The following is a 54,939-nucleotide window of genomic DNA, read 5'->3' as shown; positions in this document are numbered from 1 at the left end:
GCCGAACCGAACGTGCCGGATTTCATCGTCAAGGATTCGTTGGAGGATGCGCGCGCCGCGCTCGTCGCCATTGGCTTTCACCCGATCGAGGGTGGCCGGGGTAACATCCAGGCCGCGTGCTTCGAGCACCATCGGCACGACGGCGAGCCGGGCTGCCACGTCATGCGCGGTCTTTCCGGCCGCTTCCCAAAGGCCGTCATGCGCGGGCAGGGCGCCGTAATGGCTGCCGAGGCCGCGCAGATGACGGTCTATCAGCGCATAATGCATGGCCTCGTCGGCGGCGACCGAGAGGAAATCGCCCACGAAGCGTTCGTCCATCTCGCCGCCGAATCGACCCGCCATGTCCAGTGCAAGGTCGATGGCCACGAATTCGATATGGGCGAGGGCGTGCCAGAGTGCGATTCGCCCGCGTTCCGAGCCGCCCTTGCCGCGCTTGGGCATGCGGCTCGGGGGCAGAAGTTCCGGCGCTTCCGGCCGTCCCGGGACCGTGGGCATGGCCACGTCGAACACGAAGGAAAGCCGGCCGAGCCGCCAATCGCGCGCGACCTTGCGCGTCATCATGGCCTTCGCGCGTGGATCGCATTCGAGCAGCGCCTCGCGGATCGCGGAAGCGACGGATCGGGTCATTACCGGCGAACGGGACATCAGAGGGCCTTCGCGGCCTCCAGCACCTGCTGGGCGTGGTCCTTGACCTTCACCTTGTTCCACACACGGGCGATCTTGCCGTCCGGTCCGATCAGGTAGGTGGTGCGCACCATGCCCATATAGGTACGCCCGTAGTTCTGCTTTTCGGTCCAGATGCCGAGTGCGTCGGAGAGGCCGTTTTCCTCTGTGTCCGTGGCGAGCGGGGCCTTGAGATCGTGCTTGGCGATGAAATTCTGGTGCCTTTTCGCCGAGTCCTTGCTGACGCCGAGGAGTGCGGTGCCTGCCGCTTCGAACTGATCCTTCAGGGCCGAGAACTCGATGTTTTCGGTGGTGCAGCCCGGGGTGCTGTCCTTGGGATAGAAGAACACCACCAGCTTGCGCCCCGCGAAGTCCGAGGCCTTGATGCTGCCGCCTTCGGGCGTTTCGAGCGCGACGTCGGGGAAAGTGTCGCCGGTTTCGGGAAGGCGGGTGGTCATCGGGAAATCTCCAGTGCTTCGTCGAAGGCCTCCGCCCATGCTGCCGCCACTTGCGCGCGGGCCTGGGCCAGGCTGGTTTCGAGGTCCTGCCAGTCGCCATAGCCGCATGCGCGAACAAGCGCCATGCAGGCGGCGCTGACCGGCTTGAGCGAATCGGGCGCCAGCAGGCGGGCGGCCACGAGCAGGCGGGTCAGCACGTCGTGTGCCTGCTGCAGGCTGTCCGGGAGCAGGGACTGCGCAGTGAGCAGGCGCAGCGCCTCACCCAGATCCGCATCCAGGCCGGCGCCGCTGCGAAGCTGGGTGAAGTGAACCAGGAATTCGAGATCGACCAGCCCGCCGCGCATCAGCTTGACGTCGAGCAGACCCTTGGGCGGTTTGTGTTCGGCCATGCGCGCGCGCATTTCCAGGACGTCGGTTCGCAGTTTCACCGGATCGCGCGGCGCGGTGAGGACGTCGCGGACGATTGCGGCGAGGCGGCCGCGCGCCTCTTCGCTGCCGTAGAGCGCCCGCGCGCGGCAGAGCGCCATGTGCTCCCAGGTCCAGGCCTGCTCCTGCTGGTAGCGGGCGAAGCTTTCGAGACTGGCGGCGGGGGGGCCTTGCTCTCCGGAGGGGCGCAGGCGCGTGTCCACTTCGTAGAGCGCGCCCTCGGCCGTCTGCACGGAGAGCGCGGCGGTCACGCGCTGGGACAGGCGGTTGTAGTAGAGCGTGGCGCCAAGCGGCCGGCGGCCGTTCGATTCGCCCGCAAAGTCGCCGGTGAACAAGTAGATGAGATCGAGGTCGGAGGCATGGGTGAGCACGCCGCCGCCCATCCGCCCGAGGCCCAGCACTGCCAGCTCGCTGTCCGGCACTTCGCCGTGAACCTCCCGGAATTCCGCCACGGCGGCATCGGTGAGAACCACCAGCGCGGCTTCGGCGATGCGGCCGAGGGCATGGCCGATCTCCAGCGGATCGTTGACCCCTTCGATCAGCTGCACGCCGAGAGCGAAGCGGCGATCGCCGACTTTGCGGCGCACGGTGTTGAGCTTGCGCTCGTAATCGTCACCGGGTTCGAATCGCCCGAATTCGTCGACCAGCTCGGGCAGGGTGCCGGGCAGGTCGAAGGCGCTGGCGTCGATCAGCGGGTCCAGCAGGTCGGCGCGGCGGGCGAGTGCATCGGCCAGCGGCGGGGCCAGGCTGAGGATCCGCGCCAGCCGTTCGATCAGGGCGGGGCGCGCCTCCAGCAGGCGGAACAGGTTGATCGCCGTGGGCAGGTTGTTGAGCAGTTGCTCCCACCGCGCCATGGCGCGCTCCGGTTCCGGTGCAGCGGCCAGGGCGGCGAGCAGTCCGGGGCGGATCGCCTCGAAAGCCACTCTGGCGGCATCGGACCGCAAGGCGCGCATCCGGCCGGAGAGCCAGCCCTCGATCCGCGAGACCATGGCGTCGGGATCGGCGAAACCCATGCGCATGAGTTCGTCGCGCAGATCCTCCTGAGCCGGCGCCGGCACGGCTACCGCGGAGCCTCCGCCGGTTCCACTGCCCGGCGGCAGGTTGGCCATGACCAGTGCATCGTAGCGCTCGCCCACGGCATCGGTGATCCGGGTCAGTTCGGCGATCAGTGCCGCGCCGTCCGGCAGGCCGTCGAGCCGGGCCACTTCGTCAAGCAGGTCTTCCTTCACGGGCAGCGAATGGGTCTGCTGATCCTGCATCATCTGCAGGCGGTGCTCGACGGTGCGCAGGCGGTCGTAGCTTTCGCCCAGCAGGCGGGCATCCTCGGGCGGGACCAGGCCCGCTTCGGCCAGGGCGTCGAGGGTGGCGCGCGTCCCGCGCAGGCGCAGCGCGGGGTTGCGGCCGCCGTGGATGAGCTGGTGAGTCTGGGCGTAGAACTCCACCTCGCGAATGCCGCCGCGGCCCTTCTTGAGGTCGAAGCCGGGGCCGACCGTCACGCTGCCGCGGCTATTGGCGCGAATCTGCGCGGTGAGGCGACCGATCTCGGCAATGGCGCCGAAATCGAGGCTCTTGCGCCAGACGAACGAGCGGATCGCGGCGAGGAAAGCCTCCCCCGCGGCAATGTCGCCCGAGCAGGCGCGGGCGCGGATGAAGGCGGCGCGTTCCCAGGCCAGGGCGGATGATTCGTAATGAGTCAGCGCGCCGTTGATCGAGATCGCCAGCGGACTGACCTCGGAGGCCGGGCGCAGGCGCAGATCGGTGCGGAACACGTAGCCCTCGTCGGTCACGCCGGCCAGCGTTTCCACCACGGCGCGCGCCACGCGCTGGGCCGCTTCGCCCGGTTCGTCGCGTTCGCGGCGGGGGAGCAGCTGGGGATCGAACAGCAGGATCGGATCGATGTCCGAGCTGTAGTTCAGCTCGCCCGCGCCGTGCTTGCCGAGGGCGAGGGCCAGGAAGCCGGCCGGCTCGGCATCGGGCACGCGGCGGCGGATGCCTTCCGCGATGGCGGCGTCCAGCGCGCGGTCGGCCAGGGCGGACAGTTCGCCCGTCACTTTGAGCAGCGGGAAGGCTCCGGCCAGGTCGCCGATGGCGAGCGCAAGGGCCAGGGCCTGCTTCTCGCGCCGCAACGCCGCGCCGACGCTGGGCGCGCCTTCGCCGGCGGCACGCGCCCAGTCCAGGGCGGCATCGCCTTGTCCGGCGGCGAGCCGTTCGGTCAACGCGGGCAGGCGGTCCAGCGCGCTGGAGAGGTAGGGAGCATGGGCGCGGGCACGGGCGATCGCGCCGGTCCAGTCGGCCTGAGGTGCGGCATTGGGTTCGGCATCCATCCCGGCTTCCTGCCCGCCGCTGCCGCGCAGGGCAAGCGCCTGCGGGCACGGGAATGCCAATTCGGCGCGGCAGGCCGGCGTACCCGGTGACATTGCGGCATTGCCCCGAAGGCGGCGCTCTTCTATCGGCTCGGCCATTCGCGGCGGCAGGCCTTGCTCCGCGGCTGAAGGAGGTTGCCCCGTGACGTTCGCCCTTCCCCCCGAATGGCATGCCCAGGACTGGATCTGGATCGGATTTCCGCACGATCCCGTCGAATGGCCGGGTTTCCTCGAAGCCGCGCAGGAGCAGATGGCCGCTTTCGCATCCGCCGTTGCCGAATCGGGGCAGGAAGTGCGCCTGGTCGTGCGCGATGAGGCCAACCGGGCGCGGGCGGCCTCGCTGGTCTCTTCGAAAGTGAATCTGGAAGTGCGCCATTATGGCGACGTCTGGCTGCGCGATACCGGGCCGCTGGTCGTGGCCGACGGCAACCGTGCGCTGAAGGCGATGCGGTTCGGTTTCAATGGCTGGGGCGGCAAGTACCTGATGGACGGCGACCAGGAGATCGGCGCCGAACTGGCGCGCGATGCCGGGCTGGATGTCGAGACGGCGGACTGGATCCTGGAAGGCGGCGCGCTCGACGGGGACGGCACCGGCCTGGTCGCCACCACCGAGCAATGCCTGCTCAATCCCAATCGCAACCCGCACCTGACGCGCGGCGATCTGGAAATGCGGCTCCGGCGCGACCTCGGTTATGATCGGGTGCTGTGGCTGGGTGACGGCCTTATCAACGACCATACCGATGGCCATGTCGACAACCTCGCCCGCTTCGTGGCGGCGAACGTCCTGGCCCTGCCGCGGGCGACGGGCCCGAACGACCCCAATGCCGCCATCTATGCCGACGCCAAGGCCCGTGCCGAGGCCATGGGCGTGACCGTGCGCGAAGTCCCCTCGCCCGGCCGGGTGGAAACGGACGGCCGGATCGAGCCTGCCAGCTACATGAACTTCGCGATCACCTCCAAACTGGTGGTCGTGCCGATCTACGGCACGGAGCATGACGAAGCGGGCGTGGCGGCGATCGCGGACTTGTTCCCCGGCCGCGATACCGTGGGCATCATGGCCGACGCGGTTCTGGCCGGCGGTGGCTCGTTCCACTGCTCCAGCCAGCAGATGCCGTCGCGCTGATCGCGGGCGATCCCGGAACCACGGGGTTTAACGGATTGGCAAGGGGTTGGCGTGCATTACCGCATGCATGGCTCGTATCGTCGCACTTGCGCATGGCGCTCAGAACCTCCGGCAGGGTGAACTTCTGCGCGCCGCGCTTGTGTGCGGCTGCGCACTGGCGCTGATTCTGGCCAAGGATGTCCTGCCTTTCTGACCGCCGGTCCAACCGGACCGCGTCGGATGCCGGACAATTTCCATTTCATTTCAAAATATTTTCGATAGCGGCCGGCGGCCTGCCGTTTCTGCTGCACCGCACATCGTGTCTGCTGCGTTGCAGCAAAGAAATGTCACGCAAGTTCGATGCAATCGAAATTATCCTTCCCCAGTTTACCCGTTCGCGTATCTGGAAAAGGAGACTCACCATGCGCCACATGTCTGACGCCGAGCGGACTCGCCTTCGCCAATCGCTTGTCGGTAATTTTCTGCTATTGCTCTTCGGTCTGGGCGTGCTGGGCTTTCTCGTCGCCATCGACAGGGCGGACTGGTTCACCTTGAGGCCGGTTTCGGGCACTTCTGTCGCGCTGTCGCATGCCGCCACATCGGCGCATGGAGGGGATTCCGCCAAGCAATGATCGTCACTGCCTCGCTGCAACCTGTCCAGATCTTCCGCGAAATCTGGAAACCGCTGACCTTGCTGTTCGTGTGGGACATCATCGTCACGGTGACCTATTTCGTGCTGCCCTTCCATGCGCCCGAACTGCCGGTGACGCTGTTCGGCTCTGCGCTGGCGCTGTTCCTCGGCTTCCGAAGCAATTCCGCCTACCAGCGCTGGTGGGAAGGGCGCGGCCTCTGGGGGCTGATGATCAATGCCAGCCGCAACATCGCGCGTGCGGCCCGCAATTTCATGCCCGATCCCGAGGCGGCCGAACTGAAGCGCCGCATCGTCCTGCGCCAGATCGCCTACGTCAACGCGCTGCGCTGCCAGCTGCGCCGCATCAAGCCCGATGCCGAAGTCCTGCGCATGCTGTCGCGCGGGGACGCCGATGCCTCGCTGGAGCGCGCCAACGTGGCGAACGGCATTCTCGACGAGACCGGCCACCGCATCGACGAAGCGCGGCGCAAGGGCTGGATCGACACGATCCAGCAGGCGCAGATGGAGGCCGTTCTGGTCGATATCGCCAATTCCCAAGGCGGGATGGAGCGACTCAAGAACACGCCGCTGCCCTATCAGTACCGTTTCTTCCCGATCGTCTTCACGCACATGTTCTGCATCCTGCTGCCGATCGGCCTGGTGGAGACGCTGGGCGTGGCGACGCCGCTGGGCTCGACGATCGCGGGCATCATGTTCCTGGCGGTACTCGCCATCGGCGACGACCTGGTCGATCCTTTCGCCAACACCGTGCACGACCTGCCGCTGAATGCGATGTGCCGCACGATCGAGATCGACCTTCTCCAGTCCATCGGCGAAGAAGCGCCGCCGCCGATCGTGGCCGACAAGCACGGCGTCCTGTGGTGAGCCGCTTGTGGTGAACGTCTTGTGATGAACGCCGGGCGCGCCTAGGGCGGTCACATGGCCAGAGCAGACCGCCTCGAACGCATGGACAACCGCCGTGCCGACCTTGAAACCGATTACCGCGCCGCGCTGATCGAAGCCTTGCAGGCGACGGCGGCGGGGCAGTGGGGCCTGTTCGGCCACACGAAGGACAAGCAGCACAAGGCCAAGGCGGCGCCGATGCTCGATGCGCTTGGTGAGATGGCCGAAGAGATCGACGATCTGCGCGACCAGCTGGACATGGAGCCGTTCGCGCTCCACCGCGAACTCCTTGCCGCGCGCGGGCCGGTGCAATCCGACGCCGTTGGCGAGCCGAAGCAGGCGCAGGCCTGGCTGGAGCGGCTGACTCGCGGGGGCTGATCGCCGTTTCGCCTTCGTGCTAAGGCTGGCGGCGTTTCAGCAAAGGGAATCACCGGCTCATGCGCTCGCTCAAGCGTCTCTCCAAGGATCGCCAAACCGCCAAGGCCAGCGTGGAGCTGGGTAACTGGGTCAAGCTGGATGCGCGCACCGATTTCAGCCCTGCGGGCCTGGTCGCCGTGGGTGTGCTGGTCTCCGGGATTCTGCTGAGCACCAGCGTTCTGGTCGCCGCCGCGGGACGCGCGAAGGCGCGGCGGGTGGCGGCGCGTCGGGATCGCTCGCTACCGTCCTGATTGTCGCGGGAGCGATGCGCGCGGGCGTTTACCGCCATGCCCGCGGGGGGCGGGAATCGCGCTCTTTCAAAGCCTTTTACGGGAAACGAGGAACCGTCGCCCCGCCTTCACGGGGGGGCGACGGAGAATGCGAGGCCGCGTGAGCGAGAGGCCGGCAGCGCCGATCGCGCTGCTGCCCGGTCACTCCGGCGTGGCGAACCAGATGACGTGCTTCGGACCCTTGCCGTTGCTGCGCGAGGAGACCTTCACTTCGTCCACCTTGAATCCGGCGCGTTCCAGGCGGCGGGTGAAGGCGGGGTCCGCACCGGCCGACCAGATCGCCAGCACGCCGTCCGGCGTCAGCGCATTGCGCGCCGCGCGCAGGCCGACCTTCGAATAGATCTGGTTGTTGTCCTCGCGCACGAGGCCGTCCGGGCCGTTGTCGACATCCAGCAGGATGGCGTCGTAAGCCGCGCGCGATCCGTCGATGATGTGGGCGACATCGCCCATCACCAGGTTAACGCGCGGATTGTCGAGGCAGCCCTGCGCCAGTTCGGCCATCGGTCCGCGTGCCCATTCGATGATCTCGGGCACGAGTTCGACGACGGTGAGCTTCGAATCCTCAGGCAGGGTACGCAGCGCCGCGCGCAGGGTGAAGCCCATGCCGTAGCCGCCGATCAGCATGTGCGGGCGCTTGGTCACGCCCTTGATGCGATCCCAGGCCATGGTGGCGAGCGCTTCCTCGCTGCCCCACTTGCGCGTGGACATCAGCTCGTTGTGGCCCAGCACGATCATGTAGTCCTGATCGTGCCTGTAGAGTTCGAGCTTCTCACCATCGGGGATCCACGCGGTGTCGATCAGTTCGCGCTTGATCATGCCGGCATGTCCGCACGAAGGTCGGGCGCGGTGGCTTCGACCTTGAGCAGGGCGATCGCCTCGTCGAGGGTCATGACCTTCTGGTGCTCGGCGCCGAGGGTACGCAGGGCGACGGTCTGTTCCTCCGCCTCGCGCTTGCCGACGACCAGCAAGTGCGGAACCTTCTTCAGCGAGTGCTCGCGCACCTTGTAGTTGATCTTCTCGTTGCGCACGTCGGTCTCGACGCGCACCCCGGCGGCCTTGAGCTTCTTCGTCACTTCCTGCGCATAGTCGTCGGCATCGGAAACGATCGTGGCGACCACGGCCTGGACCGGGGCGAGCCAGACCGGCAGCTTGCCGGCGAAGTGCTCGATCAGGATGCCGATGAAGCGCTCATAGGAACCGAAGATCGCGCGGTGCAGCATGACCGGGCGGTGGCGCGCGCCGTCCTCGCCGATGTAGCTGGCATCGAGACGTTCGGGCAACATGCGGTCGGACTGGATCGTGCCGACCTGCCAGGTACGGCCGATCGCATCGGTGAGGTGCCATTCCAGCTTGGGCGCATAGAACGCGCCTTCGCCCGGAAGTTCCTCCCAGCCATATTCCTCGGTGGCGAGGCCGGCGCGGATCACAGCGTCGCGCAGTTCGGCCTCGGCCTTGTCCCACTGCTCGTCGGTGCCGATGCGGTTGTCGGGGCGGAGCGCCAGCTTGATCGCGTACGTGAAGCCGAAGTCCTTGTAGACCCGGTCCGCCATCTCGCAGAAGGCCTGCACCTCGCCGACGATCTGGTCTTCGCGGCAGAAAATGTGGCCGTCGTCCTGCGTGAACTGGCGCACGCGCATCAGCCCGTGCAGCGCGCCGTGCGGCTCGTTGCGGTGGCAGCAGCCGTTCTCGACCAGGCGCAGCGGCAGATCGCGGTAGGACTTGATGCCCTGCTTGAAGATCAGGATGTGCGCGGGGCAGTTCATCGGCTTGAGCGCCATCCACTGGGCGTCGTCCGAGATGATCGGGCCGTTGTCCTCGGTGTTGGGCACTTCGTCGGGGATGACGAACATGTTCTCGCGGTACTTGCCCCAGTGGCCCGAGGCTTCCCACTGCCGCGCGTCCATGACCTGCGGCGTCTTCACTTCCTTGCAGTCCGCTTGGCTGATCGCGCGGCGCATGTAGTCTTCAAGGGCGCGATAGATCACGTAGCCCTTGGGGTGCCAGAACACCGAGCCGTGCGCTTCGGCCTGGAGGTGGAACAAGTCCATCTCATTGCCCAGCTTGCGGTGGTCGCGCTTGGCGGCTTCCTCAAGGCGCGTGAGGTGCGCGGCAAGCTGCTTTTTGTTCAGCCAGCCGGTGCCGTAGATGCGGCTGAGCATCGCGTTCTTCTGGTCGCCGCGCCAGTAGGCGCCGGAAACGCGCGTCAGCTTGAAAGCGGCCGGGTCCAGCTTGCCGGTGGAGGGCAGGTGCGGGCCGCGGCACATGTCCAGCCAGTCCTCGCCCGACCAGTAGACGGTCAGCGGCTCATCGCCCGGAAGTTCAGCGGCCCATTCGGCCTTGAAGTTCTCGCCCTGCTGCTTCCAGCGGCTGATCAGCGTCTCGCGGTCCCACACCTCGCGGCGCAGCGGCTTGTTGGCGGCGATGATCTTGCGCATTTCCGCCTCGATGGCGGGCAGGTCGTCGTCGGTGAACGGCCCGCGCTCCGGATTGGGCGCGAAGTCGTAGTAGAAGCCGTCGTCCGTCGAAGGGCCGAAAGTGATCTGCGTGCCGGGGAACAGCGCCTGCACCGCTTCGGCCAGGACGTGCGCGAAGTCGTGCCGGGCCAGGTCCAGCGCCTCTTCCTCGTCACGGCTGGTGACGAGCGCGAGATTGGCGTCGCCCTTGAAGGGCAGGCTCAGGTCGACCAGCTCGCCATCGATCTTCGCGGCCAGCGCGGCCTTGGCAAGGCCGGGGCCGATGGCGGCGGCGACGTCGGCCGGGGTGGAGCCTTCGGGCATTTCGCGAACCGAACCGTCGGGCAGGCTGATCTTGAACATCTCGGACATGGACGAACTCATCTCTCGTTTGCCCCATGCCATACCAGAGCATGCGGGCGGAAAACCTTTGGGGCGCCATGGCACAGGCGCGCCGCCGGGTGAAGGTGCGGCGTCAGCAGGATCGGCGCTATTTTCGGGAGAGTGACGCCGCTCGCCCGAACGCCGGGCGACGGTGGCTGCGCCTTCAGGCCGCGACCAACCGTCCCCGGAAGCACCGGGTGGTAGTAGTCGTGGTCAAGGTGCGCAGCTGCGTCATCGCCCGAGCATGTAGCAATTCCCGCGCGAAAAGTCACCCCGCCAGAGCGACGGAGACGATGTAAAGGCTCCTTGACTAAATGCAGTCGTCATGACAATGGTCCTTTACACATGGTCATGTACCCTTGACCTAGAAACTGAGAAAGGAACTCCAGATGGCAGGCACACAGCAGGCGCGTCGCCGCTACATGATGCGCTTCTTGCCGATCACTCTGGCCTATGTGGCCGGGATCGCGCTGGCGACGGCGCTGATTCCCGATCATGCACCGGCCGACGTGCGGACTATCTCGCTCTCCATCCTGCCAGGCCTTGCCGTGATCGGGTGGCTCTGGGCGATGGGCCGCCTGCTCGTCGAACTGGAAGACGAATATCTGCGCATGCTGGAAGTCCGCAAGTTTCTGGTCGCCACCGGCTTGACCCTGGCGGCGACGAGCATGTGGGGCATTCTCGAACTCTATTCGCCGGAAGTTCCCCGGTTTCCCGTGTTCTTCGTAATGCCGCTATGGTGTCTGGGGCTGGCGGTTGGAGCTCTGTTCAATCGCCTGACGTTCGGAAGCATGAAGGCCGGGGCGGATCACTCTTGAAGAACCGACTCAAGGTCCTGCGCGCCGAGCGTAGCTGGAGCCAGCAAGACCTCGCCGATCGCCTGGAGGTGAGCCGTCAGAGCGTAAACGCCATCGAAACCGGCAAGTACGACCCCTCGCTGCCACTGGCATTTCGCATTGCCGAGGTCTTTGCTATGAGGATCGAGGAAATATTCCTGAAGGGGTGAGCGATGTCGGGTCGAATTGGCGGGATAGGCTTGTGGATGGCGGCGGCGCTTGCGCTCGCCATCGGCCTGATCCTGCTCGATGCGCGCACCTCCAGCCATCGCAAGGTCGAAAGCGCCGAGGCCACGCCTGGAACCGTGATCGTGCGCGTGATCGGGCCGGCGCTGCTCTGACCTGCTCCTGATCTGGCCGGCTGCCGATCCCTCAGTGGATCGTCGGCTTGCGCCGCGCCCAGGCCAGGCGCTCCACCCCGGTTGCCACAAGCCAGCCCACGGTCATGCAGATGAAGGGCATGACCGGATAATGGAAGCGTGACTGCCCGGAAAACAGCAGGCAGATCAGCGTCGGATAGAGCGCCACGCCGTAAGGCAGCAGCCACCATCCCGCCCAGCGCGTCCTTTCGCGCAGGCGGCGCAAGGTCATCACCGCGAAAGCCGCGGCGAACCCGATCATCAGCAGTGCGTAGTAGCCCTGGTTGGCATAGCGGACCGCGCGGTAGAATGCCTCGAAGCGGGGATAGTTCGGTGCGCCGCCCTGATAGGCCCATTCCGCCTCTCCGTCCGGCAGCCAGAGGCGCATGAGCTTCCTGGGCGCCAGAGCGGCGAACTTGCCGGGATTCTCGCGGATCCACGCGAGACCCATGCGTGCGGCCTCCTTGTCGCTGGCCACCTCGTCGAGGTCGGTCCGGGCCATGAACCGCTGCACGACCGGGGCGTTCGGGGTGAAATCGCCGGTGGCGCTGTCATGGTTGCCGGTCAGCAGGGTGTAGCCGCCATTGGTGGAGACGGCGACCCAGTGGCCGAGCCGGGCGTGGTTGCGCGCCGTCCACGGCGCCACCACCAGTGCCGCGACGGCGATGACGATCAAGCCCTCCACCAGCAGGCCGGGAAGCCGGCGCCACATGCCGCGCGCGCGCAGCCAGTCGATGGCGAAGATCAGAGGCACCACCACCAGCGTCTGCGCTTTCACCAGGGTCGCGAAACCGAAGATCAGTCCCGCGCCGATCAGTTGCCAGCGGTTGGTGCGCGCCATCACCGCCCAGCAGCCCGCGAGCAGCAGCATGGTGTAGAACACTTCGGTCAGCGCGAGCGGGACGTAGGCGATGGCATTGGGATAGACCGCCAGCAGCAGCAGGCCGCCGCGCGCCGCCGCCTCGTTGCCGAAGATGTGGCGGCCCAGCGCCAGCGTCAGCAACCCGGTCAGCATCGAGGCGCCCAGGTTGAACAGTCCCAGCGAGACTTGCGAAATGCCGAACTGGTGGAACATCACGGAAAGCGCCAGCGGCAGGCCGGGGGGCCAGAACGCGGTCGGCAGGCCCTTGTCCATGTAGCCCTGCCCGGCGGCGAGACCCGCGGCGCGCGCAAAGTAGGACGCGGCGTCGGATGTGGGCGTCACGTCGATCAGCAGCACCGCCACGCGCAGCGCGAAATAGAGCGCCCAGATCGCCAGCAGCACCGACCGTTCGGTGGCGAACCATTCGAGGCGCAGGGCGAGCCGGCTGGGGCGGGTCGGAAAGTCGAGAATCTGCGCGGACATTCTTGGACGACTTCCTGTTTCCGGCGCTCGGGCCGCGACCTGGTGCAGATGCCTTCAGGGCATCTTCCGATCGGTGCCAGTCCGCCAAATTCGCCCTCGGCAAATTCCAGATGGCCTCTTAAGCCGCGATCGGTGTGGGCCGCAACCGGAACTCTGCCGATATCCGGGCCTTGTCCTCGCTGCCGCGCGACCCCAGATGGGCGGCCATGACCGAGACACGTTATCTGGAGCTGCCCGACGGGCGCCGTATCGCCCACCGTTTCACCCCCGGCACCGGCCCCACGATCGTGTTCCTGCCCGGCTACATGTCGGACATGGCGGGCAGCAAGGCCACGGCCCTGTTCGAGATGGCCCAGGCCAGCGGCCGCCCCTGCCTGCTGCTCGACTATTCCGGCTGCGGCGACAGTCCGGGCGATTTCGCCGAAGGCACGCTCTCCCGCTGGCGGGACGAGGTCCTTGCCGTGATAGCCGCGGCCGCGCTGGAACAGGTGGTGCTGGTGGGCTCGTCCATGGGCGGCTGGCTCATGCTGATGGTGGCAGAGGCGCTGGCCGGCATGGTACGCGGCCTGATCGGCGTGGCGGCCGCGCCGGACTTCACCGACTGGGGCATCGCCCAGATGGACAAGAACATTCTGGCGGATGGCGAAACGCTCTGGGAAGACAATCCTTACGGTCCCGAACCCACCCCCACTCACCCCGGTTTCTGGGCGGACGGCCAGGCCAACCTCATGCTCGGCAAGGAAATCGCCTTCGACGGCCCGGTTCGCCTGCTGCACGGCCAGCGCGACGCCGAGGTGCCCTGGGACGTTTCGGTGAAACTGGCCGAGCGCCTGCGTTCAGCCGACGTGCAGGTCGCGCTGATCAAGGACGGTGACCACCGCCTCTCGCGCGAGTCCGACATCCACCTGCTTCTCCGCACGGTTGCCGAACTGGTCCTCGCCCGCGATCCGGCGGCTTGATCCTGCCCTGATCCTGCTAGGACCGTCTTTCCATGCCCATCCTTCTTCCCCTCATGCTGATGCAATCCACCCTCGACGCGGGGGGCATTTCCAGCCCTTACGCCTCGGCGCTCCCGCGTGAGATCGTCGAGAAGAAGGAGGACGAGGAACGCAAGCGCCGCACCGAATCGGCGCAGTTCGCAGGGCCCCTGCCGCTCCGGGCCGAGAACGGCTGCCTGCTGGCGGTGGAGGCCGATCCCGAGCGCTCGGCCGAAGTGGCGCGCAAGGCGCTTTCCAGCGCCCAGGGCCGCGAGCGCGTGCGTGCGGGGCTGTGCCTGGGCGTGGCGCTGGCCGATCTCGACCGCTGGGCGGAGGCGCGCACGGTCTTCGTCCAGGCCCGCGATGCCGCCGATCCCGGCGACCATCTCAGCCGCGCCCGGCTGGGCGCCATGGCGGGCAATGCCGCCCTGGCCGACGGCAAGGCAGGCGAGGCGCTGACCCTGCTGGCGCCCGCCGCCGTGGAGGCCAAGACCGCCAGCGACGGCTCGCTCGGCGCGTCCATCGCGCTCGACCGCGCCCGCGCACTCGTCTCGCTGGGCCAGAACGAGGAAGCCGGGCGGGCGCTTGCCGATGCCCGCACCGCCGATCCCGACAATGCGCAGGCCTGGCTGCTCTCCGCCACGCTTGCGCGCCGCCAGAAGCAGTTGATCGAGGCACAGACCCAGATCGAGAAGGCTGCGCAGCTCGCCCCGCAGGATGCGGAGATCGGGCTGGAAGCGGGCGTGATCGCCGTGCTCGGCGGGCGCGACGATGCCGCGCGGCGCAGCTGGAACTCCGTGGTCACGATGAGTCCTGAAAGCCCGTCCGCCGCCACCGCCAAGGAATATCTCGCCCAGCTTGGGCCGGAAGGAACATCGAAGCCATGACGCCACTCTCCGTCCTCGATCTCGTCTCCGTGCGCGAAGGCGGCACTGTCGCCGAAGCGCTCGCCATTTCCGCCCGCACCGCGCAGGCCGCCGAAAAGGCCGGTTATTCGCGCTACTGGGTGGCGGAACACCACGGCATGGACGGGATCGCGGGCGGAGCCACGTCGGTCGTGCTCGCGCATATCGGCGCGGCCACCTCCACGATCCGCATCGGCGCGGGCGGCATCATGCTGCCCAATCACACGCCCTACATCATCGCCGAGCAGTTCGGCACGCTGGCTGCGCTGTTCCCCGGCCGCGTCGACCTTGGCCTCGGCCGCGCGGCGGGTGCGGACGGGCGGCTCGCCAATGCCCTGCGCAAGGACATCCACGGCGCGTCCGAACGGTTCCCGCAGGATGTCGTGGAACTCCAGGCCCGCTTCGCCGGACAGGCGGTGGGCGGCGTTTCCTCGCCCCAGGCCGACGGCGCGGACGTGCAGATGTGGATCCTCGGCTCCAGCCTGTTCGGTGCCCAACTCGCGGCCATGCTCGGCCTGCCCTATGCTTTCGCCTCGCACTTCGCGCCGGCCATGCTCGACGAGGCCGCCCGGATCTACCGCGAGCGCTTCGAGCCCGGCAAAGTGCTGGACAAGCCGCACTTCATGGCCGGCATCAATGTCGTCGCCGCCGATACCGACGAGGAGGCGCGCTATCTTGCCTCCTCCACGGACCAGAGCTTCGTCGCCCTGCGCACCGGGTCGCCCGGCCGCCTGCCGCCGCCGATCCGCGATTATCGCGAAGGGTTGCCGGGTGCGGCCAAGGCCATGCTGGAGCAAGTGCGCTCGGTCAGCGCGGTGGGCACCCCGGCGCGGGTGCGGGACGAGATCAGGGCCTTCGTGGAGCGCACCCAGGCGGACGAGCTGATCGTTTCCGGCGCGATCTTCGATCCCGATGCCCAGATCCGTTCGCTGGAACTGACGATGGGTGCCTTCGAGGAAGCTCGGGCCTGAGGGCTGTCCTTCGAAATCGCGATATCGTCTTCCACGGCAATTCAATTTCGTGCCGGGGCATTGACCCGGAGGCAAAATTGCTGGAACCCAACCGGCCATGAGCAAGGCAGACGTCGTTATCGTGGGAGCCGGGCACGGCGGTGCGCAATGCGCGATCGCCCTTCGCCAGAACGGTTTCGAGGGGACCATCACCGTCATCGGCCGCGAGCCGGAGCATCCTTACGAGCGGCCGCCGCTCTCCAAGGAATACTTCGCGCGGGAGAAGACCTTCGACCGTCTCTACATCCGCCCGCCGACGTTCTGGGCCGAGAAGGAGATCACCTTCAAGCTCGGCACCGAAGTGACCAAAGTCGATCCGGCGGCGCAGGAACTCGCGCTCTCGGACGGTGAGACTTACGGTTACGGCAAGCTGGTCTGGGCGACGGGCGGCGATCCGCGCCGGCTGTCGTGCTCGGGCGCGGATCTGGCCGGGGTCCATGCCGTGCGCACCCGCGAGGATTGCGACACGCTGATGGCCGAAATCGATGCTGGCACGAAGAACGTGGTCGTGATCGGCGGCGGCTACATCGGCCTCGAAGCGGCGGCAGTGCTCTCGAAGATGGGCCTCAAGGTCACGCTGCTGGAAGCGTTGCCGCGGGTGCTGGCGCGCGTGGCCGGGGAGCCGCTCTCGGAATTCTACCAAGGCGAGCACCGGACGCACGGCGTCGACCTGCGCACGGGCGTCGCGGTCGATTGCCTGGTGGGCGATGGCCACAAGGTCACCGGCGTGCAGCTTGCCGGCGGCGAAGTCCTGGGTGCCGAGGCGGTGATCGTGGGCATCGGCATCGTCCCGGCGGTCGGGCCGCTGATCCTGGCCGGCGCGGCCGGAGCCAACGGCGTGGACGTGGACGAATATTGCCGCACCTCGCTGCCGGACATCTATGCCATCGGCGACTGCGCGGCTTTCGCCTGCGACTTCGCGGGCGGCACGGTGATGCGCGTGGAATCGGTGCAGAACGCCAACGACATGGCGACGTGCGTGGCCAAGGCGATCTGCGGCGATGCCAAGCCCTACAAGGCGTTTCCGTGGTTCTGGTCCAACCAGTACGACTTGCGGCTGCAGACGGCGGGGATCAACCTGGGCTTCGACCAGACCGTGATCCGCGGCAATCCCGAGGACCGCAGCTTCTCGGTGATCTACCTCAAGGAAGGCAAGGTCCTGGCGCTCGACTGCGTGAACGCGGTGAAGGACTACGTCCAGGGCCGCAAGCTGGTGGAAGCGGGCGCCAAACCCGATCTCGCGGCGCTGGCCGACAAGGAAAAGCCGCTCAAGGAACTGCTGTAACCGCCGGACCATCCTCCTCGCCGGGCGGCGGGGAGGTGCCGAGGCGAACGGCGGCCCATTGCGCGGCTTCGGCGATGGCGGGGTCTGGGTCGTCCAGCAGGGGCCGCACTTGCGCCATCAGCGCGGTGCTCCCGCTGTTTCCCGCCGCATAGAGACAATTGCGCACGAAGCGGTCGCGGCCGATGCGCTTGATCGGGGAGCCGGAGAACAGCTGGCGGAACCCTGCATCGTCCAGCGTCAGCAGGTCGGCCAGCTCGGGCGCGGTCAGTTCCGCGCGGGGCAGGAAGGCTTTCAGGCGGCTGGCGGTCTCTGCGAACTTGTTCCACGGGCAGACCGCCAGGCAATCGTCGCAGCCATAGATGCGATTGCCCAGCCCCACACGGAATTCTTCCGGGATCGGGCCTTTGTGCTCGATGGTGAGGTAGCTGACGCAGCGCCGGGCATCGAGGCGGTAGGGCGCCGGAAAGGCCTGGGTCGGGCAGACGTCCTGGCAAGCCCGGCACGAACCGCAGCGATCGCGACCCTCCGCGGACAGCGGCAGGTCCAGCGTGGTGTAGATCTCGCCCAGGAAGAGCCAGGATCCATGCTCGCGGCTGACGAGATTGGTGTGCTTGCCCTGCCAGCCCAGCCCGGCGGCGGCGGCCAGCGGCTTTTCCATGACCGGCGCGGTATCGGTGAAGACTTTCACGCCCGCCGGACCCAGCCCGCGCCGGTCGGCTTCCGAAACCAGCCAGCGCGCCAGGTTCTTGAGCGCCTTCTTGACCCAGTCGTGATAGTCCGCGCCTTGCGCATAGACCGAGATGCGGCCGATTTCCGGCACTTCGGCCAACTGCAGCGGATCGCTTGCGGGGGCATAGCTCATGCCCAGCGCGATCACCCGCCGCGCCTCGGGCCAGAGCCCTTGCGGCGAGCGGCGGTGATGGGCGCGCTCGGCCATCCATCCCATCGAACCTTCCATGCCCTCCGCCAGCCAGGACTCCAGCCGCGCCGCCCGGTCCGCATCCTCTTCGGCCGAGGCTATGCCGAAGGCGCAGAATCCCAGCTCGCGGGCTTGCGCCTCGAGATCGCGGGTCAGGACATTCAGCGCATCGTTAACCAAGCTTGCGGACTCTTCGGCTCATAGGCAGGCCTTGGAAACGGCCAGCGGGTGCCTTGAATGAACGTCGCAGTAGGAGATTGGTCCTTGGCCAGCAACTCGGAAGCACTTTCCCCGGCGTCTTCCCCCATGCCCTCCCTCGCCATCGAGGCACAGGGGCTGGTGAAGCGTTTCGACGGATTCGCTGCCGTCGACGGTGTCGATCTCCGGGTGCCGATGGGGGCCGTCTACGGCATTCTGGGGCCCAATGGCGCCGGCAAGACCACGACCCTGCGCATGCTGCTCGGCATCATCGATCCCGATGCCGGCATCCGCAGGATTCTGGGCTCCGAGCGCCCGCACGACGTTGCCCACGCCATTGGCTACCTGCCCGAGGAACGCGGCCTCTATCCCGCGATGAAAGCCACCGAGGCCATCGCTTTCCTTGGCGCCTTGCGCGGGCTGCCGCTGCGGGAAGGGCGGCGGCGCGCGCACGAACTGCTCGAACGCCACGGCCTCGGCCATGCCGCGGACCGGCAGATTCGGCAGCTCTCCAAGGGCATGGCGCAGCAAGTGCAGATCCTGGGCACGCTGGTTCACCAGCCGCGCCTGGTGATTCTGGACGAGCCGTTTTCGGGTCTCGACGCGCTGAACCAAGGCAAGCTGGAGCGCATGATCCGCCAGCTGGCCGAAGGCGGGACGACGGTGATCTTCTCCACCCACGTCATCGCCCATGCCGAGCGGCTCTGCGACGACGTGGCGATCATCGCCGGCGGCAAGGTGCCCTTTGCCGGCCCGGTGGACGTGGCCCGCGATCGCATCCCCCAGCAGGTCCGCCTCGAAACGCGCGCGCAGGACGGCTTGTGGAGAGCGGCCCTGCCGGCCGATGCCCGGCGCGAGGGGGCGGTGTGGCACTTCTCGCTGCCGGAAGGCGGTGTGGAGCCCTTGCTGCGCGCCCTGATCGAAGGCGATGCGGGCATTCTCTCGCTGTCGATCGAGCGGGCGGGTCTGCACGATGCTTTCGTCGCCATTGCCGGAGAGGCCGCCGCGCGCGACCTTGCGGCCAGCCCCGGACTGGAGGACGGGCGATGAGGCAGGGTTCCGGCCGTCTTTCCGTCCTCGCTGCCGCCTGGGTCGTTGCCCGGCGCGACTTCACGGCGATCCTGTTCAGCCGCAGCTTCTTCTTCTTCCTGTTGGGGCCGCTGTTCCCCGCCGTCATCGCAGTGCTGGCGGGCAGCCTGGGATCGCGCGTGGATGCCAGCCAGGAACGCCCGGTGCTGGGCGTGGTCATGCAGGCAGCGGACGCAGCGGCGCTCGAGCGCGCCCGCGCCCAGCTTGCGCCCGCGCTTGGTGACGACCTGCCCAGGCTGGTGGTGCTCCGCAGGCTGGCCCCAGGCGAACGCTACGACGCCCGCCAGGCATTGTCCTCGCACAAGGCCAGCGCTGCCGCGATTCTGACGGGGACGCCGGCCGCGCCGGTCCTGACCGGTCCGGAGGGCCTGATCCAGGCCTGGGGCGGGCCGGTGGCGATGCTCTCCGCCCAGGTTCATTCGGGAGCGGCGCTGAGCTATCCGGCCGTGGCGCTCCAGCCGGTCGTGCGCAGCAGTGCGGCCGAACGCAAGGGGCGCTTCGCCACGGCGCAAGGGGCGCAGACCCTGCTGTTCCTGCTGACGATGATGCTGGCAGGCATGGTCCTGTCCAACCTCGTGGAGGAAAAGGGCAACAAGATCATAGAAGTGCTGGCGGCGGCCGTGCCGATGGACGCGGTGTTCCTGGGCAAGCTCTTTGCCATGCTCGGGGTTTCGCTGGTAGGCATCGCAACCTGGGCGGCGGCGGGCGGCCTGCTCTGGCTCGGGGGAGGGATATCGCCGGAAAGACTGCCCGATCCGGCCGTCGGCTGGCCGCTGCTGATCGGCCTGGGCGTGATCTACTTCGCTATGGCCTATCTGCTGCTCGGCTCGGTCTTCCTGGCTATCGGCTCCATGGCGACGACCGTGCGCGAAGTGCAGACCCTGTCCATGCCGGTGACCATGGCGCAGCTCATGGTATTCTTCTTCGCCAGTTTCGCGATGACCCAGCCGGGCAGCGCGGTGGAGATCGCCGCGGTGCTCGTGCCCTTCAGCTCGCCTTTCGCGATGCTCGCGCGCGCGGCACGGGATCCCGCGCTGCTGCCGCATATCCTGGCCATCGGCTGGCAGGTGCTCTGGGTGGCACTGCTGGTGCGCGGCGGCGCGCGGCTGTTCCGGTCGCGGGTGATGAAGTCCGGGCCGGGCGGCCGGGCGAAGCCTCGTCGGATCCGGCTGCGCGGCTTCGGCCGCTGACGGCCGGCCTCGAAAGCAATCCTGGTACGGACGGCGGGACTCGAACCCGCACGATCAAGGATCAAGGGATTTTAAGTCCCCTGCGTCTACCATTCCGCCACGTCCGCACGATGATCGGTGCGCGCGATCTGGCAGATCGCGCGCGGCGGGGCAACCGCGATGAACGCGTTATGCCGTCCGGTTCACCACTTTACTCGACGTTGAGACGGGCCCGCATTTCCTTGCCGGGCTTGAAATAGGGCACGCGCTTTTCCGGCACGTCCACGCTCTCGCCGGTGCGCGGGTTGCGGCCGGTGCGGCCTTCGCGGTGGCGGGTGGAGAAAGCACCGAAACCGCGCAGTTCCACGCGGCCGCCGTCAGCCAGGCGCTGGGCGATCTCGTCGAAGAACGTGTCCACGGCGCGCTCGACATCCTCTGCGCGCAGCTCGGGGTTCTCCTTGGCCATAGCAAGCAGCAGTTCGGATCTGATCATCGCGTGCTTCCCTTTCAAAATGCCCTTCGGAAAATTCCCGAGGTCACTGCGAATCATAATATTTCGCGTGACTTGGTTCCGTCATCTCAAGAAAATGCCATTCCGGTGGTTTTCGCGCAATGGCTCACCGGAGGTAGGGAAAACCCGTCGGTTCCCGCCTGCCAGGCCGCCCTTTTGCGTGTCCTCACCCCATTTACATGCCCGATTTGGCCGCTAACGTTCCCGCTTTCAAGCTTGCGAGACAAGCTTTTCGGGCGACAGGACAAAAGAAGGGCGCATGAAAGAAATAGCAACCTGGAACGAGGGAGACTGGATTGCCGCGATCGGCGCCATTCTCCTGTTTGCCGTGCTGGCCATCGGCGGCGTCATCGCCACGCGCAAGAGCGACGAATTCGTCGGCCATCCTCGCGGTCTGTTCGTGCTGTTCTATGCCGAAATGTGGGAGCGTTTCTCCTACTACGGCATGCGCGCCCTGCTGATCCTGTACCTGACCAAGTTCTGGCTGTTCAATGACGGCAGCGCCAACCTGATCTACGGCGCCTATACCAGCCTGGTCTATATCACCCCGGTGCTCGGCGGCTATCTGGCGGACCGCTACCTCGGCCAGCGCAAGGCCGTGCTGTTCGGCGGCATCGTCCTGGCCGTGGGTCACCTGTTCATGGCCTATGAGGGCATGCACGGCGTCGCCGATCCGGCGGTGAAGCAGGCGGACCCGGCCATCAACGTGTTCTGGCTGGCGCTGGCGCTGATCATCGTCGGCTCCGGCTTCCTCAAGGCGAACATCTCGGTGATCGTCGGCCAGCTCTACAAGATGACCGATTCCCGCCGCGATTCGGCCTATACGATCTTCTACATGGGCGTGAACACGGGCGCCGCCCTGGGTACGATCCTGGTCGGCTACCTGGGCGAGACGATCGGCTGGTCCTGGGGCTTCGGCCTCGCCGGCATCGGCATGCTGCTCGGCCTGCTGATCTTCGTGGCCGGCCGTCCCGCCTTGAAGGGCCGGGGCGAACCGCCCAGGCCGCTGGCGAAGAAGGGCGAACTGACGCTTTACGGCATCGGCCTCGGTTCGGTCGCGGTGATCTGGACCCTGATCCAATATGTCAGCGTGATCCAGTCGCTGCTGGTGGTCTCCGGCATCGCCATGCTGGGCTACACCCTGTACGAGGCGTTCAAGCTGCCCAAGGAACCGCGCGAGCGCATCTTCGCGATCCTGTTCCTGATCGCGCTCAACCCGATCTTCTGGGGCCTGTTCGAGCAGGCCGGCGGTTCGCTGAGCCTCTATACCGACAAGTTCGTGGACCGCGGCGGCGTGCCGACCAGCCTGTTCCAGTCGATCAACCCGATATACATCGTGCTGTTCGGCCCGATCTTCGCGGCGCTCTGGCAGTTTCTCGGCCGCAAGGGCCTGGAGCCTTCGGCTCCGGCCAAGTTCGGCCTGGCGCTGATCCAGGTCGGCCTCGGCTTCCTGGTCTTCGTCTGGGGCGCGAACAGCGGCGATCCGGCGGCAATGACCTCGGTGCTCTTCGTGTTCCTGATCTATGCGCTGCACACCACCGGCGAGCTGTGCCTTTCGCCCGTGGGCCTGTCCGCGATGACCCGCCTCTCGCCGCTGCACCTCGGCAGCTTCATCATGGGCGCGTGGTTCTACATGACCGCCGTGGGCAACTTCGTGGCCGGCAAGATCGGCGAGGCCACCGGCGGCGAAAGCGGCGTGATGAACAAGGAAGTCACGCTGGGGATCTATTCCACGATCGGCTGGACCACGATCGGCGTTGCCGTGGTGGTCCTGGCGCTCTCGCCGCTGGTGCGGCGCTGGATGCACATCGACACGCTGGAGGATCGCGCGATCGACCGTGATCTCGCAGGCCAGAGCGAAATGGGGCTGGAGGCTCAGGAAGCCGGGTTTCACCCGGTAACCAAGCCGCACTGACCATCGACCGGCCCGGGAAACCCAGCGTTTCCCGGGCCGGATCTTATTTGAACAGGGGAAATCGACATGAGGGTATCGCCGGCATTGCGGCGCTGGTCGTCCACGCTCGTTCTGGGCGCGGCACTGGCGCTGGGCGCTACGGGCGCCGATGCGAAGAAGCAGGACAAGAAGGCGGCGCCGATCGTCGCCGATCCTTATCCCTCCACTTACAAGTCCTATCCGGGCACGCCCACCGCGCTGGTGGGCGCCACTGTCTATGACGGCCGCGGCGGCCGGATCGACAACGGCATCGTGCTTTTCAGGGACGGGAAGCTCCAGGCCGTCGGCGGCGCCGACATGCCGATCCCGGAAGGCTATGCCCGCATCGACGGTACCGGCAAGTTCGTGACTCCCGGTGTGATCGACATCCACTCGCACCTCGGCGTCTATCCTTCGCCCGGCGTCGAAGCGCTGGCGGACGGGAACGAGATGACCAGCCCCACCACGCCCGATGTCTGGGCCGAGCATTCGGTCTGGCCGCAGGATCCCGGCTTCACCCGCGCGCTTGCCAACGGCGGCGTCACCAGCCTTCAGATCCTGCCCGGTTCGGGCAACCTGATCGGCGGCCGCGCGGTGACGCTGAAAAACGTGCCCAGCATCACCGTGCAGGGCATGAAGTTCCCCGGCGCGCCCTATTCGCTGAAGATGGCCTGCGGTGAGAATCCCAAGCGCGTCTATGGCGAGAAGGGCCAGAAGCCCTCGACGCGGATGGGCAACTTCTCGGTCGACCGCCAGGCCTGGATCGACGCGCGCCAGTACATGGACGGCGACCATTCCGAACGCGACCTGGGCAACGACACGCTGGAAGGCGTGCTCAAGGGCGAGATCCTGGTCCAGAACCACTGCTACCGCGCGGACGAGATGGCGCAGGTGATCGATATGTCCAAGGAGATGGGCTACAAGGTCACCGCCTTCCACCACGCGGTGGAAGCCTACAAGATCGCCGATCTCCTGCGGGAGAACGACATCTGCGTGGCCGTCTGGGCCGACTGGTACGGCTTCAAGATGGAAGCCTACGACGGCATTCCCGAAAATGCCGCGCTGCTCGCCAATGCGGGGACCTGCGTGGTGATCCACTCGGACGACGAGAACGGTATCCAGCGCCTCAACCAGGAAGCCGCCAAGGCCCAGGCCGACGGCCGCCGCATCGGCATCGACATTCCCGATGCCAAGGTCATCGGCTGGTTCACTTACAATGCCGCCAAGACCATGGGCATCGGCGAGAGGACCGGCAGCCTGGAAGCGGGCAAGATGGCCGACGTGGTGCTGTGGAACGGCAATCCGCTCTCGGTCTATTCGCGGCCCGAGAAAGTGTGGATCGACGGCGCCCTGATGTTCGACGCCCTCGATGCCCGGCGACGCCCGGTCAGCGATTTCGAACTGGGGCAGCCCGGCGAAGGAGACGTGAAATGAGCCGCCGCGCCACCATTCTTGCTGCCCTGACGGCAGCCGCCCTTCCCGCCCTGCTTCCCGGCCTGGCCGCGGCGCAGGATTTCGCGATCACCAATGCCACCGTCGGCACGGGTGATGGCAGCGCGCCGATCGAGCACGGCACCGTCGTCGTGCGGGCCGGCAGGGTGGTTGCCGCGGGCGCCGGCGTTGCCGTTCCCGCCGGGATGCAGAGCGTCGACGGTACCGGCAAGTGGGTGACGCCGGGCCTGTTCTCGGCCGTCACCGATCTTGGGCTCTGGGACGTGGAAGGCGTGCCCAACAGCAACGATACCGAGGCCGACAAGTCGCCGTTCAACGCCGCGCTCGACGTGACTCCCGCGATCAATCCCGCCAGCGAGCACATCGCCGTGAGCCGCGAAGGCGGCGTCACCCGCGCCAGCGTCGCGCCGGTCAACGGCGATTCTATCTTCGCCGGGCAGGGGGCGCTGATCGATCTTCGCGCCGGCTCCGATGCGGTGAACCTGCCGCGCGCCTTCCAGTTCGTGCAATTGGGCGAGGCGGGGGCCAAGCTCGCCGGGGGCAGCCGCGTCGCGGCCCATGTCGCCCTGCGCAGCGCCTTGCGGGAGGCACGCGAACTGGCGGCCGCACCCACGGCCGCGCGCAGCAGCGATGCCCTGCTGACCCGCGCGGACGCGGCGGCGCTGGCCCCGGTGATCGACGGCCGCCAGCCGCTCTATGTCGGGGTCGAACGGGCCGCCGACATCCGCAGCGTGCTGGCGCTCAAGAGCGAGTTTCCCAAGCTGAATCTCGTCCTGGTGGGGGCGACCGAAGGCTGGCTTGTGGCGAGCCAGATCGCGGCGGCCAAAGTGCCGGTGATCGCGATGCCGCTGCGGGACCTTCCCGCCAGCTTCGAAAGCCTTGCGGCGACCCAGTCGAACGTCGGGCGCATGAAGAAGGCCGGCGTCAAAGTCGGCATCGGCATGTTCGCGGGCAGCAACCAGCCCCGCTATGCGCCGCAGCAGGCCGGCAACCTCGTGGCCCTGAACAAGCTGCCGGGCGCGGCGGGACTGACCTGGGGCGAGGCCCTGGCCGCGATCACCTCGGTTCCGGCCGAGATCAGCGGCATGGGCGGCAAGGAAGGCGTGCTGGCGCCGGGCGCCGTGGGCGACGTCGTGATCTGGGACGGCGATCCGCTCGAACTCTCCTCGGCCCCGGTCGAAGTCTATATCGACGGGATCAAGCAGCCGCTCGACAACCACCAGAGCCGCCTGAAGCAGCGCTACAAGAGCCTGGACCGGACTTATCTGCCCAAGGCTTACGACTGGTAAGGAAAACGAGGGCCTGGGGATGATCCCCGGGCCCTCGAAAATACTCGGTAGCAGGTGATGGCCCGAAGCGATCCAGAGGCGCGCAAGGCTGCCCGCGAAGGCTTCACCCGGATTTCACGAGCCCGTTGATGACGGAAAAGGGCGCGACGTCACCAGGGACGTGCCCGGCACCCCAGGCACGCCTCGATCTTACGCGCTTTACGCGCGGGCTTCGTTCACGCCGGCGCTGTTGTAGCGCAGCGCCTTGAGCACGGCGTCGACGATCTGCGGCGCATTGAGGCCGGCTTCGTCGTACTGCGTCTCGGGCTTGTCGTGGTCCTGGAACACGTCCGGCAGGCGCATGGTGCGGATCTTGAGGCCCGCGTCGGTAAGGCCCTCGTCGCTGGCCATGGTGAGCACATGGGCGCCGAGACCGCCGATGGCGCCTTCCTCCACGGTGACGACCACATCGTGGCTGAGCATCAGCTTGCGAATCAGGTCGGTGTCCAGCGGCTTGGCGAACCGCAAGTCTGCCACGGTGGTGGAAAGACCCTTGGCGTCCAGCAAGTCCGCGGCCTTGAGCGCTTCGCCCAGGCGCGTGCCCAGCGAGAGCAAGGCGACCTTGCTGCCTTCGCGGACCACGCGGCCCTTGCCGATTTCGAGAAGCTGCGGCGTTTCCGGCAGGGCCAGACCCACGCCATTGCCGCGCGGATAGCGGAAGGCGATCGGGCCCTTGTCATACTGCGCGGCGGTGTGGACCATGTGGACCAGCTCCACCTCGTCGGCCGCGGCCATGACCACCATGTTAGGCAGGGTGGCCAGATAGGTCACGTCGAACGAACCGGCGTGAGTCGCACCGTCCGCACCGACCAGTCCGGCGCGATCGATGGCGAAGCGCACGGGCAGGTTCTGGATCGCCACGTCGTGGACCACCTGGTCGAACGCGCGCTGGAGGAAGGTGGAATAGATCGCGCAGAACGGGCGCATGCCCTGCGCCGCCAGGCCGGCCGCGAAAGTCACCGCGTGCTGTTCGGCAATGCCGACGTCGAAGCTGCGGTTCGGGAATTGCTGCGCGAACTTGTCGAGCCCCGTGCCCGAGGGCATGGCGGCGGTGATGGCGCAGATGCGGTCGTCCTGTTCCGCCTCGGCGACCAGCGCCTTGGCGAAGACGCCGGTGTAGCTCGGCGGGCCGGCGGGGGCCTTGGCCTGCTCTCCGGTGACGACGTTGAACTTCTGCACGCCGTGATACTTGTCGGCCGCTTCCTCGGCGGGCGCGTAGCCCTTGCCTTTCTGCGTCACGACATGGACCAGGATCGGGCCCTCGGCGGCATCGCGCACGTTTTCCAGGACCGGAACCAGCGCATCGAGGTCGTGGCCGTCGATCGGGCCGACGTAATAGAAGCCCAGTTCCTCGAACAGGGTGCCGCCCATGGCCATGCCGCGGGCGAATTCGTCGGTCTTGCGGGCGGCGGCGTGGAGCGGGCGCGGCAGGCGGCGCGCGAACTTGCGGGCCAGGTCGCGCAGGCCGAGGAACCGGCCCGAGGAAACGAGCCGCGCGAGATAGGACGACAGCCCGCCAACCGGCGGCGCGATCGACATGTCGTTGTCGTTGAGGACGACGATCAGGCGGTTTCCGGCGTCTGCGGCGTTGTTCATCGCCTCGTAGGCCATGCCGGCGCTCATCGCGCCGTCGCCGATCACGGCAATGCCGCGGCCGGGCGTACCCTTGATCTTGTTGGCGACGGCAAAGCCGAGCGCGGCCGAGATCGAGGTGGAGCTATGGGCCGTGCCGAAGGGGTCGTATTCGCTTTCCGAACGCTTGGTGAAGCCGGAAAGTCCGCCGCCCTGGCGCAAGGTGCGGATGCGGTCGCGGCGGCCGGTGAGGATCTTGTGGGGATAGGCCTGGTGGCCCACGTCCCAGATCAGCCGGTCCACCGGCGTATCGAACACGTAGTGGATCGCCACCGTCAGTTCGACCACGCCCAGGCCCGAGCCCAGATGGCCGCCCGTCTGCCCGACGGCAGAGATCATCTCGGTGCGAAGTTCGTCGGCCAGTTGACGCAGGTCCGAAGGCTTGAGCTTGCGGAGATCGTCAGGCGTATCGACGGTGTCGAGGAGTGGCGTTGCCGGGTTGGCTGTCATGTTCTGCTTCTACACGCTACATGTTCTGGTGTCGAATTAAGCAGTGGGCAATATGCCGGAGCCGTCCGAAAGGACAGGAAAAACGTGGCACCTGTTGCTTTGCTGCGACTCTCCGAGCCATCGCCGGCAACTTCCGGCGCCGCTCGACCCCCGCCAGACATGCGAATCCTGCGGGAAGCCGGCCAGCGTCAGCGGCCGGTTCGCAGGCCCTGCCGACCTAGCTGCAGGTCGCGCAGGTTCCGCGCAGCTCGACCACCGGGCGCACCCCGGCGAAACCGGCCTGCCTGGCGGCGGCGATGAGGGCGCCGGTCAGCTTGTCGTCGTCGATATGGACGGCTTGGCCGCAGACATCGCAGATCAGGAAGATGCAGTCGTGCTGGCAGCCGGGATGGCTGTTGGCGAGGTAGGCGTTGGCGCTCTCGACCCGGCGGGCGAGGTTGGTACGCACGAAGAGGTCGAGAATGCGATAGACGCTGTTGGGCGCCACGCGCTTGCCGCGCAGGGCCGAGACGCTTTCGGCCAGGTCATAGGCTGAAGCCGGACGTTCGCGTTCCGCCAGAGCACCGAAGACATCGGCGCGCATCTCGGTCCACTGTTCGCCGGCATCGAGAAGGGCGGCGCGGGCAGCCTCTACAAGGCCTTCGCCGGAATGTTCGTGATGATGATGCGCATTAGCCATGCCGCCCATATGGGCATTGGCAGGGCTGCGTGCAATTGAAAGCTGGAGGGGCGCCCAGGACGGCGCCGGATCAGGCCGCGGGGTCCGATAGACCCCGGATCGACCTGCCTGGGTCAGTTTACTTGCGCAGCCGCTTCGGCGGGAGGCACGAGGCCGTTGCCGATCGAGTGAGTTCCGATGCCCATCACGCCCAGCACCAGCAGCGTACCACCGGCGAAGCCGAGGGCGAAGAAGCGGTAGAAGTCGGCCTTGAAGAGTCCCATGACGAAAATCAGCTCATATTGATGATGTACGATTGCGTGCCGCTCACTTGGAGCGAATCGCCTTGACGTCCAGTGAATGGCGACGAGCCGCGCCCCATTCTGCGATGAACCGTTGATCGCACGGGGTGGACGGGGGGAACCGTCACAATCTCGTCAAGGGATCGTGCGCGCGATCACTGCCGAAGCGACGGAGACCACAACCAGCCCGGCCACGGGCAGCGCGGCACAACCGAACGGCAGTGCCAGCGCGCCGATGACCTGGTGGGGCTTGCGGATGCGGCCGAGGCGCACGAGCACGGCCGCCGTGGCCAGCCCGATCAGGAAGGCGAGGGTGACCAGCGGTCCAAGCCACATCACCCACATATTCGCCTCCTGGATCGAATCTGGCCCTGAAATATCGAACCTCAGTGCTTGAAGTGGCGCATGCCGGTGAAGACCATGGCCAGGCCCGCCTCATCGGCAGCGGCGATGACTTCCTCGTCACGGATCGAGCCGCCCGGCTGGATCACCGCCGTTGCGCCCGCTTCGGCGGCGGCCAGCAGGCCGTCGGCGAAGGGGAAGAACGCGTCCGAAGCGACGGCAGAGCCGACGGTACGCGCCTGCGCCCAGCCGAACTTCTCGGCGGCTTCGGCGGCCTTCATCGCGGCGATGCGCGAGGAATCGCGACGGTTCATCTGGCCCGCGCCGATGCCGGCAGTGACGCCGTCCTTGGCATAGACGATCGCGTTCGACTTGACGTGGCGGGCCACGGTCCAGGCGAACAGGCAGTCCTTCAGTTCCTGCTCGGTCGGCGCGCGCTTGGTCACGACCTTCAGGTCGCTCACGCCGATGGCGCCGGCATCGCGGCCCTGCACCAGCAGGCCGCCGGTGATCGGCTTGACGGTCAGGCCGGGGCGGCGCGGATCGGGCAGGCCGCCGGTCAGCAGCAGGCGCAGGTTCTTCTTCTTGGCGAAGAAGGCGCGGGCTTCCTCGTCGGCGTCGGGGGCGACGACCACTTCGGTGAAGATCTGGCAGATCGCTTCGGCCGTCGGGCCGTCGAGCGTGGTGTTCACCGCAACGATGCCGCCGAAGGCCGAAACGTCGTCACAGGCCAGCGCGCCCTGCCAGGCTTCGAGCAGGCTGGAACCCTGCGCCACACCGCAAGGGTTGGCGTGCTTGACGATGATCACGGCCGGGTCCTGGCCCTTAAACTCGGCGGCGAGTTCGAAGGCGGCATCGGCGTCGTTGTAGTTGTTGTAGGACAGTTCCTTGCCCTGCACCTGTTCGCCCTGGGCCAGGCCCTTGGTGAAGGGGCCGACCGGCGTGTAGAGCGCGGCCTTCTGGTGCGGGTTCTCGCCATAGCGCAGCGTGGTGGCGAGGCGGCCGTTGACGCTCAGCATTTCGGGGAATTCGAGGCCCTGGTCCGCGAAGGCGAACCACTGCGAGATCATCGAATCGTAAGCGGCGGTCTGCGCGAAGGCGCGCGCGGCCAGCAGCTTTCGGAAGGCGAGGGTAGTGCCGCCGTCAGTGGTCTCCAGTTCGGAGATCAGGCCAGCATAGTCCTTGGGATCGGTGACGATGGCGACGAAGGCGTGGTTCTTCGCGGCCGAACGCACCATCGACGGGCCGCCGATGTCGATGTTCTCGATCACTTCGTCACGGTCGGCGCCCTTGGCGACGGTCGCTTCGAAGGGATAGAGGTTGACGACCACCAGGTCGATCGCGCCGATTTCGTGATCGGCCATGGCCTTGGCATGTTCCGGATTGTCGCGCACCGCCAGCAGGCCGCCGTGGACCTTGGGGTGCAGCGTCTTGACGCGGCCGTCCATCATCTCGGGGAAATCGGTGATTTCCGAGATGTCCTTCACCGCAAGGCCGGCATCGCGCAGCGCCTTGGCGGTGCCGCCGGTCGAAACCAGTTCCACGCCGCGGGCGGACAGTGCCTTGCCGAGATCGGCGAGGCCGGTCTTGTCGGAAACCGACAGCAATGCGCGGCGGATCTGGACGGTATCGGTCATGCGGATGGCCTCGTTCTGGAACTAGCGGAGAGGGATTTTCCGCGCCCTCTAGGTCGGCAGCGCCCGGGTCGCAAGAGGGGCCGCTAGCTCAGGGTGCCACAAGCCGTGGGGCCGGTCGCGGCATTTCACCCCATTTTCTTGATTAACCAACCGAAATTCCCGCCTCCGCGCGAGACGAGACCCTGGATCACCAGCTGCTGCGTCGCCTGGGGACGGCCCTGGCCGTCGACCCAGAGCGAATCTTCCAGGATCACTTCGCCGGCACTGCTGCGGAACTGCCAGAGACTGCCGTCGGGCAGGGCCATGCCGGCGCCCTGGCCGTCCTCGGTGAGGGCGACTTCGACTTCCGGGCCGAGGTGGAAGCGAATGGCGAAGCCCACTTTGCCGCGCTGGGCCTTGCGGCCCGCGGGGATCAGCACGTCCTCGCCGCGCAGTTCGCTGCCGTCGTCGCGCAGGATCAGGATGCGGCGGTGCGTGAGGGCGTAGCGCGCCTCGTAGCCGTTGTGGCTCGCCTCGATGCGGGTGGCGTTGCCGCCGTTTTCCTGCGTCAGCGTCTTGCGATCGATATCGACCTCGCTGACGCCGCCGCCGATGGCCCCGTTGATGAGGACGGCGGTGGAATTGGCATCGTCCAGCGTCAGCGTCGAATGGGCGGCGGTCGCGCGCAGGCCTTGTTCCAAGCGCACCGGCACCAGCCCGCCGCCGCTCGCCGCGCCGCCGCAGTTGACGACCAGGCGGTGGCCCGCGTGGGACATCTCGAAGGCCAGCGTGGAAGCGCAGCCGTAGCGGGCATGGGCGGGCAGCGGCGGCGGCGCAGTGTCGAACTGAAGGATCGACTTGTGTGCCAGCACGCGCTGATAGCCCCATTGGCGCACATCGCGCAGCGGGCGGGTGCGCACGCCGGTCGCCTTGACGAGAGCGTTGACGTCCTCTCCGTCGATCGCCCAGCCGCCCTGCCACGAACCCAGCGAACCGTCGCCGTGAGTCAGCGCCAGGAGCGGCGGGATGAGCAGTTCGATCACCCGCTCGACCGCCTTGGGCGCGTCGCGGCGGGTGGCGTGATAGCAGTTGCGCAGCCGCACCAGGAGGGCGATCGCTTCCATCTGCGCCAGCGGGCTGCGCGAGAGCACGCCGCCGTCGTCGCCGATCAGTTCGCCCAGGGCCTTGATCAGCCCCGCCTCGCCGTAGAGGCGGCGCGGGCGACCTTCGGGGAGCAACAGGCCGGCAGCGACGATGGCGCTCCACCCGGCGACTTCGGCGATCCCGTCTTCCGCCCGGCCGACATGACGGTCCAGCCAGCGCGCGGTCTCGGAAATGTGCGCCAAAGTACGGTTGCGCAGGGTCTTCTCGCCGGAGAGGATCAGCGGGGCATGGGCCAGCCAGTTCATCAGCCGCGCGCCGGTGTTGCCCACGTCCCAGGCCGGACCCTTGCCCGGCTTGGCCGGCGGCTTGGGATTGGCCTGGAGCCACGCGGTGAGAATGCGCTCGGCAACCGCGGTACCCTGTTCGCGCGGGGCGCAGGCCTCCAGGTCGGTGAGCCAGGAGAAGCTGTGGACCACGCGCTCCAGCGGCGGCGTCACGCGCGACGGGCCGGCAAAATCGACTTGGGCCACGGGCGTGCGGGCGCCGTGGATCAGGAAATGTCCCGCGCGCAGGGCGGTTCCGGCGGCGGCATTGCCCGGAAGCGTGTTGCTGACCGTGGCGAGCAGCCGGGTGCGGGCCTTCTTGCCCATCGGCGCCGAGAGCATGGTGCCGGGAATGCCCAGGCGATAGGCGAAGCGGATCAGCCGCTCGCCCGGCCCGACCGAAGGCGGCGAGAAATCGGCCAGGGCCAGCGCCCGGCCGCCCTCGATCTGCGCGACTTCCACCTGGACTTCCGCGCGGGGCGGCAGGAGGTCGGAATCGTGAAAGTCGTCGCCAGTGAAGGCGGTGATATCAGTGATGTCGGTTTCGGAACGTGTCACGGCCGGCGATCCGGTAACGCTTTGATTCAAGACACCCTCCTCGTTACCGCCCTGAGGCCCGCCCCCCGACTTGCCTGTGAGCCCGCCTGCAAGCATGTCGCCCGACTCATCGGCTGCCTCACTTCCCGGGGAAATGGCCCGGAGCCCGTCCGGGTTCCCGTTTCGGGGACGCGGAGGGGTGTCTAGCTTCACCGCCTCAATCGAGCCCCTTCAGGGCGCGGATGTTGGCGGCATATTGCGAAGGGCCGCCGCGGAACGTGGCCGAACCGGCGACGAGCACGTCGGCACCAGCCGAAACGCAGAGAGGTGCGGTCCTGGCATCGACGCCGCCGTCCACTTCGAGGCGGATGTCGCGGCCCGACTTCTCGATCATCTTGCGCACGGCCTCGATCTTGCGAAGCTGGCTGGAGATGAAGCTCTGGCCGCCGAAACCGGGGTTGACGCTCATGATCAGGACGAGGTCGATATCGTCGATCAGGTAGTCCAGCATCTTGGCCGGGGTGGCCGGGTTCAGCGAGATCCCCGCCTTCTTGCCCAGGCCGCGAATCGTCTGCACCGTGCGGTGGACGTGAGGGCCGGCTTCGGGATGCACGGTGATGTAGTCCGCACCGGCTTCGGCGAAGGCTTCGAGATAGCTGTCCACCGGCGAAATCATCAGGTGCACGTCGAAGACCTTGGCGGAATGCGGGCGCAGCGCCTTCACCACGGCCGGGCCGATGGTGATGTTGGGTACGAAGTGGCCGTCCATGACGTCGACGTGGATCCAGTCGGCGCCGGCTTCGTCGATCGCGCGAACCTCTTCGCCCAGGCGGGCAAAGTCGGCGGAAAGGATGGAGGGCGAGATCAGCGGCGTGGTCATGGTTAAGAACGGTACTCCTCGATGCGAAGGATAGGCCACCATATCTGGGGGGTACAAGCGCGCCCGGCCCGTTTTCCACACGCCATATGGAGGAAGTTCCCTAAATCGACCGAGCGGACCGGGCTCCGTCCCTTGCAGCCGCTCCGGCGCGGCGCTTGTGGATCGCCAGTTCAGAGTGCATTCACGGCCTCGATGGCAGTGCGGCGCCAGACATTTCACGGGCTTGCTTCCCTGCAACCCTCGTGAACGAGTGACGGAACCGGAGATGAGATTGAAGTTCCCCAAGGCCCCCATCGCAGTTGCCGCCGGCCTGGCCGCGCTGGCCCTGTCGGCGCCGGCCGCGGCCCAGTATCGCGACGAAATCCGCAATGACATGAGCCAGTGCCGTTCCGGCGGCGGCCCCGCGATCATGGTTACGGTGGACGGCATCAAGTCGTCCCAGGGACGCCTGCGCGTCCAGTCCTACCGCGCCACCTCCGGCGAGTGGCTGGCCAAGGGCAAGTGGCTGAAGCGGATCGAAGTGGCCGCCAGGGCCGGGACCATGACGTTCTGCGTCCCCGTCCCGGCGCCGGGCACTTACGGCATCGCCGTGCGCCACGACGTGAACGGCAATGGCTCGACGGACATCAGCACTGATGGCGGCGCGATGTCGAACAACCCCTCGATCAATATCTTCAACCTCGGCAAGCCCAGCTACACCAAGGTCGGCGTGCCGGTGGGCAATGACGTGAAGTCGATCCGCATCCAGATGCGCTACATGTAACAGATTGGATGGAATGCCCCCTCGGGGGCATTTCGGCGCGTGCGTTGCCGCAGTCTCAGGATCCGGCGGCGGCTTCGCGGCGCTGGGCCAGGATGGCGCGTGCGTCCAGGAGGTCGGAGGGCTTGTCGACGTCGACCGCCGCCAATCCGTCGCGCGCGGCGACGAGGCGGGCCTTGAGGCCGATCCGGGTTCCCAGTCGTGCAAGCGCGGCCGCCAGGGTCAGGCGGCCAAGCACATAGCTTGCCAACATGCCGAGGCCGAGCCTGGCGGCGATGCGCCACGGGCGCTTGCGGTCCGCCTCCACCAGCTTCCAGGTCTCGATCGCGGCTTCGGCGCGGGCCGTCTTCAGCAGGAACAGGTTGCAGCCCGACCAGTGGCCGTCGGCAAAGCGCAGATAAGTGCGGCGCGATCCCGGCATGGCCGCTTCGATCGCCTGCCGCCGCGCCAGCAGCACGGAAACGTCGGCTTCCTCCGGGGTGTCGAGCAGGAAGTCCCGCACCCATTCGCCGCGCAGCAGCGCATGGTCGGAGGTCGTGACGAGCATCGGCGCGCCGAGCCGCGCGAAGCCCGCGGCCACGCTGGCGCTGGGACCGGCGGCGGCGGGGATCGTCTCGCAGCCCAGCAGTTCCGCGAGCGCGATCACGGCGGGATCGTTGGCGACCACCGCCAGGCGCGCGATGCCGGCATCGCGCAGGGCCTGGACGACATGGGCGAGCATCGGCCGGCCTTCCAGTTCCACCAAGGCCTTGTGGCTCAGGCCTTCGGCCGCTGCGACCGGATCGGGTGCGCCGGGGCGGGAACCTGCGAGAATCAGCGCGGCGGGCAAGGGAGAGGGGGTCATGCCGGTTTGCGCTCCATGGCCTTGCGGGTGCGCCAGACGTGCCAGAGCACACCGGGCGCGGAAAGCACCGGATGCCGCTCGCGCCAGGGCGTGATGGTGACCGGCACGCCGGTGTGGCGCTCGATCTTCCAGGCGGCATAGCGCGCGGCGCCTTCGAACGTGGTCGAGGCTTTCAGCAGGCGCAGGACGTTGTAGGGCTTGCCCAGCCGCTGGCGGCGCTTCCACCAGTCCAGCATCCGGGTGCGGTCGCGCTCGGAAAGTTCGGGGCGGAAGGCGCCGTTCGGCAGGCGCTCGAAGGCGATGTCGTCGGCGGCAAGGGCCAGCGGCAGCAAGCCGTCGAAATGTTCGCGGTTGACGGAAAGGATCGAATCCTCGCGCCCGGCCTTCTCCACCCGGAACTCGGCGGCGTAAGTCGCGCGGAACAGGGCGCGCCAGTAGTCCTCCGCAGTGCCCGTCGCCGGCCCGAGCGCCACGGCCAGCCTCGCGGCGGTGCGGGCCGCGCCCGATACGGCGGCGGTCACGCGGCCGAGCGCGGCCTCGTCACGCTGCCAGGCGATGCCGCTCGGCTGGACGAAGCGGGCCCAGATGGTGGTGTCCAGCCGCTCGCCGGCCGCAGCGGCGCGGAACGTATCCAGCGCCATGGTCGCCACTTTCGCGCGCAAGGGCACGCCTTCGAAGGTCCATTCGTGATAGCTGACGCGCGGCCAGATCTTCTCGGCCTGGGGGCCTTCGGTGAGGACGTAGAAGTCCAGCACGCCTTCCAGCGATCCGGTGCGCAAGTTCGAGCCGTAGAACAGCACGGCCACGGCATTGCCGGCAGCCAGCGCAAGGCGTTCCGCGAAAGCACGGACTTCGGGCACCACGGCGCGCTGCAGCGCCTGGCCAATGCGCCCTTCCAGGTCTTGGGTCATGAAAGCATGCTCGGGCACCGGCGTGGTAAAAGCAAGCATGCCGGTGTCACAAACCTGGCCAAAAAGTGAGAGGAGAGGGGCCGGATCCGGCGGATCAGGGGACCACGAAAGTCAGCTGCGGCCCTTCCTCGAGCAGGTAGTCGCCCGCAGGGAAAACCTCGCCATCGAGAATGAACGAGCCACCGATTTCCAGGTCAACCGCGCTGGCGCAGACGCGGTGGGTGCCGCGGCGTTCCAGGAACTTGCCGGAAAGGCCAAAGAGGATCGCCGGCAGCAGGGCCATGACCCAGCGCACCGGCCAGTCGATGACGCCCAGCTTCATCCCCGGGGCGACATCGCGGCCGAAGGGACGCGCGCCGAGCGGGAACTTCTCGAAGGTGGTGGCGACGACCATGAAGCGTTCGTCCGCACGGCCCGGCCCGTCATAGGGCAGGTCGCGGCCGGTGTGGCGATCGACCAGGCGCGTCGGGGTGCAGGCGCGCCACGGATTGCCGTCGCGGCCGAACAGCGACTGGATGATGCTCCAGAGGATGCTGAGGCCCACGGCAAAGCTGTTGAAGGCGCCGCGGCGGTGCGCTTCCTGGCCGGCCTCGGTCGCCAGCGTGAATACGCCGGTGCCCAGGATGAAGCCCTGCATGCAGCCGCTGCTGCCGTCATTGGCGGAAATGCGCAAGGGACGGCGCGTGAGGGTATTGCCCTTGTGCGCAGCCGCCAGCGCCTCTGCCAGTGACCAGTGGGTCGGCAGGCCGAGGTCTACGCCCAGCGCGTTCGTCTTGCCCTTGGGCAGGATGATGAACGTGGGCCATTCGTCACCGAAGATGTCCGCGCCGCACGTCAGCACATCGCGAACGGTGCCATCGCCGCCGTCGACCACGAGATAGTCCACACCGCGACGGGCAAAGCCGTCAAGCACGCTGTAGAGTTCCGAGCGGGTGCGCGGGGTCTCGGTCAGGATGTTGGAGCAATCCTCCATCTCTGCCGCCCGGCCCTTGTTCCGGTGGCTACGAGGATTGCGAATGATGCCAACGAGAGGAACGGCGCGCCCACGACGCGCCACACGCGCAGGACCAGTGGCCTTGCGCTTGCCGTGCTCACCGAAGGTCGGCAGCGTTTCGAATTCGTAAATGGTTCCGTACACGGGCCCTATGTAGGGATGCCGCAGACGAAAATCATCAGGAAACATTCACTGACACATTAAGGTTACAGTTGTATGGCGTTTTTACGCCACTTGCAAGACCGGCAAAATCTGCCGCGTTTTCCGCAAGTCCCGCCGTTGCGTCACGCGGTTCCACGGATTACGGCCGAAAACATGGTCACTCAGGACACTCCCCCCCACGCCGCAACCATCGGCGCGAACCCCGTACAGCTCTGGGGTTTGACGATGGCCGAGCGCGTTGCACGCATCGCCCGGGCGAACGGCGCCTCCTTCGGCAAGGACGCCTCGTCCGGCCCTTCCATCCTGTCCAATGCCGCCTTTGCGTGGGATCCGGCCTGGTTCAAATACGTCACAGCGCGGCCCGGCATGGTCCTGACGCTGGGCGGCATCCCCGCCCTGGCGCATGCGGCCGACGCCGGCCAGGCCGCGCGAATCACCGCCGCGATGGCCGCCGGAACGCCGCTCGCCGATACGGCGGGCCTCGATATCGTGACCTACGAAAGCGGGCCCACCATCGAGAACAAGACGCTCCGCAAGCGCGAGACGCCGTTCCTCATGGCGCTCACGCCCGAGACCGTCCGCACCATCGAGCGTGCCAGCTACTTCGGCGCCTACAAGGGCGTGACCGATGTGCTGACCAAGTACCTCTGGCCCGAATGGGCGCTGGTGCTGACGCGAATCTGCGCGAAACTGCACATCACCCCGAACATGGTGACGGCGGTGGGCGCGGCCTTCTGCGTGCTGGCCACGGTGCTTTTCGCTTACGGGCACTACTGGCTGGGCATGGCGCTGGGACTGGTGTTCATGGTGCTCGATACCGTGGACGGCAAGCTGGCACGCTGCACGATCACGTCCTCGGAATGGGGCAATGTGGCCGACCACGGCATGGATCTCGTCCATCCGCCGTTCTGGTGGTGGTTCTGGGCGACGGGCCTGGCGACCTGGGGCCTGGCCTACGATGACGCGACGTTCTGGTGGGTGCAGGGCGCGATCCAGGGCGGCTACGTGGTGCAGCGCCTGATCGAGGGCGTGTTCATGCGTCAGAACGGCCTCATGCACATCCACGTATGGCGCAAGTTCGACAGCCAGTTCCGCCTGATTACCGCGCGCCGCAACCCGAACATGGTCATCCTGTTCGTGGCGATGCTGTTCGCGCGTCCCGACATCGGCCTGATCGCGGTGGCCTGGTGGACGGCGATTTCCTGCCTCATCCACGCCGTGCGGCTGGTCCAGGCATGGATCGTGCGGGCGCGAGGCGGTACGATCACCTCCTGGCTCTCGGACGCCTGAAGAAGGAACCGCCATGAACGCGATGCAGGGCAATGTCGCAGCCAATGCGACGATGGAAAAGTTCGGGCACCCGCATACCCTCGTCGCGGAATTCGCGCATTGGGTGGTGCTGGCCCGTCCGGCACAGCCGACGCTGGGATCGTTGGTGCTGGCGGCGAAATCCGATGCCACCGCCTTCGGGGATCTTCCCGGAGAGGCGCATGCCGAACTCAAGGTCGCCACGGCCGCGATCGAAGCGGCCCTGGGGAAGGCGGTCGGCTATGCCCGGCTCAACTATCTCATGCTGATGATGGTGGATCCCCATGTCCACTTCCACGTCATCCCCCGCTACGAGGGCGCGCGCGAGTGGCAGGGCCGCGAGTTCGTGGACTGCGGCTGGCCGAAAGTGCCTGATCTCGGCCACGCCGTGGCGCTGGAGGGGGATGACCTTTCAGCGCTCGTGGCCTGGCTGAAGGCGCACTTCGGCTGATCGACCGCAAAGCATCGTCCCGGACATGATCCGGGACGATCAAAACCCTCGGCTCACCAGGTATCGGTGAGCTTCGTGGCGATTTCGATGTCGTTGAGGAAATCGACTTCGGCCCAGTCGAGGCCTTCGATGGAGACGGTGCCGACCTTGCCGGTGGGCGCGATCGAATCGATCACCTTGAGATACCAGTGCTGGACGCCTTCGGGCGTGCGCATGGCCTGGCGCACGGTCTCGCGGAACAGGTCCGCCCCTTCGCCGCGGAAGGCGAGGAAGCCGATCGATTCGGAGTTGGACTGCCGGGCCGTCAGCGTCTTGCCGATATGCACGAGCCGGCCGTCCCCCTCGCGCTCCACTTTCATGTCGTCGCTGTCGTAGCCCTCGGCTTTCACGTCGACGGTGACGGTGATCGGCCAGGGCTTGCCGTTCGGATCGGTAGCGCCCTGCTGGACCTTGTTCACGATTTCCTCCGAAACGAGGGTATCGCCGTTCAGGATCAGGAAGTCGCCGCGCATGGCCTCGCGCGCGATCCAGCAGGAGCCGAGGTTGTCGGCCACCTTGAAGAACGGGTTGAAACGAACCGTCACTTCCACGCGCGGATCGTCGATGCGGTTCAGATGCTCTTCCAGCATGTCGGTCATGAAGCCGGTGACGACGTCGATCCGCTTCACCCCGCCGCGCGCGAGCATTTCGATCTGCCATTCGATCAGCGACTTGCCGGTGAAGTCGATCATGCACTTGGGCCGCTCGGCGGTGAGGGGGAGCAGGCGCGAGCCCTGGCCGGCGCTGAGGAGGATGGCGTGTTCGATCATGGATTTTCGCGCTTCGTCAAAGGGGGGAGATGCCCCGCATCTAGGGATTGCCGGCCAAAAGGAAAAGATGCGGCGGGAAAGGCTTGAGCCGGGGTCGCGGGTATTAATTCATTCAGCATGGGGACATCCCTGATCGGCACAGCTTGCAAGTCCCTTCCCCCTCGTTCACATGCAGCCGCGATGTCCGCCAAATTTCACCGCCGTGAGAGCAAATCTCCGCTAGGGCGGATACTCCAGAACACTGCCTGGCTGCTGGGCGGCAAAGGTTTCGGCGCCGTTTGCGGCATTGCCTACCTCGCCATCCAGACCCGCTCGCTGGGCCTCAAGGATTTCGGCCACTTTTCGCTGATCTTCGGAACGGCGCAGGCGCTGATCGCGCTGGCCAGCTTCCAGACCTGGCGCGTGGTCGTGCGCTACGGCAGCGAGCACGTCCATGAAAAGGACTGGGGCAAGCTGGGCCGCCTGGGCATGCTCTGCGGCCTGCTGGATGCCGTGGGCGCGATCATCGGCTGCGGGCTGGCGGCAGTCCTGATCTACGGCTTCGCCCATATGCTGGAGCTGAACCCGCACTTCATCGACGTGGCCTTCTGGTTCTGCGTGGGGTCGCTCTGGGCGCTGGTCTCCGCGCCCACCGGCATCGTCCGCGCGCTCAACCGCTTCGACATGGCCGTCTATGTAGAGGCGATCGTGCCCAGCGGCCGGCTGGCGGCGTCGCTCGTCATCTGGATGACCGGCCCCAGCGTCGGCCGGTTCCTGTTCGCCTGGGCCGCGATCGATATTCTCGAAGCGCTGCTCTACTGGATCATGGCGCGCCGGCTCTGCCCCGAAGCGGTGAACCTTTCGAACTTGCGCAACTGGCGCAAGGCGATCGACGAGAATCCCGGCGTCACGCGCTTCTTCATGCAGACTTACGTTGCGTCCACGCTGGATGCGGCGATGAAGAACGGCCCGCTGCTGATCGTCGGCGCCTGGGTCGGCACCAAGGCGGCGGGTCTCTATCGCCTCGCCTCGCAGCTGTCGCAGGCGCTGAGCAAGCTGTCCTCGCTGCTGACGCGCTCGGTCTATGCCGAAGTGGCGCGCGCGCGCGTCTCCTCGGCCGCGGCGGAGTTCCGCAAGCTGGCGCTCCAGACCAGCAAGATCGCCGGCCTGGCCGGGATCGTGGTGGTCACGGTGGCGGTGCTGCTGGGCAAGCAGATGCTGGAAGTGATCGGCGGCGATGATTTCGAACAGGGCGCCGCGATCCTCGTGCCCCTGACGCTGGCGGCCAGTTTCGACCTTGCCAGTGTCGCCTTCGAACCGGTGCTCCATGCCACCGGCCGGGCGCGGCACTCGCTGGTCGCCCGCCTGATCGCGCTGATCGGCCTGGCCGTGGGGCTGGTGTTCCTGCTTCCGGTCGGCCCCAGCGGGGCGGCCTGGGCGGTCGCGGTGGGCGGCGCGGTGTCCTACATCGTCATGGGCCTTATGGCCTGGCGCACGCTCCAGCAGATCGACCGGAACGAGATCAGCATCATGCCCGATCCCGAGGGCGATCTGCCCGTGGCCGATTCGGCCGTGACCTGACGCTCGACAGGCGCGGCTGGAGGGGTATCATGCCCCGATGCTCTCTACCGCGAACACTCTGGCCAAGGAGGCTGCGGGCCTCGCCGATCGCATCGTCGCGCTGCGCCGCGCCATTCACGCCGAACCCGAGATCGGGCTGCACAACCCCAGGACCCGCGACAAGATCCGCGCGGCGCTGGCCCATCTCCCTCTCGAATGGCGTGAAGGGCCCTCGACCACGGGCCTTGTCGCCACGCTGAAGGGCGGCGCGGGAAGCGGGGGCTGTGTGCTCCTGCGCGGCGATACCGATGCCTTGCCCATGCCCGAGGAAACCGGGCTGGACTTCGCCTCGACCGTGCCCGGCGTCATGCATGCCTGCGGGCACGACACTCATGTCGCCATGCTGGCGGGGGCGGCGGAAATCCTGGCCGCCCGCGCGGAAAGCCTGCCCGGCGAAGTGCGCTTCATGTTCCAGCCGGGGGAGGAAGGCCATCACGGCGCCCGCTTCATGCTGGAAGATGGGCTGCTGGGCGGTGAGGGGCAGGACCGGGCTCTGCCCGATGCCGCCTTCGCGCTCCACATCATGCCCAATGCCCCGCATGGCGTCATCGGCGGGCGCGCCGGACCGCTGATGGCGGCGGCCGACGAATTGCGCATCACCGTTACCGGGCGCGGCGGCCATGCCTCGATGCCGCACGACACGGCGGACCCCGTGCCCGTCGCCTGCGAAGTGGTCTCGGCGATCCAGACAATGGTGGCGCGGCGTTTCAGCGTGTTCGATCCGGTGGTGGTGACGATCGCCCGCATCGAGGCGGGCAGCGCCCACAACGTCATTCCCGACAGCGCGCGGCTGACCGGCACGATGCGCACGCTCTCGCGTGAGAATCGCGCGCGGCTGAAGGACGAATTGCCGCGGCTGGTCGCGGGAATCGCCGGGGCGCATGGGCTGACCGGCGACACGACGATCCTCGACGGCTTCCCGGTGACGATCTGCGATCCGCGCGCGGTGGCCCTGGGAGAGGGCGTGGCCCGGGACCTGTTCGGCAGCGAGGCTTTCCGGCGCCTGCCCGATCCGATCATGGGCGCGGAGGACTTCGCCTATGTGCTTGAAAAAGTGCCGGGCGCGATGTTCTTCCTGGGCGTTGCCCCGGAAGGCGCGGACTGGAAGCACTGCTGCGGCATCCATTCCACCCGCATGATGGTGGACGAAAGCGCCCTCCCGCGCGGTTCGGCCTTCCTGGCCGGCCTCGCGCAGGACTGGCTCGCGCGCGGCTTCAACTAGCGCAGACGACGCCCTCGGCCGAGGCATGTTCTCGGAGAATCAGGCCTTCACGTCTTCCCATTCGGGATGCCGCCGGAAGGCCGCGACCACGTAGCTGCACAAAGGGGCGATCTTGAAGTGGTTTTCTCGCGCGTCGGCGACCATCGCCTCGACCAGCCGTGCCGCCACGCCGCGATTGCCGATTTCCGAAGGAACGAGGGTGTGGTCGGCATAGTGGACGCCGTCGCGAGTCTGCCAGGTCAGCTGGCCGGTGGCGTCGCTGTCCGCAAGGTGCGCCTGGTATTCGCCGCCGGTTGCGGTCTCGTGCTTGGTGATGGTGACGCCTACCATGGACATGTCTCCTGAAAAGGTCCGCTTGACGGCGCGTGCGTCCGCTTACAGGGCATATGGTCATGAAATTCCTCTCCGACAACGCCGCAAGGGTCCACCCGAAGGTCTGGAAAGCCATGATGGCGGCAGACGCTCCCGATTCGCCTTACGACGGCGACGGGCTGAGCCTGGAGCTGGACGCGCGCTTTTCCGCGCTGTTCGGGCGTGACTGCGCGGCGCTCTGGGTGGCGACGGGAACGGCGGCGAACTGCCTGGCGCTCTCCGCCATGGTCGAGCCGCACGGAGCGGTGATCTGCCACCGCGAGGCCCATATCGAGATGGACGAGGGCGGCGCGCCCGGCTTCTATCTCCATGGCGCCAAGCTGCTGCTGGCCGGCGGAGAGGGCGCCAAGATCGCGCCCGATGCCATCGCCGAAGTGATCGACCCGATTCGCGACGGCGTGCACCAGGTGCAGCCCCATGCGATCTCGATCACTCAGGCCAGCGAATATGGCCGCGTCTACCGGCCGGACGAACTGGCGGCCCTTGCCGATTTCGCACGCGATCGGGAGCTGGGCCTGCATATGGACGGCGCCCGCTTCGCCAATGCCGCGGCGTTTCTCGGCGGCAGCGCGGAGATGACGGCGGGCGGCGTGGATGCGCTCAGCTTCGGCATGGTGAAGAACGGCGCCATGAGCGCGGAGGCCATCGTGTTCTTCGATCGCTCCATGGCCGAGAAAGTGCGCTTCCGCCGCAAGCGGGCAGGGCACCTGCAATCGAAGGGCCGCTATCTGGCGGCGCAGATCCTCGCCATGCTGGAAAGCGACCTCTGGCTGGACAATGCCCGCGCGGCCAATGCGGCTGCCGCCGAGATCGCCGCCGCCGCCGGGGACCGCCTGCTGCATCCGGTGGAAGCGAACGAGATATTCCTGACGTCCACCGCGGCGGAGCGGCTGGCGCTGCGCGAACAGGGCTTCGCGTTCTACGACTGGGGCGATCACGCCGCCCGCCTCGTCACTGCCTGGGATTCGCGCGAAGACCATGTCGCGGCCCTCGCCCAAGCGATTGCCGGGCTGTGAGCGGCGCGGCCGAGCCTGTACCGGGCTTCATGAAGCCCGCCGTGGCGCTGCCGTTCCTGCTGGTCGCGCTGATCTGGGGATCGACCTGGTTCGTCATCACCGGGCAGATCGGGGAAGTGCCCGCCAGCTGGTCGGTCGCCTGGCGCTTCGTGCTGGCGACGCCGGCGATGTTCCTGGTGGCGGTGGTGATGAAGAAGAGCCTGAGGCTCGGCACCGCGGGCCAGTTGCTGGCTCTGGCCGTGGGCGTGGCGCAGTTCTGCGGGAACTACAACTTCGTCTACCGCGCCGAGATGCACCTCACTTCGGGTATCGTTGCGGTCATGATCGGGCTGCTGCTGGTGCCCAATGCGATCCTGGCGCGCCTCCTTTTGGGCCAGCCGATCACTTGGCGCTTTGCCATCGGCAGCGCGATCGCCATCGCCGGCCTGGCGCTGCTGTTGCTTCACGAAGCGCACGAGGCCCCGCTGGGCGGCAAGGTCCTGCTCGGTACGGTCTTCGCGCTGATCGCGATGATGTGCGCTTCGGTTTCGAACGTGATCCAGGCCAACGACACCGGCAAGGCGCTGCCGATGGTGAGCCTGCTGTCCTGGGCCATGCTCTACGGAACGCTGGCCGATGTCGCGATTGCCTGGGCTCTGGCCGGTCCGCCGGTGATCCCCGCCGATCCGAAATACTGGATGGGCACGGCCTATCTGGCCATTCTCGGTTCGGTGGTGACGTTCCCGCTCTATTACACGCTGATCCGCCAGCTGGGAGCGGGCAAGGCGGCCTACAACGGGGTGATGGTGATTATCATTGCCATGCTGATCTCGACCGCGTTCGAGGGCTATCGCTGGTCGCTGCTGGCGATTGCCGGGGCGGCGCTGGCGACGGTCGGGCTGGTCGTGGCGCTGAGGGCCCGCAGCCCTTCGCGGTAAGTGGGGAAGCGCAGGCGCCAGCCAAGCACGCGTTTCGCCTTGCCGTTGGCTATGCGGCGGTTCTCGGCATAGAAGCCCCGCGCCATGGCCGACAGCCGCGCTTCCTCCACCGATTGCATCGGCGGCAGCGGCTGGCGGAGCAGGCGGCAGGCTTCCTCCACCAGGCTATTCTGGCTGCACGGCAGGTCGTCGGCCAGATTGTAGGCCCCGGCCGGTCCTTCCAGGCCGGCGATCACGCCGGAAGCGATGTCTGCCACATGGACGCGGCTGAACACTTGCGCGGGCAGGGCGATCCGGTGCGCGCGGCCTTCGAGAACCCGGTCCAGTGCCGAACGACCCGGACCATATATGCCGGGCAATCGATAGACCCGCGCGCCCAGTTTCAGCCATTCGCCGTCCGCCTCGGCCCTGGCGGTGCGCCGCCCCGTGCCGACCGGCGCGCTCTCGTCCGCCCAGGCGCCGCCGGTGTCGCCGTAGACCCCGGTCGAGGAAAGATAGGAGAGCGCCAGCCCCTTCAAGGCATCGCCGTAGCGCTCCAGCACGGGATCGAGAGGCTCGCCCCGGCCTTCCTTGCCGGGCGGAACGGAGGACAGCACATGATCGGCATCGGCCAGGGCCAGGCGCACATTGCCTTCGTCTTCGAAGGAGAGGGTACCTTCGCTGCCGGTGGAGATCACTTCCCAGCCGCGGGCCGAGGCCCGATCCGCGATCACCCGCGCGGTATAGCCCAGCCCGAAGATGAACAGTCGCTTCGGTATCGCGGCGGGCATCGGCGGGGCACTCCTCTTGATTCGCGTGTGAATTCGTCGCGCCATGACTGGCATTCGATGCACAAGGCTCTAGTTTAGCGGCATGGACATTGCCAGCACCCCCGCCACGCCCGACGCCAATCCGCAGATCGCCGATGCTGCCCCCGCGCCCCAGGCGCCGCCGGTCATCCACCGGGAGGACTATCTGGCCCCGGCCTGGCTGGTGCCGCAGATCGCGCTCGATTTCCGCCTCGGCATCGACGAGACGCATGTGCTCTCCACGCTTTCGGTCCGCCGCAATCCGCAAGGCAACGGCACCGCGACCCTGCGCCTGAACGGCGACCAGCTCACCCCGCTGGCGATCCGCGTGGATGGCGAATCCGTGAACGACTGGCGCATGGACGGTGCCGACCTGCTGGTTGAACTCAGCGGCGAGGCGCACGAGCTGGAGATCGAGACCGCGGTCAATCCCGCGGCCAACAGCCAGCTCATGGGTCTCTATGCCTCGAACGGCATGCTCTGCACCCAGTGCGAAGCCGAAGGTTTCCGCCGCATCACCTTCTTCCCCGACCGGCCGGACGTGCTCTCGACTTATTCGGTGCGCATGAGCGGTGACAAGGCGCGCTTCCCGATCCTGCTCTCCAACGGCAACTGCACCGCCACGGGCGAGGGCGAGAACGGCACGCACTGGGCGGAGTGGCACGATCCCTGGCCGAAGCCGAGCTATCTCTTCGCGCTCGTCGCAGGCGATCTCGTTGCCAACCATGCCGATTTCACCACCCGCTCGGGCCGCAAGGTAGACCTCAACATCTGGGTGCGCCCGGGTGACGAGCAGCGCACCGGGCACGCGATGGATTCGCTGATCCACTCGATGCAGTGGGACGAGCAGGCCTTCGGGCGCGAGTACGATCTCGACTTGTTCAATGTCGTCGCCGTGTCGGACTTCAACATGGGCGCGATGGAGAACAAGGGCCTCAACGTCTTCAACACCCGCTACGTCCTTGCCGAGCCGGAAACCGCCACCGACGCCGATTACGACGGTATCGAGAGCGTGATCGGCCACGAGTATTTCCATAACTGGTCGGGCAACCGCGTGACCTGCCGCGACTGGTTCCAGCTTTCGCTCAAGGAAGGCTTCACCGTCCTGCGCGACCAGCTGTTCAGCGCCGACATGGGCAGCGAGGCCGTGAAGCGCATCGAGGATGTGCGCGTCCTGCGCTCGGCCCAGTTCCCTGAGGATTCCGGGCCGCTCGCCCATCCGATCCGGCCTGATTCCTATCAGGAAATCAGCAACTTCTATACGGCCACCGTCTACAACAAGGGCGCCGAGGTGATCCGCATGATGCGGACCATGGCCGGACCCGAAACGTTCCGCCAGGGCACCGACCTCTATTTCGACCGCCACGACGGCGAGGCGGCGACCTGCGAGGACTTCGTCAAGGCCATCGAGGACGGCACCGGGCTCGATCTCGCGCAGTTCCGCCTGTGGTACTCGCAGGCCGGCACTCCGCAAGTGGCCGTCGAACTGGCGCACGAGGGCGAGACCGCCACGCTCACGCTGACCCAGATCGTGCCCGCCACGCCCGGCCAGCCCGAGAAGCAGCCCGTGCCGATCCCCTTGCGCGTCGCCCTGTTCGATCGCGACAGCGGCCGTCATTCGGGCGAGCAGCTCGTCGTGCTGGACAAGGGCAGCGACAGCTTTGCCTTCGAGGGCTTCGCGCGCCCGCCGGTCGTTTCGATCAACCGCGGCTTCTCGGCGCCCGTCGCCATCGACATGGAGCGTTCGAACGAGGATCTCGTCTTCCTGGCCGCGCACGACGACGATCCATTCGCCCGTTACGAGGCGATGCAGAGCCTGGTCGTGCAGCATCTGGTAGCGGCCGTGGGCGGCGGGCTTGCGGATGCCGCCCGCGCCGAAGGCCGCCGGGCGATCGGCGAGGCTTTCGCCGCGGTGCTGGCCGATGCGGCGCTGGATGACCTGATGCGCGGCGAACTCATGGTCCTGCCGGGCGTCGCTTACCTGGCCGAGCAGGTGCTCGTGGCCGATCCTGCCGCGATCCACGAGGAGCGCGAGGCGCTCAAGGCCTGGCTGGGCGGCGAACTGGCGGAACTTCTGGGAACGCTGCACGACCGCGTCTCCGCGCTGCTCTACAGCCGCGATGCCGCCGCCCGCGGCGCGCGCAAGACCAAGGCCCAGGCGCTGGTGCTGATCGCCGCAGGCGATGCCGCCGAGGGCGCGCGCCGCGCCATCGCGCAGTACCGCGCGGCCGATAACATGACCGACCGCCAGTCGGCCCTGACCGTGCTCTGCAACCTCGACGGCCCCGAGCGCGAGGAGGCCCTGGCCGATTTCCTGCGCCGCTATCAGGGCAATGCCCTCGTCATCGACAAGTGGTTCGCGCTGCAGGCAGGCTCGTTCCATCCGCAGGTCCTGGAGCATATCGAGGCGCTGGCGCGGCACCCGGAGTTCACGCTGAACAACCCCAATCGCGCCCGCGCGCTCTACATGACGGCGGCGGTGAACCCGAAAGCCTTCCACGACGCCAGCGGCGCGGGCTACCGGATGATCGGAAACCTGATCCGCCAGCTCGACCCGATAAATCCCCAGACCACCGCGCGCTTCGTGCCGCAGCTCGGGCGCTGGCGCCGGATCGAACCCGGCCGCGCGGCGATGATGCGCGCGGAACTGGAGAAGATCGCCGCCGAACCCAACCTCTCGCGCGATGTGCGCGAACAGGTGAGCAAGAGCCTTGGCTGAATCGGCGGGCGATTCCGTGGCCGAGGCTGTCGAAGTCAACCGGGCGGGCGTGCTGGAAGGGCTGCCGCACGGCTTCCTCGGCCGCCGCGGCGGGGTGAGCAGCGGGGAGGTCGAGGGCCTCAATGTCGGCCTCGGTTCGGGGGACGAACCGGCGGCGGTGGCGGAAAACCGCCGCCGCGCCGCCGATGCCGTGCTGCCCGGCGCACCGCTGGCCTCGGTCTACCAGGTGCATTCGCCCGATTGCGTGATCCTGGGAGAGGCGCTCTGGTCCGACGCCGAGCGGCCCCATGCCGATGGCCTCGTCACCGATCGCCCCGGGGTGCTGATCGGCGTGGTGACGGCGGACTGCGCGCCGGTGCTGCTTGCAGACCGGGAGGCCGGCGTCGTCGGCGCGGCCCATGCCGGCTGGAAGGGCGCCATCAGCGGCGTCACCGACAGCACCATCGCTCGGATGATATCGCTGGGCGCGGCGCGTTCGCGCATCGTCGCGGCAGTCGGCCCCTGCATCTCGCAGGCTTCCTACGAAGTGGACGAAGGCTTCCGCAGCCGCTTTCTGGCCGGGGAAGACGGCAATGCGCGCTTCTTCTCGTCCGGGCGGGAAGGGCACTGGCAGTTCGACCTGGAGCATTATGTCGCTGTGCGGCTGGAAGCGGCCGGAATCGGCGCGGTGGAGCGCCTGGGCCTCGATACCTATTCAGCGCCGGAGCGTTTCTATTCCTACCGCCGGGCCACCCACCGGGCCGAGGCCAGCTACGGACGCCAGATTTCGGTGATCGGACTGGCCTGAGCTTGCCCCGTTCACGGCCCGACAGAGGGCGCCGCCGAACAGTTATACCTTGAATTTGTTGATGACGATCCATCCCTGCCCAACCAAAAAGGCGGTTGGCAGGGCTGGCTTCCCTGTATATCAGGGCCGCAAAGTCGGTATTCGTTTCGGGTCGCTCCCGAGGCATCTAACCGTCAACGGGGGGCCGTTTACGGGGATACCAGACAAAAAATAGAATTGGTCAGGAATCTGGGCTTGCTACCGGAATCCCGGGAGTAGGTTGTCAATAACAAGGCAAGGGCAATCATGGCAGAAGCAGATGGCGTGCGGCGGCGCGATTTCATCAATATCGCCGCGGTAAGCGCGGCGGGTGTCGCCGGCGTGGGCATCGTCGTCCCGCTGGTCAGCCAGATGTCCGCATCCGCGGACGTTCTCGCGGCGTCTTCGACCGAGATCGACATCTCGTCGATCCAGCCCGGTCAGGCCATCAAGGCAATCTTCCGCAAGCAGCCGGTCTTCGTGCGGAACCTGACGCCGCATGAAATCACGGAAGCCAACAAGGTGGACGTTTCCTCGCTGCGCGACCCGCAGACGCTTGAGGAACGCACCAAGGAAGGCAAGGAAAACTGGCTCATCACCATGGGCGTGTGCACCCACCTCGGCTGCGTCCCGCTCGGCGCCGGCGAAGGGGAGCCGCGCGGTGAATTCGGCGGCTACTTCTGCCCCTGCCACGGTTCTTCCTACGACACTGCCGCCCGTATCCGTAAGGGCCCTGCGCCCAAGAACCTCGAAGTTCCGGACTACGCGTTCACCACCGACACGGTCGTAAAGATCGGTTGAGGCCAAGAGAGAGGATCAAGAACATGAGCTTTCCCTGGGCCAAGGAATACAAACCGAGCCATCCCTTCATGCAGTGGATGGACGACAGGCTGCCCCTGCCGCGCCTCGTCTACAACTCGGTCGGCGGCGGCTATCCGGTGCCGCGCAACCTGAACTATTTCTGGAACTTCGGTTTCCTCGCCGCGCTCTGCCTCGTCCTGCAGATCGTCACCGGCATCGTCATGGCCATGCACTACGCGGCCAATACGCAGGTCGCCTTCGACACTGTCGAACAGACCGTTCGTGACGTGAACTGGGGCTGGATGATGCGTTATGCGCATGCCAACGGCGCCTCGGCTTTCTTCGTCGTCATCTACGTCCACATCTTCCGCGGCTTCTTCTACGGTTCGTACAAGGCCCCGCGCGAGATGGTGTGGCTGCTTGGCGTCGTGATCTTCCTGCTGATGATGGCCACGGCCTTCATGGGCTACGTGCTTCCCTGGGGCCAGATGAGCTTCTGGGGCGCCAAGGTCATCACCGGCCTGTTCGGCGCGATTCCCTTCGTGGGCGAACCGCTCCAGCAGTGGCTGCTCGGCGGCTTCGCCCCGGACAATGCCGCGCTCAACCGCTTCTTCTCGCTGCACTACCTGCTGCCCTTCGTCATCGTGGGCGTGGTAATCCTGCACATCTGGGCGCTGCATATCCCGGGCTCCTCGAACCCGACCGGCGTCGAAGTGAAGACCGAGAGCGATACGGTTCCCTTCTACCCTTACTACGTAGCCAAGGACGGCTGGGCGATCGGCGTCTTCGCGATCCTGTTCTGCACCGCGCTGTTCTTCTTCCCGAACGCGCTGGGCCACCCGGACAACTACATTCCGGCCAACCCGATGAGCACGCCCGCGCACATCGTTCCCGAATGGTACTTCTGGCCGTTCTACGCGATCCTGCGTGCCTTCACCCAGGACTTCTTCTTCATCCCGGCCAAGCTCATGGGCGTGCTGGCGATGTTCGGCGCGATCCTCGTGTGGTTCTTCCTGCCCTGGCTCGACCGTTCGCCGGTCCGCTCGGGCTCGTACCGGCCGCTCTATCGCAAGTTCTTCTTCTTCGGCCTGATCCCGGCCATGGCGGTGCTGTTCTATTGCGGCGGTGCGCCTGCGGCCGAACCCTACGTGATGTTCAGCCAGATCGCAGCGCTCTACTACTTCGCGCACTTCCTGATCGTCATCCCGATCGTCTCGGCCATCGAGAAGCCCGACCCGCTGCCCTTCTCCATTACGGAATCGGTGCTGGGCCATGACGAAGGCGCGCAACTGCGCCCCGCCCATGGCGCCACCGAAGCCGTTCACGGCGAAGCGTGATCAACAGCTAGAGCGAAAGACGATAGACATGGCACGCATTCTCTCGATCCTCGTCGGGCTGTTCTTCACGGTAGCCCTGGCGTGGTCCTTCGGCAAAGGGGCCTACCAGCAGATCACCGAACCGCCGGCCGCCACCGCGGAGCACGAGTTCCACCTCCTCCCCAAGGAAGTGAGCTTCGCCAGCGACGGCGCTTTCGGCAAGTTCGACCGCCAGCAGGTTCAGCGGGGCTTCCAGGTCTACAAGGAAGTCTGCTCGGTCTGCCACGCGATCCGCCACGTCGCTTTCCGCGACCTGGCTGCGCTCGGCTATAACGACGCCGAAGTGAAGGCCATCGCCAAGGGCTTCCAGGTTCCGGTCTACAATAACGCGACCGGCGAAGTGAACACCCGCGAAGGCATGACGACCGACTACTTCCCGCCGGTGATGTACGGCGGCCAGGGCACCCCGCCTGACCTGTCGCTGATCACCAAGGCTCGCCACGAAGGCCCGGCCTACGTCTATTCGTTGCTGACCGGCTATCAGGACCAGCCGGCCGAGCTTCTGAAGAAGTTCCCGGATTCGAAGACGCCCGATGGCCTGCACTACAACCCCTACTTCGCGAACCTCAACCTCGCGATGCCGCCGCCGCTCACCGCCGATGGCCAGGTGACCTACAGCGACGGCACCAAGGCCACCAAGGACCAGATGGCCAAGGACGTCTCGGCGTTCCTGATCTGGACGGCTGAACCCAAGCTCGAAAAGCGCAAGCAGACCGGCTGGCCGGTGCTCGGCTTCCTGCTCTTCGCGACGATCCTGGGCTATATGTCCTACCGGAACATCTGGGCCGGCAAGAAGCACTGAGGCTTCCGCCAGAACCCTGAGGAAAGAGGCCCCCGCCAGCGATGGCGGGGGCCTCTTTCGTTTGTCCGCCAAGCCACCTAAGGAATGGAGCCATGACCCTCGACGAGATCAAGGCGCTGGTGCGCACCGTGCCGGACTTCCCCAAGCCCGGCATCCTGTTCCGCGATGTGACGACCCTGGTCGGCGATGGCCCAGGCTTCGCCGCGGCCGTGGAACTCATGGCAGAGACCGTGAAGGCTTCCGGCGCCGAGGTCATCGCCGGTGTCGAGGCCCGCGGGTTCATCTTCGGCGCCGCCATTGCGGCGCGGTTGGGCCTGGGCTTCGTCTCGATCCGCAAGCCGGGCAAACTGCCGGTCCCCGTCATCGCCATCGACTATGCGTTGGAATACGGCACCGACACGCTGGAAGTCGATCCCGAGGCCGTGGGAGAGGGCCACCGCGTGATCCTGATCGACGACTTGCTGGCCACGGGCGGCACCGCGCTGGCCGCCGTCGAACTGCTCCGCCGCGCGGGAGCGACGGTCGACCACGCCCTCTTCGCCATTGACTTGCCCGACCTTGGCGGTGCGGAACGCCTGCGCACCGCCGGCATCACGCCTCACGCGCTCCTGGATTATCCCGGCCACTAAGGCCGAAGCCCGTTTTCCTTCGCAACAAGTTGCAAGGAAGACGTTGACGAGGCCGGTCCTGTCGTGGCAAGCGGCTGCCACGACGCTGGACACAGTCCCTCGATCCGGACTGGCCCTGAGATGGGCGGGTATAGCTTAGTGGTAAAGCTCCAGCCTTCCAAGCTGGCTATGCGGGTTCGATTCCCGCTACCCGCTCCATTGCGTTTCTCACAAGTGCTCAAAAGGGTTCGTGAATGGCTGTTTTCCGCCATTCTTGGGTGTTATAATGTCCGGGCAGTTCCGGATATGTTCACCAACATCTCAGTCAGAGTTGGCGCCATGAATGGTCCTGCGGTTCTGTTGAGCTGTTGGAGGTACCATCGCGATGACGCGCGAATCACAAAGATCTGGTCTCTCGGCCACGGCGGTCGATCGTGCCCGCCCGCGGGAAAAACCTTACAAGCTGTCCGACCGTGACGGGCTCTACCTGCTCGTGAAGCCTTCCGGCGCCCGCTACTGGCGAATGAATTTCAAATTGCATCAACTCCAACGCACCGCCTCTTTCGGCCGCTATCCGGAAGTCAGCCTCGCTGAGGCACGCCAGCGGCTGCTTGAAGCGCGCCGGCAGCTCAAGCAGGGCATCGATCCGGTCTATCAGGCAAAGCTCAACAAAATGGCCGCCTCGATCGCAGCGGGACACACGTTCCGGTCGGTGGCAGAGGAGTGGCTAGAGAAGATGCGGCTGGAAGAAAAATCGGCCAAATCGATCAGGAAGTGCGAATGGCAGCTGAGCCTCGTCATGCCCGATATCGGCAATCGCCCAATTTCCCAGATCACTGCGCACGAGGTTCTGCTGTCACTCAAGAAAATCGAAAGCACGAGAAAGTTTTACACTGCTACCAGCCTGAGAGCGCTGTGCGGCCAGATCTTTCGCTATGCGGTTGCGACGGCGCGAGCGGAGCGGGACGTGTGTGTCGACCTGCGCGGCGCTCTCGTAACCCCCAAGGTCGTGCACCGGCCGGCCATAACGGCACCCAAACAGGTCGGAGCGCTCATGCGTGCAATCCATGACTATGACGGCGCGAAGTACACCAGCATCGCGCTGCGCCTGCTTGCCCACACGTTCGTCCGTCCCGGCGAACTACGGCATGCCGAGTGGAAGGAGCTCGATCTTGACCGCTCGGTCTGGATTATCCCGCCGCACAAAATGAAGATGCGCCGCCCACATACGATCCCGCTTTCCCGTCAAGCGCTCGCAATTATCGGGGAGATCGACCACGGCGAGAATTTCAGCATGTATCTATTTCCGGGAATGCGCTCGACCAAGCGCCCTCTGTCGGACAACACGATCAATGCGGCGTTGCGGCGGATGGGCTATGAAAAGGATGAGATGACCGCACATGGTTTCCGCGCGATGGCGGCCACTCTGCTGAACGAAATGGGCACCTGGAACCCGGACGCAATTGAGCGGCAGCTTGCCCACGCGGAGCCGAATTCCGTTCGACGGGCTTACACGCGAGGCCAGCACTGGGACGAGCGGGTTCGCATGATGCAGCATTGGTCGGATTACCTTGATCAGCTGCGAGGAGGCGCTGAGGTCATTCGCCCCGACTTTGGTCGGAGAGGGCCGAAGCTGACGCTCGTGTAGACAGGTGCAGTTCGCGGAACGCCCCATCGGGCGCAGAGCAGCGTTTGGGCGAAGGTTTGCAGCATTATGTGTTCGGCTAGGTATCCGCGACCAAGCTTTCGCTTTGAAATTCAAGGCGCGGTCAGGCCTCAAGCGCTTTCGAACCTTGGCTCCCGCCAAGGGTGACGCTACAATGAGCGAAAATGATTGCGTAAGGCACGTGTCATGGCTCTATTCGAGTATAGCGATCACGGGCTTTTTGCTCCGAGCAAAATCGCGGCGGAATTTCGCACGACCAGCGGCGAAGTGGCTCGTTCCGCAGGCCTCGGCCGTGACGCCGTTCAGCGCAAGGAGCGGTTGCGCTCCGACAAAACGCAGCGCCGGCTGCGGGAAATGATCGAAGTCATCAACAAGGCGGCCGCTCGCTTCGGGTCGAACCTTATCGCCTACGCTTGGTATAGATCTGAGCCGCTGCCGGGCTTTTCGGGCCAGACGGCGATTCAACTTGTTCAGGCAGGCGGGGTCAATAAAGTGCTTAAATATATCGATGCGGTGGATGCGGGCATTTACACCTAGCTGGCTCCACGCACTACTACGGCAACCTTATAGGGCGGTGAACCCGATCTACGTTCGTGAGACGCTTTCTTCCCGTGGCGCCAAAATTTTTAGCTCCGTTTCAATCCCAAGGGAACAGCGGTTCTTCGTAAGCGCCGACGGAACCCGGCCTTGTACAGAGCGGCATTGGTGTGAATTTCGCGGGGCACATGGAGGCCTTGCGAGTGGATATCGAGCAGTCAA

At 66.7% G+C, this 54,939-nt stretch carries 54 protein-coding genes and 2 tRNA genes (1 of these 56 only partly in view); 34 read left to right on the top strand and 22 right to left on the bottom strand.

Translation table 11 applies throughout. The features are described from left to right. The 3 genes in view from EDF57_RS24685 to EDF57_RS24675 are tightly spaced (at most 17 nt apart) and all read right to left on the bottom strand, a layout consistent with a single transcriptional unit that may run on beyond the window. Positions 1-627 carry the 5' portion of a ferritin-like domain-containing protein gene (locus EDF57_RS24685; RefSeq protein WP_134096293.1) on the bottom strand. 165 nt of this gene lie to the left of the window's left edge, so only the first 627 of its 792 coding nucleotides appear in the window; it begins with the start codon at positions 625-627; the stop codon falls past the left edge of the window. Positions 628-644: 17 nt separating this feature from the next. Beyond that, entirely contained in the window at positions 645-1,121 is a 477-nt protein-coding gene (locus tag EDF57_RS24680; protein WP_134096292.1) for a peroxiredoxin, read from the bottom strand. After that, a complete protein-coding gene (locus tag EDF57_RS24675) occupies positions 1,118-3,871 on the bottom strand; it encodes a bifunctional [glutamine synthetase] adenylyltransferase/[glutamine synthetase]-adenylyl-L-tyrosine phosphorylase (protein WP_134096297.1) in 2,754 nt (917 codons plus the stop codon). The genes EDF57_RS24680 and EDF57_RS24675 overlap by 4 nt, the downstream gene beginning before the upstream one ends. 181 nt (positions 3,872-4,052) lie before the next feature. Between EDF57_RS24675 and EDF57_RS24670 the strand changes: the two genes are divergently transcribed. From EDF57_RS24670 to EDF57_RS24650, 6 genes are all read left to right on the top strand, one after another. Then, positions 4,053-5,033: an agmatine deiminase family protein gene (locus tag EDF57_RS24670; protein WP_134096291.1), complete on the top strand. Its 981-nt coding sequence runs from the start codon at positions 4,053-4,055 to the stop codon at positions 5,031-5,033. A gap of 67 nt (positions 5,034-5,100) precedes the next feature. Then, on the top strand, positions 5,101-5,226 hold the full coding sequence (locus EDF57_RS26265) for a hypothetical protein (protein ID WP_279587461.1): 126 nt from the start codon (positions 5,101-5,103) through the stop codon (positions 5,224-5,226). Further along, on the top strand, positions 5,210-5,644 hold the full coding sequence (locus tag EDF57_RS26150) for a hypothetical protein (RefSeq protein WP_243841285.1): 435 nt from the start codon (positions 5,210-5,212) through the stop codon (positions 5,642-5,644). Before EDF57_RS26265 ends, EDF57_RS26150 begins: the two co-directional genes overlap by 17 nt. After that, on the top strand, positions 5,641-6,528 hold the full coding sequence (locus tag EDF57_RS24660; protein WP_132269694.1) for a bestrophin family ion channel: 888 nt from the start codon (positions 5,641-5,643) through the stop codon (positions 6,526-6,528). The genes EDF57_RS26150 and EDF57_RS24660 overlap by 4 nt, the downstream gene beginning before the upstream one ends. A 54-nt stretch (positions 6,529-6,582) precedes the next feature. Next, on the top strand, positions 6,583-6,924 hold the full coding sequence (locus tag EDF57_RS24655) for a hypothetical protein (protein ID WP_134096290.1): 342 nt from the start codon (positions 6,583-6,585) through the stop codon (positions 6,922-6,924). Positions 6,925-6,983: 59 nt separating this feature from the next. After that, complete coding sequence (locus EDF57_RS24650; RefSeq protein WP_132269697.1) at positions 6,984-7,214, top strand: hypothetical protein; 231 nt, start codon at positions 6,984-6,986, stop codon at positions 7,212-7,214. Positions 7,215-7,394: 180 nt separating this feature from the next. Here the strand turns inward: EDF57_RS24650 and EDF57_RS24645 are convergent, their stop codons facing one another. Then, positions 7,395-8,069, bottom strand: a complete 675-nt coding sequence (locus tag EDF57_RS24645; protein ID WP_134096289.1) for a spermidine synthase — start codon at positions 8,067-8,069, stop codon at positions 7,395-7,397. Continuing rightward, on the bottom strand, positions 8,066-10,078 hold the full coding sequence (thrS, locus tag EDF57_RS24640; RefSeq protein WP_134096288.1) for a threonine--tRNA ligase: 2,013 nt from the start codon (positions 10,076-10,078) through the stop codon (positions 8,066-8,068). The genes EDF57_RS24645 and thrS overlap by 4 nt, the downstream gene beginning before the upstream one ends. Positions 10,079-10,479: 401 nt before the next feature. Between thrS and EDF57_RS24635 the strand changes: the two genes are divergently transcribed. Genes EDF57_RS24635 through EDF57_RS25720 form a run of 3 tightly spaced genes read left to right on the top strand, consistent with a single transcriptional unit; the run spans position 10,480 to position 11,267 of the window. Next, positions 10,480-10,908, top strand: coding sequence for a hypothetical protein (locus EDF57_RS24635; RefSeq protein WP_134096287.1), 429 nt, complete (start codon positions 10,480-10,482; stop codon positions 10,906-10,908). Further along, positions 10,905-11,096, top strand: a complete 192-nt coding sequence (locus EDF57_RS24630) for a helix-turn-helix transcriptional regulator (RefSeq protein WP_132269704.1) — start codon at positions 10,905-10,907, stop codon at positions 11,094-11,096. Before EDF57_RS24635 ends, EDF57_RS24630 begins: the two co-directional genes overlap by 4 nt. Positions 11,097-11,099: 3 nt before the next feature. Next, on the top strand, positions 11,100-11,267 hold the full coding sequence (locus EDF57_RS25720; RefSeq protein ID WP_165921540.1) for a hypothetical protein: 168 nt from the start codon (positions 11,100-11,102) through the stop codon (positions 11,265-11,267). 31 nt (positions 11,268-11,298) lie between these two features. On the opposite strand, the gene EDF57_RS24625 is transcribed toward EDF57_RS25720, so the two are convergent. Next, entirely contained in the window at positions 11,299-12,630 is a 1,332-nt protein-coding gene (locus tag EDF57_RS24625; RefSeq protein WP_134096286.1) for a glycosyltransferase family 39 protein, read from the bottom strand. A 206-nt stretch (positions 12,631-12,836) separates the two neighbouring features. Between EDF57_RS24625 and EDF57_RS24620 the strand changes: the two genes are divergently transcribed. The 4 genes from EDF57_RS24620 (at position 12,837) to EDF57_RS24605 (ending at position 16,807) form a co-directional block, all read left to right on the top strand. Beyond that, a complete protein-coding gene (locus tag EDF57_RS24620) occupies positions 12,837-13,589 on the top strand; it encodes an alpha/beta hydrolase (protein ID WP_134096285.1) in 753 nt (250 codons plus the stop codon). A gap of 32 nt (positions 13,590-13,621) precedes the next feature. Beyond that, entirely contained in the window at positions 13,622-14,494 is an 873-nt protein-coding gene (locus EDF57_RS24615; protein WP_134096284.1) for a tetratricopeptide repeat protein, read from the top strand. Continuing rightward, positions 14,491-15,483, top strand: a complete 993-nt coding sequence (locus tag EDF57_RS24610; protein WP_132269712.1) for an LLM class flavin-dependent oxidoreductase — start codon at positions 14,491-14,493, stop codon at positions 15,481-15,483. The genes EDF57_RS24615 and EDF57_RS24610 overlap by 4 nt, the downstream gene beginning before the upstream one ends. A 97-nt stretch (positions 15,484-15,580) precedes the next feature. Continuing rightward, positions 15,581-16,807 carry an FAD-dependent oxidoreductase gene (locus EDF57_RS24605; RefSeq protein ID WP_132269714.1) on the top strand — a complete coding sequence of 409 codons (1,227 nt, stop codon included), beginning with the start codon at positions 15,581-15,583 and terminating at the stop codon, positions 16,805-16,807. Here the strand turns inward: EDF57_RS24605 and queG are convergent. After that, the gene (gene queG, locus EDF57_RS24600) at positions 16,791-17,906 is read right to left on the bottom strand and encodes a tRNA epoxyqueuosine(34) reductase QueG (protein WP_134096283.1); all 1,116 of its coding nucleotides are present in this window, start codon (positions 17,904-17,906) and stop codon (positions 16,791-16,793) included. The genes EDF57_RS24605 and queG overlap by 17 nt on opposite strands. A 126-nt stretch (positions 17,907-18,032) precedes the next feature. On the opposite strand from queG, the gene EDF57_RS24595 reads away from it, so the two are divergent. Next, the gene (locus EDF57_RS24595) at positions 18,033-18,974 is read left to right on the top strand and encodes an ATP-binding cassette domain-containing protein (RefSeq protein ID WP_243841284.1); all 942 of its coding nucleotides are present in this window, start codon (positions 18,033-18,035) and stop codon (positions 18,972-18,974) included. Beyond that, entirely contained in the window at positions 18,971-20,203 is a 1,233-nt protein-coding gene (locus EDF57_RS24590) for an ABC transporter permease (protein WP_134096281.1), read from the top strand. The genes EDF57_RS24595 and EDF57_RS24590 overlap by 4 nt, the downstream gene beginning before the upstream one ends. Before the next feature lie 22 nt (positions 20,204-20,225). On the opposite strand, the gene EDF57_RS24585 is transcribed toward EDF57_RS24590, so the two are convergent. Continuing rightward, positions 20,226-20,310, bottom strand: a tRNA-Leu gene (locus tag EDF57_RS24585). A gap of 83 nt (positions 20,311-20,393) precedes the next feature. Further along, positions 20,394-20,675, bottom strand: coding sequence for an integration host factor subunit beta (locus tag EDF57_RS24580; RefSeq protein WP_132269721.1), 282 nt, complete (start codon positions 20,673-20,675; stop codon positions 20,394-20,396). A 277-nt stretch (positions 20,676-20,952) separates the two neighbouring features. On the opposite strand from EDF57_RS24580, the gene EDF57_RS24575 reads away from it, so the two are divergent. From EDF57_RS24575 to EDF57_RS24565, 3 genes are all read left to right on the top strand, one after another. Beyond that, a complete protein-coding gene (locus tag EDF57_RS24575; RefSeq protein ID WP_134096280.1) occupies positions 20,953-22,608 on the top strand; it encodes a peptide MFS transporter in 1,656 nt (551 codons plus the stop codon). 66 nt (positions 22,609-22,674) lie between these two features. Further along, positions 22,675-24,060 (top strand): amidohydrolase, encoded by a 1,386-nt coding sequence (locus tag EDF57_RS24570; protein ID WP_134096279.1) that lies wholly within the window; start codon positions 22,675-22,677, stop codon positions 24,058-24,060. Further along, entirely contained in the window at positions 24,057-25,367 is a 1,311-nt protein-coding gene (locus EDF57_RS24565; RefSeq protein WP_134096278.1) for an amidohydrolase family protein, read from the top strand. The genes EDF57_RS24570 and EDF57_RS24565 overlap by 4 nt, the downstream gene beginning before the upstream one ends. 198 nt (positions 25,368-25,565) lie before the next feature. Here the strand turns inward: EDF57_RS24565 and dxs are convergent, their stop codons facing one another. The 7 genes from dxs to rpe all read right to left on the bottom strand — a co-directional run bounded on the left by dxs (position 25,566) and on the right by rpe (position 33,250). Continuing rightward, positions 25,566-27,488: a 1-deoxy-D-xylulose-5-phosphate synthase gene (gene dxs / locus EDF57_RS24560; protein WP_134096277.1), complete on the bottom strand. Its 1,923-nt coding sequence runs from the start codon at positions 27,486-27,488 to the stop codon at positions 25,566-25,568. 217 nt (positions 27,489-27,705) lie between these two features. After that, a complete protein-coding gene (locus EDF57_RS24555) occupies positions 27,706-28,167 on the bottom strand; it encodes a transcriptional repressor (RefSeq protein ID WP_132269729.1) in 462 nt (153 codons plus the stop codon). Between the two features lie 113 nt (positions 28,168-28,280). Next, positions 28,281-28,430, bottom strand: coding sequence for a hypothetical protein (locus EDF57_RS25715; protein WP_165921541.1), 150 nt, complete (start codon positions 28,428-28,430; stop codon positions 28,281-28,283). 153 nt (positions 28,431-28,583) lie between these two features. Then, the gene (locus EDF57_RS24550; protein WP_132269731.1) at positions 28,584-28,793 is read right to left on the bottom strand and encodes a hypothetical protein; all 210 of its coding nucleotides are present in this window, start codon (positions 28,791-28,793) and stop codon (positions 28,584-28,586) included. A gap of 41 nt (positions 28,794-28,834) precedes the next feature. Continuing rightward, the gene (purH, locus tag EDF57_RS24545; protein WP_134096276.1) at positions 28,835-30,427 is read right to left on the bottom strand and encodes a bifunctional phosphoribosylaminoimidazolecarboxamide formyltransferase/IMP cyclohydrolase; all 1,593 of its coding nucleotides are present in this window, start codon (positions 30,425-30,427) and stop codon (positions 28,835-28,837) included. Positions 30,428-30,552: 125 nt separating this feature from the next. Further along, entirely contained in the window at positions 30,553-32,391 is a 1,839-nt protein-coding gene (locus tag EDF57_RS24540) for a heparinase II/III family protein (protein ID WP_314469077.1), read from the bottom strand. 196 nt (positions 32,392-32,587) lie between these two features. Then, positions 32,588-33,250 carry a ribulose-phosphate 3-epimerase gene (gene rpe / locus EDF57_RS24535; protein WP_134096274.1) on the bottom strand — a complete coding sequence of 221 codons (663 nt, stop codon included), beginning with the start codon at positions 33,248-33,250 and terminating at the stop codon, positions 32,588-32,590. A gap of 265 nt (positions 33,251-33,515) precedes the next feature. Here rpe and EDF57_RS24530 point away from each other — a divergent pair, with 265 nt between their 5' ends. Then, on the top strand, positions 33,516-34,013 hold the full coding sequence (locus tag EDF57_RS24530; RefSeq protein ID WP_134096273.1) for a DUF2141 domain-containing protein: 498 nt from the start codon (positions 33,516-33,518) through the stop codon (positions 34,011-34,013). Between the two features lie 55 nt (positions 34,014-34,068). Here EDF57_RS24530 and EDF57_RS24525 read toward each other — a convergent pair whose 3' ends face one another. The 3 genes from EDF57_RS24525 to EDF57_RS24515 all read right to left on the bottom strand — a co-directional run bounded on the left by EDF57_RS24525 (position 34,069) and on the right by EDF57_RS24515 (position 36,903). Beyond that, entirely contained in the window at positions 34,069-34,854 is a 786-nt protein-coding gene (locus EDF57_RS24525) for a nucleotidyltransferase family protein (RefSeq protein WP_134096272.1), read from the bottom strand. Beyond that, entirely contained in the window at positions 34,851-35,765 is a 915-nt protein-coding gene (locus EDF57_RS24520; RefSeq protein WP_134096271.1) for a hypothetical protein, read from the bottom strand. Before EDF57_RS24520 ends, EDF57_RS24525 begins: the two co-directional genes overlap by 4 nt. Before the next feature lie 94 nt (positions 35,766-35,859). Beyond that, positions 35,860-36,903, bottom strand: a complete 1,044-nt coding sequence (locus EDF57_RS24515) for a diacylglycerol kinase family protein (protein WP_132269745.1) — start codon at positions 36,901-36,903, stop codon at positions 35,860-35,862. Positions 36,904-37,074: 171 nt separating this feature from the next. Between EDF57_RS24515 and EDF57_RS24510 the strand changes: the two genes are divergently transcribed. Together EDF57_RS24510 and EDF57_RS24505 are read left to right on the top strand one after the other, a co-directional pair. Further along, a complete protein-coding gene (locus EDF57_RS24510; RefSeq protein WP_134096270.1) occupies positions 37,075-38,211 on the top strand; it encodes a CDP-alcohol phosphatidyltransferase family protein in 1,137 nt (378 codons plus the stop codon). A gap of 13 nt (positions 38,212-38,224) precedes the next feature. Then, the gene (locus EDF57_RS24505) at positions 38,225-38,680 is read left to right on the top strand and encodes an HIT family protein (protein ID WP_243841282.1); all 456 of its coding nucleotides are present in this window, start codon (positions 38,225-38,227) and stop codon (positions 38,678-38,680) included. A 53-nt stretch (positions 38,681-38,733) separates the two neighbouring features. Here EDF57_RS24505 and EDF57_RS24500 read toward each other — a convergent pair whose 3' ends face one another. Continuing rightward, positions 38,734-39,489: a phosphocholine cytidylyltransferase family protein gene (locus EDF57_RS24500; protein ID WP_132269749.1), complete on the bottom strand. Its 756-nt coding sequence runs from the start codon at positions 39,487-39,489 to the stop codon at positions 38,734-38,736. Positions 39,490-39,669: 180 nt separating this feature from the next. On the opposite strand from EDF57_RS24500, the gene EDF57_RS24495 reads away from it, so the two are divergent. Together EDF57_RS24495 and EDF57_RS24490 are read left to right on the top strand one after the other, a co-directional pair. Further along, the gene (locus EDF57_RS24495) at positions 39,670-41,049 is read left to right on the top strand and encodes a lipopolysaccharide biosynthesis protein (RefSeq protein WP_132269751.1); all 1,380 of its coding nucleotides are present in this window, start codon (positions 39,670-39,672) and stop codon (positions 41,047-41,049) included. A gap of 37 nt (positions 41,050-41,086) precedes the next feature. Further along, positions 41,087-42,310, top strand: a complete 1,224-nt coding sequence (locus EDF57_RS24490; RefSeq protein ID WP_134096269.1) for a M20 family metallopeptidase — start codon at positions 41,087-41,089, stop codon at positions 42,308-42,310. A gap of 39 nt (positions 42,311-42,349) precedes the next feature. Here EDF57_RS24490 and EDF57_RS24485 read toward each other — a convergent pair whose 3' ends face one another. After that, positions 42,350-42,640 carry a GNAT family N-acetyltransferase gene (locus EDF57_RS24485; protein WP_134096268.1) on the bottom strand — a complete coding sequence of 97 codons (291 nt, stop codon included), beginning with the start codon at positions 42,638-42,640 and terminating at the stop codon, positions 42,350-42,352. Between the two features lie 62 nt (positions 42,641-42,702). On the opposite strand from EDF57_RS24485, the gene EDF57_RS24480 reads away from it, so the two are divergent. Next, positions 42,703-43,698 carry a beta-eliminating lyase-related protein gene (locus EDF57_RS24480; protein WP_134096267.1) on the top strand — a complete coding sequence of 332 codons (996 nt, stop codon included), beginning with the start codon at positions 42,703-42,705 and terminating at the stop codon, positions 43,696-43,698. A 29-nt stretch (positions 43,699-43,727) separates the two neighbouring features. Further along, complete coding sequence (locus tag EDF57_RS24475) at positions 43,728-44,615, top strand: DMT family transporter (protein ID WP_134096295.1); 888 nt, start codon at positions 43,728-43,730, stop codon at positions 44,613-44,615. Here the strand turns inward: EDF57_RS24475 and EDF57_RS24470 are convergent. Continuing rightward, entirely contained in the window at positions 44,525-45,385 is an 861-nt protein-coding gene (locus EDF57_RS24470; protein WP_134096266.1) for an SDR family NAD(P)-dependent oxidoreductase, read from the bottom strand. The two genes, EDF57_RS24475 and EDF57_RS24470, sit on opposite strands and share 91 nt — an antisense overlap. 82 nt (positions 45,386-45,467) lie before the next feature. Between EDF57_RS24470 and pepN the strand changes: the two genes are divergently transcribed. The 9 genes from pepN (at position 45,468) to EDF57_RS24425 (ending at position 54,717) form a co-directional block, all read left to right on the top strand. After that, positions 45,468-48,122 carry an aminopeptidase N gene (pepN, locus tag EDF57_RS24465; protein ID WP_134096265.1) on the top strand — a complete coding sequence of 885 codons (2,655 nt, stop codon included), beginning with the start codon at positions 45,468-45,470 and terminating at the stop codon, positions 48,120-48,122. Between the two features lie 16 nt (positions 48,123-48,138). Then, a complete protein-coding gene (pgeF, locus tag EDF57_RS24460) occupies positions 48,139-48,909 on the top strand; it encodes a peptidoglycan editing factor PgeF (RefSeq protein ID WP_134096294.1) in 771 nt (256 codons plus the stop codon). A 285-nt stretch (positions 48,910-49,194) separates the two neighbouring features. Beyond that, complete coding sequence (gene petA, locus EDF57_RS24455) at positions 49,195-49,728, top strand: ubiquinol-cytochrome c reductase iron-sulfur subunit (RefSeq protein WP_132269763.1); 534 nt, start codon at positions 49,195-49,197, stop codon at positions 49,726-49,728. 23 nt (positions 49,729-49,751) lie between these two features. After that, on the top strand, positions 49,752-51,065 hold the full coding sequence (locus EDF57_RS24450; RefSeq protein WP_132269765.1) for a cytochrome b N-terminal domain-containing protein: 1,314 nt from the start codon (positions 49,752-49,754) through the stop codon (positions 51,063-51,065). A 28-nt stretch (positions 51,066-51,093) separates the two neighbouring features. Beyond that, complete coding sequence (locus tag EDF57_RS24445; RefSeq protein ID WP_134096264.1) at positions 51,094-51,906, top strand: cytochrome c1; 813 nt, start codon at positions 51,094-51,096, stop codon at positions 51,904-51,906. Between the two features lie 92 nt (positions 51,907-51,998). Beyond that, positions 51,999-52,535 carry an adenine phosphoribosyltransferase gene (locus tag EDF57_RS24440; protein ID WP_132269769.1) on the top strand — a complete coding sequence of 179 codons (537 nt, stop codon included), beginning with the start codon at positions 51,999-52,001 and terminating at the stop codon, positions 52,533-52,535. Between the two features lie 124 nt (positions 52,536-52,659). Then, positions 52,660-52,733 (top strand) — tRNA-Gly (locus tag EDF57_RS24435). Between the two features lie 166 nt (positions 52,734-52,899). After that, positions 52,900-54,162, top strand: a complete 1,263-nt coding sequence (locus EDF57_RS24430) for a tyrosine-type recombinase/integrase (protein WP_134096263.1) — start codon at positions 52,900-52,902, stop codon at positions 54,160-54,162. A 204-nt stretch (positions 54,163-54,366) separates the two neighbouring features. After that, positions 54,367-54,717 carry an MbcA/ParS/Xre antitoxin family protein gene (locus EDF57_RS24425; protein ID WP_134096262.1) on the top strand — a complete coding sequence of 117 codons (351 nt, stop codon included), beginning with the start codon at positions 54,367-54,369 and terminating at the stop codon, positions 54,715-54,717. The last annotated feature ends 222 nt before the right edge of the window (positions 54,718-54,939 follow it).

The sequence above is a fragment of the Novosphingobium sp. PhB55 genome (genome assembly GCF_004368805.1).
Taxonomy (GTDB): domain Bacteria; phylum Pseudomonadota; class Alphaproteobacteria; order Sphingomonadales; family Sphingomonadaceae; genus Novosphingobium.
This window is presented reverse-complemented; position numbering and strand designations above follow the sequence as displayed.

What these genes read in the sequence shown, in the direction of transcription:
- EDF57_RS24625 (WP_134096286.1), bottom strand. Translation starts at nt 12,630, where the DNA reads ATGTCCGCGCAGATTCTCGACTTTCCGACCCGCCCCAGCCGGCTCGCC.
- EDF57_RS24505 (WP_243841282.1), top strand. Translation starts at nt 38,225, where the DNA reads ATGAACGCGATGCAGGGCAATGTCGCAGCCAATGCGACGATGGAAAAG.
- EDF57_RS24440 (WP_132269769.1), top strand. Translation starts at nt 51,999, where the DNA reads ATGACCCTCGACGAGATCAAGGCGCTGGTGCGCACCGTGCCGGACTTC.
- EDF57_RS24550 (WP_132269731.1), bottom strand. Translation starts at nt 28,793, where the DNA reads ATGTGGGTGATGTGGCTTGGACCGCTGGTCACCCTCGCCTTCCTGATC.
- EDF57_RS25715 (WP_165921541.1), bottom strand. Translation starts at nt 28,430, where the DNA reads ATGGGACTCTTCAAGGCCGACTTCTACCGCTTCTTCGCCCTCGGCTTC.
- EDF57_RS24480 (WP_134096267.1), top strand. Translation starts at nt 42,703, where the DNA reads ATGAAATTCCTCTCCGACAACGCCGCAAGGGTCCACCCGAAGGTCTGG.
- EDF57_RS24635 (WP_134096287.1), top strand. Translation starts at nt 10,480, where the DNA reads ATGGCAGGCACACAGCAGGCGCGTCGCCGCTACATGATGCGCTTCTTG.
- EDF57_RS24495 (WP_132269751.1), top strand. Translation starts at nt 39,670, where the DNA reads ATGTCCGCCAAATTTCACCGCCGTGAGAGCAAATCTCCGCTAGGGCGG.
- EDF57_RS24510 (WP_134096270.1), top strand. Translation starts at nt 37,075, where the DNA reads ATGGTCACTCAGGACACTCCCCCCCACGCCGCAACCATCGGCGCGAAC.
- EDF57_RS24575 (WP_134096280.1), top strand. Translation starts at nt 20,953, where the DNA reads ATGAAAGAAATAGCAACCTGGAACGAGGGAGACTGGATTGCCGCGATC.
- EDF57_RS24570 (WP_134096279.1), top strand. Translation starts at nt 22,675, where the DNA reads ATGAGGGTATCGCCGGCATTGCGGCGCTGGTCGTCCACGCTCGTTCTG.
- EDF57_RS24470 (WP_134096266.1), bottom strand. Translation starts at nt 45,385, where the DNA reads ATGCCCGCCGCGATACCGAAGCGACTGTTCATCTTCGGGCTGGGCTAT.
- EDF57_RS24450 (WP_132269765.1), top strand. Translation starts at nt 49,752, where the DNA reads ATGAGCTTTCCCTGGGCCAAGGAATACAAACCGAGCCATCCCTTCATG.
- EDF57_RS24430 (WP_134096263.1), top strand. Translation starts at nt 52,900, where the DNA reads ATGACGCGCGAATCACAAAGATCTGGTCTCTCGGCCACGGCGGTCGAT.
- EDF57_RS24605 (WP_132269714.1), top strand. Translation starts at nt 15,581, where the DNA reads ATGAGCAAGGCAGACGTCGTTATCGTGGGAGCCGGGCACGGCGGTGCG.
- rpe (WP_134096274.1), bottom strand. Translation starts at nt 33,250, where the DNA reads ATGACCACGCCGCTGATCTCGCCCTCCATCCTTTCCGCCGACTTTGCC.
- EDF57_RS25720 (WP_165921540.1), top strand. Translation starts at nt 11,100, where the DNA reads ATGTCGGGTCGAATTGGCGGGATAGGCTTGTGGATGGCGGCGGCGCTT.
- EDF57_RS24475 (WP_134096295.1), top strand. Translation starts at nt 43,728, where the DNA reads ATGAAGCCCGCCGTGGCGCTGCCGTTCCTGCTGGTCGCGCTGATCTGG.
- pepN (WP_134096265.1), top strand. Translation starts at nt 45,468, where the DNA reads ATGGACATTGCCAGCACCCCCGCCACGCCCGACGCCAATCCGCAGATC.
- EDF57_RS24650 (WP_132269697.1), top strand. Translation starts at nt 6,984, where the DNA reads ATGCGCTCGCTCAAGCGTCTCTCCAAGGATCGCCAAACCGCCAAGGCC.
- EDF57_RS24485 (WP_134096268.1), bottom strand. Translation starts at nt 42,640, where the DNA reads ATGGTAGGCGTCACCATCACCAAGCACGAGACCGCAACCGGCGGCGAA.
- EDF57_RS24580 (WP_132269721.1), bottom strand. Translation starts at nt 20,675, where the DNA reads ATGATCAGATCCGAACTGCTGCTTGCTATGGCCAAGGAGAACCCCGAG.
- EDF57_RS24490 (WP_134096269.1), top strand. Translation starts at nt 41,087, where the DNA reads ATGCTCTCTACCGCGAACACTCTGGCCAAGGAGGCTGCGGGCCTCGCC.
- EDF57_RS24555 (WP_132269729.1), bottom strand. Translation starts at nt 28,167, where the DNA reads ATGGCTAATGCGCATCATCATCACGAACATTCCGGCGAAGGCCTTGTA.
- EDF57_RS24675 (WP_134096297.1), bottom strand. Translation starts at nt 3,871, where the DNA reads ATGGATGCCGAACCCAATGCCGCACCTCAGGCCGACTGGACCGGCGCG.
- EDF57_RS24445 (WP_134096264.1), top strand. Translation starts at nt 51,094, where the DNA reads ATGGCACGCATTCTCTCGATCCTCGTCGGGCTGTTCTTCACGGTAGCC.
- EDF57_RS24500 (WP_132269749.1), bottom strand. Translation starts at nt 39,489, where the DNA reads ATGATCGAACACGCCATCCTCCTCAGCGCCGGCCAGGGCTCGCGCCTG.
- EDF57_RS24595 (WP_243841284.1), top strand. Translation starts at nt 18,033, where the DNA reads ATGCCCTCCCTCGCCATCGAGGCACAGGGGCTGGTGAAGCGTTTCGAC.
- EDF57_RS24655 (WP_134096290.1), top strand. Translation starts at nt 6,583, where the DNA reads ATGGCCAGAGCAGACCGCCTCGAACGCATGGACAACCGCCGTGCCGAC.
- purH (WP_134096276.1), bottom strand. Translation starts at nt 30,427, where the DNA reads ATGACCGATACCGTCCAGATCCGCCGCGCATTGCTGTCGGTTTCCGAC.
- EDF57_RS24610 (WP_132269712.1), top strand. Translation starts at nt 14,491, where the DNA reads ATGACGCCACTCTCCGTCCTCGATCTCGTCTCCGTGCGCGAAGGCGGC.
- petA (WP_132269763.1), top strand. Translation starts at nt 49,195, where the DNA reads ATGGCAGAAGCAGATGGCGTGCGGCGGCGCGATTTCATCAATATCGCC.
- EDF57_RS24425 (WP_134096262.1), top strand. Translation starts at nt 54,367, where the DNA reads ATGGCTCTATTCGAGTATAGCGATCACGGGCTTTTTGCTCCGAGCAAA.
- EDF57_RS24615 (WP_134096284.1), top strand. Translation starts at nt 13,622, where the DNA reads ATGCCCATCCTTCTTCCCCTCATGCTGATGCAATCCACCCTCGACGCG.
- EDF57_RS24680 (WP_134096292.1), bottom strand. Translation starts at nt 1,121, where the DNA reads ATGACCACCCGCCTTCCCGAAACCGGCGACACTTTCCCCGACGTCGCG.
- EDF57_RS24565 (WP_134096278.1), top strand. Translation starts at nt 24,057, where the DNA reads ATGAGCCGCCGCGCCACCATTCTTGCTGCCCTGACGGCAGCCGCCCTT.
- EDF57_RS26150 (WP_243841285.1), top strand. Translation starts at nt 5,210, where the DNA reads ATGTCCTGCCTTTCTGACCGCCGGTCCAACCGGACCGCGTCGGATGCC.
- EDF57_RS24590 (WP_134096281.1), top strand. Translation starts at nt 18,971, where the DNA reads ATGAGGCAGGGTTCCGGCCGTCTTTCCGTCCTCGCTGCCGCCTGGGTC.
- thrS (WP_134096288.1), bottom strand. Translation starts at nt 10,078, where the DNA reads ATGTCCGAGATGTTCAAGATCAGCCTGCCCGACGGTTCGGTTCGCGAA.
- EDF57_RS24620 (WP_134096285.1), top strand. Translation starts at nt 12,837, where the DNA reads ATGACCGAGACACGTTATCTGGAGCTGCCCGACGGGCGCCGTATCGCC.
- EDF57_RS24645 (WP_134096289.1), bottom strand. Translation starts at nt 8,069, where the DNA reads ATGATCAAGCGCGAACTGATCGACACCGCGTGGATCCCCGATGGTGAG.
- EDF57_RS24660 (WP_132269694.1), top strand. Translation starts at nt 5,641, where the DNA reads ATGATCGTCACTGCCTCGCTGCAACCTGTCCAGATCTTCCGCGAAATC.
- EDF57_RS24530 (WP_134096273.1), top strand. Translation starts at nt 33,516, where the DNA reads ATGAGATTGAAGTTCCCCAAGGCCCCCATCGCAGTTGCCGCCGGCCTG.
- EDF57_RS26265 (WP_279587461.1), top strand. Translation starts at nt 5,101, where the DNA reads ATGGCTCGTATCGTCGCACTTGCGCATGGCGCTCAGAACCTCCGGCAG.
- EDF57_RS24525 (WP_134096272.1), bottom strand. Translation starts at nt 34,854, where the DNA reads ATGACCCCCTCTCCCTTGCCCGCCGCGCTGATTCTCGCAGGTTCCCGC.
- dxs (WP_134096277.1), bottom strand. Translation starts at nt 27,488, where the DNA reads ATGACAGCCAACCCGGCAACGCCACTCCTCGACACCGTCGATACGCCT.
- EDF57_RS24520 (WP_134096271.1), bottom strand. Translation starts at nt 35,765, where the DNA reads ATGACCCAAGACCTGGAAGGGCGCATTGGCCAGGCGCTGCAGCGCGCC.